This window comes from Paenibacillus sp. Y916 (assembly GCF_056786435.1).
In genome coordinates this window covers 88733-146403 of the sequence record NZ_JBXCJA010000003.1, presented here as the reverse complement: position 1 = coordinate 146403, position 57671 = coordinate 88733, and the positions used below count along the sequence as shown (strand labels likewise).

At 42.1% G+C, this 57671-nt stretch carries 54 protein-coding genes and 4 pseudogenes; 18 read left to right on the top strand and 40 right to left on the bottom strand.

The window, feature by feature from the left end:
* Window positions 1-11: 11 nt before the first annotated feature.
* The 9 genes from AC1TO9_RS08780 to AC1TO9_RS08740 form a co-directional block, all read right to left on the bottom strand.
* Window positions 12-1148, bottom strand: a complete 1137-nt coding sequence (locus AC1TO9_RS08780) for a glycerate kinase family protein (RefSeq protein ID WP_482055792.1) — start codon at window positions 1146-1148, stop codon at window positions 12-14.
* A 19-nt stretch (window positions 1149-1167) separates the two neighbouring features.
* Window positions 1168-2469: a GntP family permease gene (locus AC1TO9_RS08775; RefSeq protein ID WP_482058919.1), complete on the bottom strand. Its 1302-nt coding sequence runs from the start codon at window positions 2467-2469 to the stop codon at window positions 1168-1170.
* A gap of 584 nt (window positions 2470-3053) precedes the next feature.
* The gene (locus tag AC1TO9_RS08770; RefSeq protein ID WP_482058918.1) at window positions 3054-5684 is read right to left on the bottom strand and encodes a family 16 glycosylhydrolase; all 2631 of its coding nucleotides are present in this window, start codon (window positions 5682-5684) and stop codon (window positions 3054-3056) included.
* Between the two features lie 100 nt (window positions 5685-5784).
* A complete protein-coding gene (locus tag AC1TO9_RS08765) occupies window positions 5785-5907 on the bottom strand; it encodes a hypothetical protein (protein ID WP_482058917.1) in 123 nt (40 codons plus the stop codon).
* Window positions 5891-7462, bottom strand: a complete 1572-nt coding sequence (locus AC1TO9_RS08760; protein WP_482058916.1) for a response regulator — start codon at window positions 7460-7462, stop codon at window positions 5891-5893. Before AC1TO9_RS08760 ends, AC1TO9_RS08765 begins: the two co-directional genes overlap by 17 nt.
* A gap of 3 nt (window positions 7463-7465) precedes the next feature.
* Window positions 7466-9304: a sensor histidine kinase gene (locus tag AC1TO9_RS08755; RefSeq protein ID WP_482058915.1), complete on the bottom strand. Its 1839-nt coding sequence runs from the start codon at window positions 9302-9304 to the stop codon at window positions 7466-7468.
* Window positions 9305-9445: 141 nt separating this feature from the next.
* On the bottom strand, window positions 9446-11095 hold the full coding sequence (locus AC1TO9_RS08750; protein WP_482058914.1) for an extracellular solute-binding protein: 1650 nt from the start codon (window positions 11093-11095) through the stop codon (window positions 9446-9448).
* Between the two features lie 104 nt (window positions 11096-11199).
* The gene (locus AC1TO9_RS08745) at window positions 11200-12084 is read right to left on the bottom strand and encodes a carbohydrate ABC transporter permease (RefSeq protein WP_482058913.1); all 885 of its coding nucleotides are present in this window, start codon (window positions 12082-12084) and stop codon (window positions 11200-11202) included.
* Window positions 12085-12128: 44 nt separating this feature from the next.
* On the bottom strand, window positions 12129-13106 hold the full coding sequence (locus tag AC1TO9_RS08740; protein WP_482058912.1) for an ABC transporter permease: 978 nt from the start codon (window positions 13104-13106) through the stop codon (window positions 12129-12131).
* Between the two features lie 90 nt (window positions 13107-13196).
* Here AC1TO9_RS08740 and AC1TO9_RS08735 point away from each other — a divergent pair, with 90 nt between their 5' ends.
* A complete protein-coding gene (locus AC1TO9_RS08735; RefSeq protein ID WP_482058911.1) occupies window positions 13197-13943 on the top strand; it encodes a glycoside hydrolase family 16 protein in 747 nt (248 codons plus the stop codon).
* A gap of 163 nt (window positions 13944-14106) precedes the next feature.
* Here the strand turns inward: AC1TO9_RS08735 and AC1TO9_RS08730 are convergent, their stop codons facing one another.
* The 4 genes from AC1TO9_RS08730 to AC1TO9_RS08715 form a co-directional block, all read right to left on the bottom strand.
* Complete coding sequence (locus tag AC1TO9_RS08730; RefSeq protein ID WP_482058910.1) at window positions 14107-15567, bottom strand: ABC transporter substrate-binding protein; 1461 nt, start codon at window positions 15565-15567, stop codon at window positions 14107-14109.
* Window positions 15568-15641: 74 nt separating this feature from the next.
* On the bottom strand, window positions 15642-16538 hold the full coding sequence (locus AC1TO9_RS08725; RefSeq protein WP_482058909.1) for a sugar phosphate isomerase/epimerase family protein: 897 nt from the start codon (window positions 16536-16538) through the stop codon (window positions 15642-15644).
* A 4-nt stretch (window positions 16539-16542) separates the two neighbouring features.
* Complete coding sequence (locus tag AC1TO9_RS08720) at window positions 16543-17445, bottom strand: sugar phosphate isomerase/epimerase family protein (protein WP_482058908.1); 903 nt, start codon at window positions 17443-17445, stop codon at window positions 16543-16545.
* Between the two features lie 145 nt (window positions 17446-17590).
* Window positions 17591-18622 (bottom strand): LacI family DNA-binding transcriptional regulator, encoded by a 1032-nt coding sequence (locus tag AC1TO9_RS08715; protein WP_482058907.1) that lies wholly within the window; start codon window positions 18620-18622, stop codon window positions 17591-17593.
* Between the two features lie 340 nt (window positions 18623-18962).
* Here AC1TO9_RS08715 and AC1TO9_RS08710 point away from each other — a divergent pair, with 340 nt between their 5' ends.
* From AC1TO9_RS08710 to AC1TO9_RS08695, 4 genes are all read left to right on the top strand, one after another.
* Window positions 18963-19913, top strand: coding sequence for a carbohydrate ABC transporter permease (locus AC1TO9_RS08710; protein ID WP_482058906.1), 951 nt, complete (start codon window positions 18963-18965; stop codon window positions 19911-19913).
* Window positions 19914-19960: 47 nt separating this feature from the next.
* The gene (locus tag AC1TO9_RS08705) at window positions 19961-20740 is read left to right on the top strand and encodes a carbohydrate ABC transporter permease (RefSeq protein ID WP_482058905.1); all 780 of its coding nucleotides are present in this window, start codon (window positions 19961-19963) and stop codon (window positions 20738-20740) included.
* A 104-nt stretch (window positions 20741-20844) separates the two neighbouring features.
* On the top strand, window positions 20845-22047 hold the full coding sequence (locus AC1TO9_RS08700) for an MFS transporter (protein WP_482058904.1): 1203 nt from the start codon (window positions 20845-20847) through the stop codon (window positions 22045-22047).
* A complete protein-coding gene (locus AC1TO9_RS08695) occupies window positions 22048-22218 on the top strand; it encodes a hypothetical protein (RefSeq protein WP_482058903.1) in 171 nt (56 codons plus the stop codon).
* 69 nt (window positions 22219-22287) lie between these two features.
* On the opposite strand, the gene AC1TO9_RS08690 is transcribed toward AC1TO9_RS08695, so the two are convergent.
* The 9 genes from AC1TO9_RS08690 to AC1TO9_RS08650 form a co-directional block, all read right to left on the bottom strand.
* Window positions 22288-22557 carry a C2 domain-containing protein gene (locus AC1TO9_RS08690; RefSeq protein ID WP_482055789.1) on the bottom strand — a complete coding sequence of 90 codons (270 nt, stop codon included), beginning with the start codon at window positions 22555-22557 and terminating at the stop codon, window positions 22288-22290.
* Window positions 22558-22611: 54 nt separating this feature from the next.
* Window positions 22612-23424: a Cof-type HAD-IIB family hydrolase gene (locus AC1TO9_RS08685; RefSeq protein WP_482058902.1), complete on the bottom strand. Its 813-nt coding sequence runs from the start codon at window positions 23422-23424 to the stop codon at window positions 22612-22614.
* A gap of 2 nt (window positions 23425-23426) precedes the next feature.
* The gene (locus tag AC1TO9_RS08680) at window positions 23427-24341 is read right to left on the bottom strand and encodes a ComEC/Rec2 family competence protein (protein ID WP_482058901.1); all 915 of its coding nucleotides are present in this window, start codon (window positions 24339-24341) and stop codon (window positions 23427-23429) included.
* 8 nt (window positions 24342-24349) lie between these two features.
* A complete protein-coding gene (locus tag AC1TO9_RS08675) occupies window positions 24350-25432 on the bottom strand; it encodes an ABC transporter ATP-binding protein (protein WP_482058900.1) in 1083 nt (360 codons plus the stop codon).
* Between the two features lie 13 nt (window positions 25433-25445).
* Entirely contained in the window at window positions 25446-27092 is a 1647-nt protein-coding gene (locus tag AC1TO9_RS08670; RefSeq protein WP_482058899.1) for an ABC transporter permease, read from the bottom strand.
* 102 nt (window positions 27093-27194) lie between these two features.
* A complete protein-coding gene (locus tag AC1TO9_RS08665; protein WP_482058898.1) occupies window positions 27195-28235 on the bottom strand; it encodes an ABC transporter substrate-binding protein in 1041 nt (346 codons plus the stop codon).
* Between the two features lie 30 nt (window positions 28236-28265).
* Window positions 28266-29282, bottom strand: coding sequence for a LacI family DNA-binding transcriptional regulator (locus tag AC1TO9_RS08660; RefSeq protein ID WP_482058897.1), 1017 nt, complete (start codon window positions 29280-29282; stop codon window positions 28266-28268).
* A gap of 845 nt (window positions 29283-30127) precedes the next feature.
* Window positions 30128-31042, bottom strand: a complete 915-nt coding sequence (hprK, locus tag AC1TO9_RS08655; protein WP_482055782.1) for an HPr(Ser) kinase/phosphatase — start codon at window positions 31040-31042, stop codon at window positions 30128-30130.
* A gap of 360 nt (window positions 31043-31402) precedes the next feature.
* The gene (locus AC1TO9_RS08650) at window positions 31403-32290 is read right to left on the bottom strand and encodes an AraC family transcriptional regulator (protein WP_482058896.1); all 888 of its coding nucleotides are present in this window, start codon (window positions 32288-32290) and stop codon (window positions 31403-31405) included.
* 398 nt (window positions 32291-32688) lie between these two features.
* On the opposite strand from AC1TO9_RS08650, the gene AC1TO9_RS08645 reads away from it, so the two are divergent.
* The 3 genes from AC1TO9_RS08645 to AC1TO9_RS08635 all read left to right on the top strand — a co-directional run bounded on the left by AC1TO9_RS08645 (window position 32689) and on the right by AC1TO9_RS08635 (window position 35080).
* A complete protein-coding gene (locus tag AC1TO9_RS08645; RefSeq protein ID WP_482055780.1) occupies window positions 32689-33138 on the top strand; it encodes a LytTR family DNA-binding domain-containing protein in 450 nt (149 codons plus the stop codon).
* A 13-nt stretch (window positions 33139-33151) separates the two neighbouring features.
* On the top strand, window positions 33152-33580 hold the full coding sequence (locus tag AC1TO9_RS08640; RefSeq protein WP_482058895.1) for a hypothetical protein: 429 nt from the start codon (window positions 33152-33154) through the stop codon (window positions 33578-33580).
* A 195-nt stretch (window positions 33581-33775) separates the two neighbouring features.
* Entirely contained in the window at window positions 33776-35080 is a 1305-nt protein-coding gene (locus AC1TO9_RS08635) for an alpha/beta hydrolase family protein (RefSeq protein ID WP_482058894.1), read from the top strand.
* A 285-nt stretch (window positions 35081-35365) separates the two neighbouring features.
* Here AC1TO9_RS08635 and AC1TO9_RS08630 read toward each other — a convergent pair whose 3' ends face one another.
* From AC1TO9_RS08630 to AC1TO9_RS08620, 3 genes are all read right to left on the bottom strand, one after another.
* On the bottom strand, window positions 35366-35617 hold the full coding sequence (locus AC1TO9_RS08630; RefSeq protein ID WP_482055777.1) for a hypothetical protein: 252 nt from the start codon (window positions 35615-35617) through the stop codon (window positions 35366-35368).
* A 65-nt stretch (window positions 35618-35682) separates the two neighbouring features.
* Complete coding sequence (locus AC1TO9_RS08625) at window positions 35683-37080, bottom strand: sensor histidine kinase (RefSeq protein ID WP_482058893.1); 1398 nt, start codon at window positions 37078-37080, stop codon at window positions 35683-35685.
* A gap of 1 nt (window position 37081) precedes the next feature.
* Window positions 37082-37729 carry a response regulator transcription factor gene (locus AC1TO9_RS08620; RefSeq protein WP_482058892.1) on the bottom strand — a complete coding sequence of 216 codons (648 nt, stop codon included), beginning with the start codon at window positions 37727-37729 and terminating at the stop codon, window positions 37082-37084.
* Between the two features lie 239 nt (window positions 37730-37968).
* On the opposite strand from AC1TO9_RS08620, the gene AC1TO9_RS08615 reads away from it, so the two are divergent.
* From AC1TO9_RS08615 to AC1TO9_RS08605, 3 genes are all read left to right on the top strand, one after another.
* The gene (locus AC1TO9_RS08615) at window positions 37969-38748 is read left to right on the top strand and encodes a hypothetical protein (protein ID WP_482058891.1); all 780 of its coding nucleotides are present in this window, start codon (window positions 37969-37971) and stop codon (window positions 38746-38748) included.
* A gap of 502 nt (window positions 38749-39250) precedes the next feature.
* On the top strand, window positions 39251-40213 hold the full coding sequence (locus AC1TO9_RS08610; protein ID WP_482058890.1) for a tyrosine-protein phosphatase: 963 nt from the start codon (window positions 39251-39253) through the stop codon (window positions 40211-40213).
* Window positions 40214-40317: 104 nt separating this feature from the next.
* Window positions 40318-40503, top strand: a complete 186-nt coding sequence (locus tag AC1TO9_RS08605) for a glycosyl hydrolase family 95 catalytic domain-containing protein (RefSeq protein WP_482058889.1) — start codon at window positions 40318-40320, stop codon at window positions 40501-40503.
* Between the two features lie 328 nt (window positions 40504-40831).
* Here AC1TO9_RS08605 and AC1TO9_RS08600 read toward each other — a convergent pair whose 3' ends face one another.
* Entirely contained in the window at window positions 40832-40999 is a 168-nt protein-coding gene (locus AC1TO9_RS08600; protein WP_482055771.1) for a hypothetical protein, read from the bottom strand.
* 390 nt (window positions 41000-41389) lie between these two features.
* Between AC1TO9_RS08600 and AC1TO9_RS08595 the strand changes: the two genes are divergently transcribed.
* Entirely contained in the window at window positions 41390-41554 is a 165-nt protein-coding gene (locus AC1TO9_RS08595; protein WP_482058888.1) for a hypothetical protein, read from the top strand.
* Here the strand turns inward: AC1TO9_RS08595 and AC1TO9_RS08590 are convergent.
* Window positions 41537-42178 carry a TetR/AcrR family transcriptional regulator gene (locus AC1TO9_RS08590; RefSeq protein WP_482055770.1) on the bottom strand — a complete coding sequence of 214 codons (642 nt, stop codon included), beginning with the start codon at window positions 42176-42178 and terminating at the stop codon, window positions 41537-41539. The genes AC1TO9_RS08595 and AC1TO9_RS08590 overlap by 18 nt on opposite strands.
* Window positions 42179-42358: 180 nt before the next feature.
* Between AC1TO9_RS08590 and AC1TO9_RS08585 the strand changes: the two genes are divergently transcribed.
* Window positions 42359-43243 carry an SDR family oxidoreductase gene (locus AC1TO9_RS08585; RefSeq protein WP_482058887.1) on the top strand — a complete coding sequence of 295 codons (885 nt, stop codon included), beginning with the start codon at window positions 42359-42361 and terminating at the stop codon, window positions 43241-43243.
* A 138-nt stretch (window positions 43244-43381) separates the two neighbouring features.
* On the opposite strand, the gene AC1TO9_RS08580 is transcribed toward AC1TO9_RS08585, so the two are convergent.
* The 5 genes and pseudogenes from AC1TO9_RS08580 to AC1TO9_RS08560 all read right to left on the bottom strand — a co-directional run.
* Window positions 43382-43549, bottom strand: a complete 168-nt coding sequence (locus AC1TO9_RS08580; protein ID WP_482058886.1) for a hypothetical protein — start codon at window positions 43547-43549, stop codon at window positions 43382-43384.
* Window positions 43546-43623 (bottom strand): annotated as a pseudogene (locus tag AC1TO9_RS08575) (hypothetical protein); the annotation flags it as partial. The gene AC1TO9_RS08580 and the pseudogene AC1TO9_RS08575, both read right to left, overlap by 4 nt.
* 153 nt (window positions 43624-43776) lie before the next feature.
* Window positions 43777-44550 carry an ABC transporter permease gene (locus tag AC1TO9_RS08570; protein WP_482055769.1) on the bottom strand — a complete coding sequence of 258 codons (774 nt, stop codon included), beginning with the start codon at window positions 44548-44550 and terminating at the stop codon, window positions 43777-43779.
* Window positions 44522-45511, bottom strand: a complete 990-nt coding sequence (locus AC1TO9_RS08565) for an ABC transporter ATP-binding protein (protein WP_482058885.1) — start codon at window positions 45509-45511, stop codon at window positions 44522-44524. Before AC1TO9_RS08565 ends, AC1TO9_RS08570 begins: the two co-directional genes overlap by 29 nt.
* Window positions 45512-46017: 506 nt before the next feature.
* A pseudogene (locus AC1TO9_RS08560) lies at window positions 46018-46188 on the bottom strand (nitroreductase family protein); the annotation flags it as partial.
* 252 nt (window positions 46189-46440) lie between these two features.
* On the opposite strand from AC1TO9_RS08560, the gene AC1TO9_RS08555 reads away from it, so the two are divergent.
* From AC1TO9_RS08555 to AC1TO9_RS08545, 3 genes are all read left to right on the top strand, one after another.
* Window positions 46441-47604 (top strand): sensor histidine kinase, encoded by a 1164-nt coding sequence (locus AC1TO9_RS08555; RefSeq protein WP_482058884.1) that lies wholly within the window; start codon window positions 46441-46443, stop codon window positions 47602-47604.
* Window positions 47597-48283 carry a response regulator transcription factor gene (locus AC1TO9_RS08550; RefSeq protein WP_482055765.1) on the top strand — a complete coding sequence of 229 codons (687 nt, stop codon included), beginning with the start codon at window positions 47597-47599 and terminating at the stop codon, window positions 48281-48283. Before AC1TO9_RS08555 ends, AC1TO9_RS08550 begins: the two co-directional genes overlap by 8 nt.
* 283 nt (window positions 48284-48566) lie before the next feature.
* Window positions 48567-49454, top strand: coding sequence for a CPBP family intramembrane glutamic endopeptidase (locus tag AC1TO9_RS08545; RefSeq protein WP_482058883.1), 888 nt, complete (start codon window positions 48567-48569; stop codon window positions 49452-49454).
* Between the two features lie 2 nt (window positions 49455-49456).
* On the opposite strand, the gene AC1TO9_RS08540 is transcribed toward AC1TO9_RS08545, so the two are convergent.
* Window positions 49457-49699, bottom strand: a complete 243-nt coding sequence (locus AC1TO9_RS08540; RefSeq protein WP_482055763.1) for a hypothetical protein — start codon at window positions 49697-49699, stop codon at window positions 49457-49459.
* A gap of 244 nt (window positions 49700-49943) precedes the next feature.
* Between AC1TO9_RS08540 and AC1TO9_RS08535 the strand changes: the two genes are divergently transcribed.
* Complete coding sequence (locus AC1TO9_RS08535) at window positions 49944-50975, top strand: alpha/beta fold hydrolase (protein ID WP_482055762.1); 1032 nt, start codon at window positions 49944-49946, stop codon at window positions 50973-50975.
* Window positions 50976-51147: 172 nt separating this feature from the next.
* Here AC1TO9_RS08535 and AC1TO9_RS08530 read toward each other — a convergent pair whose 3' ends face one another.
* Complete coding sequence (locus AC1TO9_RS08530) at window positions 51148-51438, bottom strand: S-layer homology domain-containing protein (protein ID WP_482059141.1); 291 nt, start codon at window positions 51436-51438, stop codon at window positions 51148-51150.
* Here AC1TO9_RS08530 and AC1TO9_RS08525 point away from each other — a divergent pair.
* Window positions 51360-51815 carry a sensor histidine kinase gene (locus AC1TO9_RS08525; protein WP_482058882.1) on the top strand — a complete coding sequence of 152 codons (456 nt, stop codon included), beginning with the start codon at window positions 51360-51362 and terminating at the stop codon, window positions 51813-51815. The genes AC1TO9_RS08530 and AC1TO9_RS08525 overlap by 79 nt on opposite strands.
* Window positions 51816-51938: 123 nt before the next feature.
* Here the strand turns inward: AC1TO9_RS08525 and AC1TO9_RS08520 are convergent, their stop codons facing one another.
* From AC1TO9_RS08520 to AC1TO9_RS08495, 6 genes and pseudogenes are all read right to left on the bottom strand, one after another.
* Window positions 51939-52556, bottom strand: coding sequence for an NAD(P)-dependent oxidoreductase (locus AC1TO9_RS08520; RefSeq protein WP_482058881.1), 618 nt, complete (start codon window positions 52554-52556; stop codon window positions 51939-51941).
* Between the two features lie 37 nt (window positions 52557-52593).
* Window positions 52594-52993: pseudogene (locus tag AC1TO9_RS08515) on the bottom strand (aldo/keto reductase); the annotation flags it as partial.
* Between the two features lie 3 nt (window positions 52994-52996).
* The gene (locus AC1TO9_RS08510) at window positions 52997-54622 is read right to left on the bottom strand and encodes an MFS transporter (RefSeq protein WP_482058880.1); all 1626 of its coding nucleotides are present in this window, start codon (window positions 54620-54622) and stop codon (window positions 52997-52999) included.
* A gap of 128 nt (window positions 54623-54750) precedes the next feature.
* Window positions 54751-54990 (bottom strand): S-layer homology domain-containing protein, encoded by a 240-nt coding sequence (locus AC1TO9_RS08505; RefSeq protein WP_482055758.1) that lies wholly within the window; start codon window positions 54988-54990, stop codon window positions 54751-54753.
* 193 nt (window positions 54991-55183) lie between these two features.
* Complete coding sequence (locus tag AC1TO9_RS08500; protein WP_482059140.1) at window positions 55184-56581, bottom strand: RNA-guided endonuclease InsQ/TnpB family protein; 1398 nt, start codon at window positions 56579-56581, stop codon at window positions 55184-55186.
* A 277-nt stretch (window positions 56582-56858) separates the two neighbouring features.
* Window positions 56859-57671, bottom strand: a pseudogene (locus tag AC1TO9_RS08495) (collagen-like protein); the annotation flags it as partial.

Below are 57671 nucleotides of genomic sequence, written 5' to 3'. Positions count from 1 at the left end.
CCTCTTTGATGTTATTTTAACAATCTGGCAATGCTTTCAGATGTACGGGCAACATTCTCTTTGCCTTGCGTAAGGAGGGTATCAATATCTGCTGCTCCCGGAACAATCCCGAAGATAGCATCAAACCCTTCATCATACAATGTTTCCACATCCACGCCCACATATCCCGCAATAGCAATCACTTTCATACTGCTGTTAATACTCTTAGCTGCCTGAGCAACTCCGAAAGGTGCTTTACCGAACTTCGTCTGAAAGTCGATACCCCCTTCTCCTGTAAAGCAGTAATCCACATGTTGCAGTTTTTCTTTCAAACCTGTATACTCGATAACAATTTCAATTCCCTTTTTCATTGTAGAGTTGGTGAAAGCGATCAGTCCGCCACCAAGGCCACCTGCACCACCTGCACCGGGTACATCTACAATATCGAGTCCAAGTTGTTGTTTAATAACATTGCTGTAGTGCCTTAGATTCTCATCTAAGAATGTAACCATCTCAGGTGTAGCACCCTTTTGCGGACCAAACACAACAGATGCGCCTCGTTCCCCGCACAATGGATTGGTTACATCCGATGCTACCAAGATGTTAATATTTTTTAATTGCGGAAGCACATCAGTAACATCGATCTTATCCAACTCACCCAGGTATCCGCCGCCAAGCTGCAACTCATTCCCTTGTTTATCGAGGAATTTAAACCCCAATGCTGTTGCCATTCCGGCCCCACCATCATTCGTAGCACTTCCGCCAATGCCTAGAATGATATCCGTAATGCCCTTTTCAATACACTCCTTAATTAATTCACCTGTTCCTATGGTCGTCGTAATTAAAGGGTTTTTGGTTTCCTTCGTAACATGATGAATTCCACTGGCAGATGCCATTTCAATCACGCCTGTTTTGCCGTCTCCAAGTATTCCATAATGAGCGAGAACCGGTGTACCAAGAGGCCCGGTCACTTCTTTTTGTATCAAGGTGCCGCCTGTTGCATCTACCAATGACTGAACCGTGCCTTCACCGCCATCAGCCATAGGTACATGAATGCATTCTGCATCTGGAATAGCCCTTTTTATACCAATTTCCATGGCTTCGCATACTTCTTTTGCCGTCATGCTTTCTTTGAACGAATCAGGTGCTAACATAAATATTTTACCCATAAATGATTCCCCATTCCTTTTATAAGATAAATCCGAATAGAACTACTGCTACTATAGTCATCGTTATGCCGACCATACTTTCAAACAAGACAACCTTCATTCTATCCTTCATGTTCATGCCCATGGCATTACGAGAAACGTGGAAGTAGGTTCCGTGTGGCAAGTGGTCGATTACCGTAGCACCGGCATGGGTCATAACTGCAGCTGATAGAGGAGCCACACCTGTATTTAATATCGCACTTGAGAATGAACCCGTGGCCAAAATAGCACCTGTTGAAGTGGATGCTGTTGCTCCTGCCATTAATATGCCTGCTATTGGTGCAAGGAAAATTCCAGAAATACCCGATGATTGTACAAGAGCAACAACTTCTGCAGGCAGGGTTGATGCTGTAATCAATCCGCCAATGGCACCAGCGCCTATAATGATCAAAATCGTTGGTGTCATTCGATTTAAACCAGCCGTACAATAATTCACTATTTCTTTTGCCTTACCCAATGCCAAGGAGCCAACTACACCGGCAAATGGTAGGATAAATAAGGAGTCAATTTTAAGTGCTTCAAGGAAATCAACACCTAAGATCGAACCAATCGGGCTAATCATCAAAAGAACAATAGCGATGATTGGAGCTACTAGAGCTTTAGATAAAGGTGGTAGATTCATGGAGCTGGTCTTTTCCAATTCGGCGGCTTCCAAATCCGTTACTTTAGTGCCTTTATACTTAATTAAGGATGCGATTATAACCGCAACTGCTAACCCGAACAGAGCAGGTACTAATCCTCCAAGCATGACCTGGTTAACATCGAGATTGAATCCCCCTGCTGCTGCAATGGTATTCGGGTTAGGTGAAATAATGTTACCCGCTTTACCTCCGCCAGATAGAGCCACTAGCAAAGCAATCTTGGAATATCCCATTTTGTGGCCAACAGACAACGCGATTGGTGCAACAATCAATACGGCAACAGGAATGAATACTCCTACTGCAGTAATAACCATGGTAGCCAATGCAAGCGACAACATGGCTTTCGTTCCACCGAGTTTATCAACAATCACTTTCGCAATGGTTCCCGCTGATCCAGACTCCATCATCACGCCAGCAAAAACACCTGCAGCGATAATACGAATAACTGTACCTTGAACACTTTGTGTTCCAGAAATCAGGATGCTGATTACTTCTGAGAAATTCGCCCCACCAATAAAACCTCCAATAATGGCGCCCAGAATCAATGCATAAGTGGGTGCCAATTTAAACAAAATCAATATAATGGCCAGTGCTAGGCCTGCTAAAGCGCCAATCCAAGTAATATCCATTGCTGCTGTCATCTTAAATCCTCCTCAGGGTGATCTTGACTTTTTGAATTTTGTAGACCCCATTGAGCCAATATGAGTAATCACCACAGATCTTGTAAATTTATTCACATAGTATCTTTTTTTGATTTGCATCTATCTACATGTATTGTGGTGAATCTTTCTATTACTCCTTTAAGGTCGTCCTGCTCCACTAACTTGAATACGTTTTCATTATATTTGCATTATGAACTTATAACAATTGATATTCTAATGAATATTGTTGTGCATATGCACTAAATAATTCGCGATTAATTTGGAAATCAGATAAGAACATAGCTTATATTTTACTAAAAAATGCTGTTATATTCTTTAATTAAGTCACTCTAGGGGCGACCATTTACTACACGACAGATGCTAAGGTCGTTTACGGAGGTCTAGCTTTAAAAAGGGGATTCATATGTACTCATTTATTTCTAAGGGGAGTTAGGATGGTTTCTCCGCACAAAAGTTCAGCATGAGTGAAACAATAAGATAGGCGAGAGGGAAGATGTAAATCTTCTCCCTCGCCTATTATAAGTCATATTATATTTCCTAAAGTCTGGCTAGCGTTACCCGGTCTACTCTGCTGTTCCTTGAGTTACCCCATGGATATACGTGAGCGGCGAGGTGTCCAGTGCCCCTTGCCCCGGATTATAAGTAAAGAAGTACTCAAGGGTATCCCCATATTGCAGATTATTTACGGGATAGGTATAGTTACCATTCCCCGTTGGTGTCATGGCTACGTTTAACTGCCCACCATCATTTAACTTATAGTGCAAATCCGCAAAAGTTGCACCGTTTACATAAAATAGTACATCATCACCTATTTTCTTCAGGCCGCGCACTGCATCACCGATGATTACAACGGTGGAGGCCTCCGGTAGCACAGTGATGGTGCAGGAGGCTACTTTATTGCCATCAACTGTTGTCGCCGTAACTGTTGTCGTGCCTGGAGCGAATCCCGTCACCGCACCTGACTGATTCACGGAAGCGACACCGGAATTCGAAACGGCCCAAGTTACCTGCTTATTCGTTGCATTAGAAGGTGCTATATTGGCATTTAACTGTACATTCTGTCCTACTTCCAACTGTGCATTGGTCTGATTTAGACTTATACCGGTAACAGACACGTTTTCAGAATTTCCGTCACTTTCTTTATACACACGCACATAATCCACCTGCATCGTTGCAGGGATATCGGCTGGATCTGGGATCAGACCGCCATCAAAGTGCCCGCCAATAGCCAAATTCATAATAATGTAGAAAGGCTGATCGAAAGGTGCATTCGGATTGTTCGGGGCAGCTACGGAATACCATTGATCTCTGCTTACTTTGAAGAAAAACTTCCCATCCACATACCATTTGATATTATCCTCTTCCCAGATCATGGAATACACATGATAATCATTTGCAAAGGTCTGCCCTTCAGGGAAGTGATATTCGCCGGCAATATATCTGTTCACTGGCCATTGTCCACCGAAGTGTACGGCACCGCTAGTCGTGCCTGGCAACCGTCCCTTCGCTTCCATAATATCAATTTCGCCGGATGCTGCCCATGCACCATAAACAGAAGCTTCTGGAAGCATCCAAAGTGCCGGCCAGACGCCATTGCCTGTAGGCAGCTTTGCACGAATGTCTACTCTGCCGTGCTGGAAGGAAATATGATCCTTGGTGTTAACTTTACCGGAGGAATATTGTGCGTACCGACTTGGATCCTGCGGAAAGGATTTTGAATCGTTCAACGCCCTGATATTCAACTTTCCGTCCTGTACAAATACATTTTGAGCACTGTCAGTATAATGCTGCAACTCTGCATTGCCCCAACCCCAGCTATGGGGATCATTACTGATATAATAACCTTGTTCATAGTTCCATTTGCTCGTATCGAGCTCTGTTCCATTAAATTCATCCTGCCAAATATGATTCATTCCCGCAATAGTCGGGTCACTCGGTGTTCCGATTGCAATATCCTCATGATCGGATACATCTGGACGAGGAGCATTTGGGTTTCCGATAAATGTATAGTAGACAAGATTATTGCCGACACTTCCACCTGCCTGCCCATTTAATGGATAGCCGATACGTATCTGCATATCCACCTGAATTGGCTGGAACCAGAGCCCATAGATATGATCGGCCCAATATCCCCACTGATTGGCATCTGACATGTTATTGTAACCATTGCCGGAGTATGCAAATCCGCTTTGACTGGAGTCCCCCATATCTATCCATTGACCATTAATGTTAATCTGGTATACGAAGTTTCCAAGCTCCGTGCCTATTGGTGCTCCCCCATCTATCTTAGGCAGTGGTACCCCTATGCTGCCTTTGACATCTGCTGTTAAGGTCGTTCCATCAAAGGGAGTAATGACATAAGAATTTCTTACAGGTTCATTAAAGGTGATCGTATAAATTACGTTGACCAATGAGGTCTTCGATTCTAATTTTACGTTGATGGACTCCGTTACTGTAAACCAGTAACCACCGCCTCCTTCGGTGAATTGGCCGAAGTTGCTATCATAGATCCAGCCGCTAGCTGCATTATTGTCAATATCAATCCATGTATTGCTGTTTACAGGTTTCACATATACCTTCAAATCATCAGCCACGGCGTCATAGATTATGGCAGGATTATTGTTGAATATAGGATACGTAAAGCCTGCACCGCCTGTAAAACCTGCTGCAATCTGCGGACCTTGCGTAGGTGTCATAGTAGTGACCGTTGTTTTGTTTACGTTTTGAAATAGAAGTGTATATTCAAGTGTAACTCCATTTGCCTTGGAGAATAACTGAATCTCTGTCGTTGCGGAGAGGGTGAACCAATAGCCATTCATACCTCCGTCGCTCCAGTGCCCCCAGTTTTGGTTGTAGATATAGCCGCCAGCACTGTCAATGTCGATCCAGTTACCACTGACTTTAACGTTTACACCTAAGTCATTGGAAACATCATTCCAGGTGGCGGAGCCACCGTTGAATACAGGCATGACGAAACCGTAGCTAGCTTGACCAACACCTGATTTGGAAATGACAGGCCCATCTGCTGCTGAAAAGTAAGCCATAGAGGTAACTGTGCTCGCTGCTGCCTCAATGGCTTGAACCTTCGATGTTGGCAATAGGCCCGTGCTAGCCAACATCACTACTACCAAGACCAAACTCAACACCCTTTGCTTAAACCATTTCTCCGTAGTTTGAATACGCTTCGAGTTCATAAATTTCCCTCCCTCAATAAAATAATGTTTTCGCCATTTTTATGTGAACGATTCTCTGTATGCATCCAGGAAACCGCTTACAATTATGGATACCTTTATTCTATCGAATATAGTAATCAGATGAAAAGGTACATTTGTTTTTGTTATGTCCCATTTCTTTAGGTTTTGATGCGAAGGAAGGTCCAATAGCAACGATATCGACTAATTCATAGCACTGTGTCATGGTATTTCCCCTCCCTTTCATATTTCCGCCGCATCAGCCGCCGGTACTCTGTAGGTTGCATATCCATCACATCTCGAAATGCCCGTGTAAAGCTTTTGTAACTTTCATACCCTACCATGGCAGCCACTTCGACGATTTTATGTTCGGTTTCGGCCAGTAGCCGCCGGGCTTTATCCAGGCGAACATCACGCAGGTATTCTGCGAAGCCTTTGCCAATATTCTTCTTAAACAGGTTTGAGAAATAGGCATAATTAAGTGACACATGGTTGGATACCATCGCCAAGTCTAGCGGCTTATGATAACTTTCGTGTATATAGCGGATCGCCTCGTTCAAGTCCTGCGTGTTGCGATAACTACACTTATATTCATAATAAAACTGGTTAAGCCGAAGCAGCTGCTGTTGTAGCGCCTGAATATAATCGCGAATGCCCGGATAATCGAAAGGATTACGTAAACATTCAATATCCAGCGCCTCTTCCCCCATGTAGGGGCGGATAACACGCTCATATTCCTCCAGCATCTGTACCGTGGCGCGACATAACTGCTGTGTGTAACGGATATGATAGCGTTGCAGCACATCTTTGTGAAACATCATGGAAATTCCTTGAGTGATTGTGCTACTGTTTTTAGCGCCAATTAACTGGAACAGGGCATATAACTCTTCATGGGGAAGTTGCCACTGCTGCTCCAGCCGCTCAATATGATTGGGCAGGATGTAGCGCTTATCTGGAAACAGGTAGCTGTGGTGATATAGCTCCAACACTTGTGTATAGCTACCCGGCAAACCCTTTAATCCTTGCTGTGTGTCGGTCATAGCAGTGATGGCATTAATCTGTCCTGCCTTGAGTGCAGCGGGCAAAGCACTCACATCTACGGCTGCACTAACGGCAAGAATCAGGTGCGGACCGTGTTGCAGGCATATACATCCCCGCCTGCCATATACGCTGTAGGCAATGGATTCCATGCTATGGGCACTGCTTGCCCCCGGTTGGTTAATCCATAGTTCCTCCCGTAGTAGACACAGGCGATAGTTACGCCACAGCTCTGGATTTTGCTGCTGGGTCTGGAGGACCCACGCCTCATCGTTTACCGCACCCTGCATAAACATGCACAGCTCTTTGCGATCTGTCTCCCGAGCGCGGCGCGATAAATGCTTCATATTGCGCGAGAGCTCCTGCCTTGTTCTTATCTCATGCCATACATGCTCTACCGCAGTTTGCAGATCGTCTTGCCTCACAGGCTTGAGTAAGTAGCCCTTTGCCCCAAGTCCAATGGCTTGTTGCGCATAAGAAAAATCACTATACCCGCTAATAATCAGAAAATCTACCTTGATACGTTCCTCTTTGGTCTGCGCCATTAGCGTAAGTCCATCCATATCCGGCATCTTGATATCAGTAATGACCAGATGGATGCTATGCTGTCGCAATATTTGTAACGCCTCAATCCCATTAGCAGTACAGTAAATATTGTCAAGCTGCAGAGGGAATTGGCGCAACATAGCCTGCAGGCCATCGCGTATGTGCTTTTGATCGTCCACAATTAGAATGTTGATCATGCCCTACCACCCTCCAAGATTTACATTTTTCCAAGGTAAACGTATCGTTACACATGTATAGGTTCCCTGTTCACTATCAATCGAAAGACCACAGCCTTTACCATAATGAAGCTGCAGGCGTTTATGCACATTTTCCAAGCCAAGTCCGTTTTTGCTAGTAACGATCGGCATATCCGATTCGCCACGTAGCACAGCCTGCAAATGGATTAGCATCTGCGGGTCAACACCTGTGCCGTCATCACGAATCTCTATTAGCAGCAGGCTGTCATCTTCCACCCATACGGTGATTTGGATGTGCACACTGCCGCCCAAGGGTGCCGCGTGATGAACAGCATTTTCAACGATGGGCTGCATGCACATTTTAGGAATGGCATAACGAAGCACCTCCTGAGGAAGATCCCCCGTCAACACGATACCTCTCCCTTCCATAAAGTTCATGAATTGGATATAGCTTTGTATATTGGCGAGCTCCTCACTAAGGGCAACGGTATCACTGCGCCACTTCATGCTGTAGCGCAGTAGCGAGCCTAACGACACCAGCGCATCTGCAATAGCGGGCTGCCGCTCAACAACCGCCAGCATACGGATGGATTCCAGCGCGTTATACAAAAAATGTGAATTAATCTGTGAATGCAGCGAGTGCAGTTGTGCATTTTTAGCAATTAATTGCTTATCTACCACCTGCGTCATTAGCTGTGTGATCTCATCCAACATTTTGTTATAATTAATGGCCACTTCGTCGATTTCGTCACCCGTTTCGTTTTCATCCAGACCGGTATCAATCTTCGCATCCAGTTGACCCTTTCGTACCATGCGCATAGAAGTTAGCACACTGTCCAAGCGGCGAAATATCCGCCTGGTGGTATGCGACACTAATAGCATAATCAGTAGCAGCACGCACAATGTAATCGCTACGACAAATACATACCAACTACGTGGGCCCTTCATCAATGCCTGATGGGAGGCGATATCCACCACATAGGCATTCAGCGGAGCGATATAGTGGTACAGCGCGTAGTAGGTGTGATCTCCTACCTTGACCTTAATGGGGCTCTTCTGCTGCAATACATCTAACTGCCCGTGAATACTGCTAAATATTTCGCCCAGCCCCTCCCCGGTATTTCCAGAAAATAGATGTTGGGGATTGTAGACATATTGGGAAGGATTACTTCCGTCCATCACAACAGAAAAGAAGTCTCCTCGGGTCTCCTCCAACAGGTCGCTGAAAAACACGCTGTGCGGTGCGCGGATTTCCATAATACTGGGGCGTTTGTGCTGCTGACCTTGAAGCCGTACCAGTCGGTAGTAGGATAGCGTATGCTCACCATCCTTCAAAGCAAATATACGGTATGCCGCACCGCCTTCATCCCGAAGTGTCATCCAGTAATCCTGCGGCCAAAACTTGTCATAATGATAAATTTCGGGCCAGATTTCATATAGATTCGGGTTATCGACATAAAAGCTGAGCTCGCTTATCATCTCATGGCTTTGGATAATATTATGCATCTGCTCAAATTGATTTTGCCTAAATTTCACCAGACGCAGGCCATCCTCACGCATATCAGAGTGAATAAAATCCACAAATGCCTTTTGAGTCAGTGCGGTGGAGGAAGCGTTTTCAATTGTATTCATTCTGCTACGCAGCTGTTCGTTTAACCGTGAAACATGGCTGCTGCCAGTGGCCATAGCATCCTTGTATAGTTGGGTTTCCTGAATCCGGATAAACAAAAAGGATACTGCAATAGCAGGGATGACAATCACTAAGCTAAAGGCTAGAAACAGCTTTTGAGATATGCGGGAATTGCGGTAAATCTTTCTCATTTTATTAAGCAGATACTTCATTATAAGTACCCTCCCCATCACATGTAATATACCATATATTACAACCTCGGGGGGGAGATAGCTAAGCGCTATTGACACCACTAAAATAGGGAATACCGGCCACCATTTCGGTGACCGGCAGTCATAATAATAAGGTCTTTGTTACTCCGCCATTTTTGCCTTTCGTACATCCAGTTCGGCCTGTCTGTATTCCATCACATCGTCAAAGCCGTAACTCACGCGGCGTGCAAGGAAATTGCCAAATACTTTGTCAAAGGCAGCTTCATCCTTGGCGGTAATAAGCTCAGGCAACACTTCCTCCCAATTTTGGGAGATACGCGCCCAGGCTACTGCCACGTCAGAATCGCCCTGTGGATCTAAGCCCTTGTAAATGCCGCTGTCAATATCGGCCTGACCGTTAGCAAAGTCCTCCATTTGCTTAATGACAGGAGCCTTCTCCGGTCTCCACTGGTTAATAATGACGGGATTTCTCATCATCCAGTAGGTATCCATGATGCCGTATTCCTTTTCCATCTTCTCAACGTCGGTTTCGAGTAATTGTACCATTTCAGCTTTCAACTGCGGCATGCCATCTACCATTTCCCACGTTTCGCCTTCCTTGCCAAGGAATAAATCTCTTTGGCCTTCTTCGCTAGCCAAATATGTCAAAAAGCGAATAGCACGCTCAGGGTTTTTGTTAGATTTGCTAATCATAGTTACCATCCAGCCATCCATATTGCCTGGGAACAGTTTGGCGTTGTCGCCCTTGCTGTTCTGCGGTCCATCGACTGCGATGTAGTAAGAATCCGGGTTGGCACCGGCAGCCAGCATAGGATTAACAGCTGTCATTCCCGTCCATTCGCGAATCATCATGAAATAACGGGCGTTGTTTGTTTTCTCTTCTACTTGAGTGTCAGAATCGACCAGAAAATCTACATTAATTAGCCCCCGCTCATAAGCAGTACGGAATGTTTTCAGCCAAGTAATATAATCCGGATCGGTAATACGATCGTATACTTTACCGTCTTGTTCAGACGGAACAGCTAGTAAGTTTTGCAGGTACTCGCTCATCCCATAAGGTACATTCCCTTGTGCAAATAATGGGCTAATCGGCTGGTCCTTATACTTGGAATATTGATCCTTTAGCAATTGCAGTGCATTTAGGAAGCCTTCTGGGGTAGTCAAGTCCGGGCTGCCCATATCTTCATACAAGTCTTTTCTCACCAAAAAGGTTTGGTTCGCAGCAGTCATACCGGTTTCATGCATCAGGTTAGGGCTGTATGAATCATTCGGCACACCATACGTATTACCATTGTCTTGGCGATACCACTTCAGTGTGCCGTCACCCGCCACCTTGAAGAAGTAGGGGTCATACTGCTCTGCCAATTCATTTAGGGCATATACATGGTCGCCTTCCCATAGTTTTTTGACAGCATTTTCCCATGAGCCCATAGTAATCAAGTCTGGTAGCTTACCAGAGGTCATCATCAATGTCATTTGCTCGTTAGCTTCGCCAGAGGGTACCTCTAGTTTGACTTTAACGCCTGTTTTCTCCGTCACATACTTGGATGTTAAGTTTTCTCCCCAGCTGTGCCCATACCAGGATGCACCTACAAACCATGTTAAGTCTACAGGGCTAGTATCCAGCTTCCATGCAGCTTCATCGGGGTTCAGCGTTGATTCGCTTGGCGGGGTCTCGGACTGTTGCGTATCAATAGGCGGCGGCGTACTTTCAATTTCCGCAGACTTGGTACATGCTGTTATTGCCATCATCAGGATTACTACTACAACTAGGGTTATCCATTGCTTCATGTAATTATGTTTCATTACATCATCAACCTTTCCTAATACCGTTTTATTTTAAATATTTAGATCATATATCTCTCTACACAACGCGGTAGATAGACATATGACACTTACCCTTTTATCGCGCCAATCATCACACCCTTGACCAGATAACGCTGAATAAAGGGATAAAACACTAGAATAGGGAATGTAGCCACCATCATAGATGCAAACTTAATCGAATTACCTGGAAGCTTCGCGCCAAACTGAGCCATAGCTTGCTGTTGCATGAAAGACATGGAGTTCTCTGCAATGATTTTGTATAGCATGGTTTGTAGCGGCATCTTATCCTGTGTGTAGATATATATCACGCCCTGATAATAATCGTTCCAATGATATACGGCTGAGAAAAGCGCTATGGTCGCAATGACTGCCATGCTGTTCGGTAGTACAATTCTGAATAGGACGCCATAATCCGAAGCTCCATCGACCTTCGCAGATTCCTCCAGGCTATCGGGAATCGTACGAAAAAAGCTCATAAAAATAACCATATTGAAAAAAGTGTACATGGCAGGAATGATAAATACCCAAAAGCTATCGTATAGGCCCAGCTTAGTCATTAGAATAAACGTGGGAATCAGTCCACCTGAAAACAGCATCGTAATCAAGGCAATTTTCATATACACCTTGCGGCCAATGAGGTTGGACTTACTCATTCCGTAAGCCACAATTGCGGTAAACAACACATGCACCACTGTCCCTATCACCGTACGCATTGTCGTGATGACAAAACCTTTCATCAAACTTTTATCATTAAACACGACATTGTAGCTATCGAACGATATAGCCTTTGGAAACCAGTTAACCGTACCTAGTATTGCATGCTGTGGTGCATTGAGTGAGTTTACGAATACAAACCACATCGGGTACAGCGTTAAAAAGCAAACAGCCAGCATCAGCACGGTATTGCAGACATCAAATACTCCGATACGCCGAAACCTTTTGCGTTTGTTCATGTATCTGCCCTCCCAATCAAGTGAAACTTATACTTTCTTATATTTCAAAAGATACTATCGCCAGTTAGTTTCTTTGATGTGAAATTAGCCAAGAATAACAGCGCTAGCGCTACAATAGAGCGGGCAAACAGCACGGCCGTTGAAAAGGAATGGCGCCCAGACACTAAGCCCATGTTATAAATATATAAATCCAGACTTTCAGCCATCTTCATATTCATGTTGTTCTTCAACATAAAGATCTGTTCAAAGTTACTGCCCAATATTCCTGCAACAGCGAGGATAAACAAAATTGCGATGGTAGGGCGTATGCTCTGAATGGTGATATGCCACATGCGCTGCCAGCGGTTTGCGCCATCCAACTCCGCCGCTTCGTATAGCCCCGGATCAATACCAGAAATTGCAGCTATATAGATGATGGCACCCCAGCCGGTTTCTTTGAGCGTATCGGAGAAATAGGTAATCCACCAAAAATACTTAGGGTCGCTATTAAATAGAATTTCACGCTCTTGAATCCCCAGTGCCATCATCAATTGGTTGATCACACCGCCCTCGCCCAGCCAGTTGAGCATAATACCGCCAAAAATGGTCCATGCAATAAAATGTGGTAGGTACGAAATGGTTTGTACCGTACGCTTAAATCGAATACTCCGTATTTCATTGAGCATCAGGGCAAAGAAAATAGGAATTGGAAATCCCAATATCAACTTGATGCTACTCATCCCTAGAGTATTGCGGATAGAGCGCCAGAAACGTTCATCCGTAATGAAATCCTGGAAGTGTTTCAGCCCTACAAAGGGTGATTCCAGCATGGGTTTGGCAATACTATAGTCCATAAATCCAATAATTAGCCAAAGCATAGGGATATAACAAAAGATAAACATCCAGATGATTCCAGGGATTACCATACTTTGCAATTGCCATTGTTTTAAAAACATTTTCATTTGTCCTGTTTTGTATTGGAACACATTTTCTGCCCCCTTCCTTTCCATCATATGAAAATGCTTACATAAAAAAAAGGCCATGATTATTGTCCCTATCCCATTTTTTTAGATTTGTTTGACCCAACGCTAAAATTAAGTATGCTGTGAATAGATGAAAGGAGTGTGGAAGGGATGAATAAGCTTATATGGCAGCAGGACTTTTTAGATAGAAACGCCAATTTGAATGCATGGAACATTCGCCTTGGCAACGACTTGGTTGATAGCAATGGAAAAGTCATACAACCGGGTTGGGGGAACGGTGAACAGCAGTTTTATACGGGTCATTCTAATAACCTGTATATCGATGAATTTGGCTTAAACCTATGCGCGCGCCGCGAAACCACCGAAGAAGCGGACGGACGATGCTTTGCATATACATCCGCCCTCTTGGACACCAAGGACCATCTGTCTTTTTGCTATGGTAAGCTAATCGTGCGCGCAAAGTTACCGGTAGGACAAGGGTTATGGCCTGCCATCTGGATGCTTCCGCAGGAAGAGGCTTATGGCCCTTGGCCCGCTTCTGGTGAGATAGATATTATGGAAGCCAAAGGCCGCCTGCCCCAGCATATATTCGGCACGCTGCATTACGGGAAGGACTGGGCAAGTAAAAGCACTGATGAGTTTTCCTACCAGTTTGATACCGGTACGATTAACGAATTCCATGATTATGCGCTGGAATGGGATGCCAGCTCCATCCGCTGGTTGGTAGATGGGCATTGCTATGCCGAGCGCCGCCTACAGCCGGGCGTTATGCCCTTTGACGAGTCCTTTTATCTAGTGCTCAACCTTGCCGTAGGCGGCTGGTATGACAATGTAGCGGTGAATGAAACTGCACTGCCGGCGGTAATGACGATTTCAGGCATATGGCTGTATCAATAGTTAAGAAAATAGATTGAGGAGTTACCATGTCATAATTACAACAAAATCTATAGTAGGAGCGTGTATCGAGGGGCAGGCAAAGAAAAGCCCATCCAAGACTTTTTGGGTCTTGGATAGGCTTTGTTCGTTAGAGAAACCTCATTATAGTTGACACTATACTTCCTTACGGATTAGCATTATGCCAATCTTGGAGTAATTGATTCCCCGATGTATCAATATTAGAAATGGTCGTTTGCAGATCTTGACTGCCACCGCTGAATCTAATAATTTCATCTTGTATCATTTGGTCCATATCTGTGAATGAAGGAACCCATGGTTCTAAATATCTTTTATGCTCTTTGGAATGATCGACAATCGTTTGGATGATCTTATATTGCGGATTTTGTTCTACAAATTGTTTAGTTTCTTCGAGTTCCATTGCTTTCGTATTCATTGGATAGTACCCAGTGGTCATAAACCAATCTGCAGATACTTCAGGTGTAGCTAAATATCTCAAATAATCCCAGGCACCGAGAAGGGAGTCTTGGTTGTCTCGATCAAATAGATAAACAGCTGAACCACCAATACCCGTACCCGTGGTGCTCTCTTCGTTAACACGTGGCAATTCTGTTACCCCTACATCAAATAATCCAGCTTCAATGATATCTTTTTTTATGCTGCCCAAAGATGAAGTGGCTGCTGGCATAATGGAATAAAGCTCAGACGTGAACCCTTTCATTGGTGAGGCATCCGTGTATTCTACACCACCAGTAGCAAGGACTTTCTCCCATTCCGTTAATATCGTTTCGAGTGTGCCATCCGTAGTCATTGCAATTTCAGTCGGTGTATCTAGACGTCCATCGTTGTTATTGAAAATATAATTATCATCGCCTTGCATTGGAATCCATGTTCCCAGTAGGAAGAAACGTAATTTAGCACCCATGCCGTAACGCGTAACTTGATTATCTTTCATAACCGTAAGTGCTTTTACTGCATCCGCTAACTCAGCAATTGTGGACGGCGGTGCTTCTGGATCTAAGCCAGCTTCTCTGAAATGATCTTTATTATAATAAAGCATGATCGATGAGTTGGAAAATGGAAGACCCAGTACTTTATCTTGATACATTGCATAATACAAAGCATTTTGATTCAAGTCATCCAAGTTAATTCCTTCAGGATCTTGATCGATAAAATCTTGAACTGGTATAATATATTCTGAGTTTTTCACATCAAAAATCCCTTTAGAACTTAATTGCATTATATCTGGTAAGTCCTTCTGAGAATTAGATTGCTGGATAGCTGCTAATTTCGTAGCTGCTTCATCGTATGCACCTTGGAAAATTGGAGCAACCGTAATTCCTTTTTCTTTACCGACGGTTTCATTATATTCTTTTGCAGTTTCCTCAATTTTCTCTGCAGCTTTACCGGTCATTGAATGCCAAAAGGTAACTTCGGTCGGTTGACTTGGTAGTAAATTTCCATCCGTTGGTACGACAGAAGAGGTTTGAGATCCCCCAGATGAGGGATTTGTGGAGTTTGTTGGACTTGTAGTATTCGCTGTATTGGTAGTAGCTGCTGATGAACATCCCGCTAATAGAGAGATACCTAATATAATCCCTAAAAATTTAGGCAACATTTTATTCATATCGTATTACACTCCTCATTAATAGATGATTTATTCAAAGGTTGTACCATCCGTACTAGCAGTACGTCTAATGATTATTTCTCTGCATTAGCATGAAATCTATCAACGCAATATTGGCCAATTTGATAAGCAAAACGAGCTGCTGTATCTTTTAATTCCTCAGGCATTTGCTTGGTTAACCCATAAATCTCATAGGTGAAATCACCAGTGTAACCAATGTTCCATAACGCATCTATAGCTTCCTCCCAGTTGACAGTCCCCATAAACGGCACAAAGTGTTGATCAGATATTGCCGTATTATCATTCACATGAAGTGCAACTAAGTGACTTCCTAAAACTTTCACCGGGCGAGATAAATCTCGATACATACGGTGGCCATGACCGAAATCCCAACATGCGCCGATTCGCTTATCGTTGAAAGAATCAACTAATGCTACTAAATCTTCGGCACGTGCAGAAAATTTACGATGCTGGGGATACTCAATCATATTTTCAAAAGCAAACCCTACGCCGTTGTTAAGCGCTAGATCAATAGCATCACCGTAAAATTCATGGTTAAATGCTATACTTGCTTCCTCGTCATGTTCGGATTTCTCGCGCTCAGTAAATGGATGGACAATTGCCCAAGAAACGCCTAACATACTGCTTGCAAGTATACTTCGTTCCATATGTTTTCCGTATAAAAGTCGCTCTTCTTCATTGTTCCAACTTGGCATATAGCCTGGGTTATAGGGTAAATGTGATTGTGAGAACGTAACACCAAGTCGTTCTGCTTCATTTCGGATCTCGTAAATTTTATTTTGCCAATCATCTTCCCAGAGCTCTGTTCTAGTAAAGAAAAATTCGACAAAACTAAAATCTAACACTGTAAATCCGGCCTGTCTGCAGCGTTTAATAGATTCGATATAGGGTGTATGTGAGCGTCCGCCTCGGCCTTTGCCGAACAAATTAGTAGATGTCACTAATCTCATAAGACTACTTTACCTCTCTAGATGTCGGTGATTCCGCTAGTGCAAGCAAATATTCCCCTACCTCATAGCAAAATTTAGCCGTCACATTTTTGAGTTCATCCGGCATGAAATTATTACTTTTGATTTCATAAACGAAATCACCCTTATACCCAATCTCTGTAAGCAACGGCATGATCGTTTCCCAATCAACATTCCCTAAGAAAGGCAATAAGTGATCATCCGTCAAGCCATGATTATCATCTACATGAAGAGCAATAATTCTATTACCTAGAAGACGAAGTGGACGAACCTGGCTCTTATACATGCGGTTGGCATGTCCAATATCCCAACAAACACCAACATGTGGATCTTTGAAAGAATCAACTAATGTGATGAGCTCCTCTGCAATTGAACCAAAACGTCGTTTGTTATCCTTATCCACCATATTTTCAAAGGCAATATTTACATTTAATTTCACAGCTTCTTCTACGATAGAATCGTAGAACTGATGGTTCAACTTTAAGTTCGCTTCTTCGCTATGCTCTTGTGCCACATCTTCTGTTAATGGATGAACAACAGCAGCTTTTACACCTAGCACAGAACTTGCTATAAGAGAACGGCGAGTGATTTCAGTAAAAAATGCTTCTTTCTCAGATCCCGCTGGATACGGCTTATTGCCAGGTAAGTAGGGTAGATGAGATTGTACGAATTCAACACCATACTCTTGAGCGGCAACTTTAATTTTCTGCAACTCTGCTTCCCAATTAGGACCATTTAATTCGGTTTTATTATGAATCATTGCGCACATATTGAAATCCAGTACAAAGAAACCTGTTTCTTTGCATCTTTGAATCGATTCAATGTAACTAATCTGGTCATCAGTACCTCTTTTTTCTCGAAAAAGAGTGGTCATAGTTGCTAAGCGCATATTTTTATCCTCCAAGATGATTAAGATTATAGTGAGGAATTTATTAATTCGTCGAAGTTTTATCATATGAAATTGGATTTTTTCCTTACGCATCGTACATTACTTTTCGTATCTGTAACATCACCTCCTTAAAAGAATCATATTTCTATTCATTTATGGGTTGAACTGAATCCCGTATAATAATGGATGGTTCGATAATTAATGTTACCTCTTGTGCACTTTGCTTGTTGATTCGACTCATCATCGTCATGCATGCCATTTCACCAAGTTGCATTTTATGTCCATCAATGACAGTTATTAAAAATGGAGCGTGTGTGGAGAGTACCGATTCTTCATAACTAATGATTGAAATATCCTTAGGTACAGAGATTCCTTGTTCGTATAGAAATCGAATAATTCCTGCGGTAATCCCGTCGCTGCCACCAAAAATGGCAGTTGGTCTAACTCCATCATTCCACATTTGTTTCATAGCTTGATATCCACCCAATACCGTATACGACGAATGCAGGAAATGAATTTGCTCCATGTTAACACCTTGATCTGCAACAGCTGATGCAAAGCCATGTTGTTTATCTCGTGACGTCAAACTATGAGAAGGCCCACTTATAAATGCGATTTGCTTATGTCCTTGTTCCAATAAGCATTTAGCTCCTAAATAACCAACTTTATTGAAGTTAACGGAAACAGAATCAACGCCTTCATGTCTTCTTCCTATAATGACTATAGGAATGCCCTGCTTAAGTACAAGATTAATAAACGCATCGTTATACAAGCCGCCGATTAAAAATACTCCGTCTACTCGTTTATTCTTTATTAATTCAGGAAGTTTCGCTTCGCCCGATACTGAAAACCGCTCCGTAAGTAGACTATAATCCGTATTTTTCAAATAAGTATTAATGCCATATGAAACATCATACAGCAATGTTTCAGGTACGGAGTCCATTGCATAAGGCAATGATGTCTCGTCTGAAGTCAAGAAGATCATCCCGAGCGTTTTGGTTTGACTTGTTGTTAATGCCCGTGCTGCCATATTGGGAACGTAGTCAAGCTTATCAATCATTTGCCATACTTTATGTCTCGTTTCTAATTTCACCTTGTCACTATTATTAATAACTAGTGAAACTGTACTTTTAGAGACACCAGCAGCTTTCGCAATATCCAATATAGTCACACTCATCTACATACCCCTTTTTGTTGGAACGTTCCAAAATTCATCCTTATTGTAAGATAAAAAAAAGAAAGATTCAATCCATTTTGCGGTTTTTACAAAAGTAATACAAAACTCGAAATATGTCATTTTTCTGTAAACTCGTTGACACTCGTAAAAAGCATAAGGTAGTATGAACCTTGTCGAAGCGAGGGTTATCACATGCATTGGATTCCACTTACGTTATGCACCAATGTCATGAGTTTGGGAGTATTTTCTGAAGTACAACTCTAAAATTGGAACCTTCCAATTTTAGAGTTGTTTTTAGAGTTATGATGATATCAATAACTAACTAGAGGAGACTTTTTTTATGGGATTTATTTCGAGTACTGCTAGGAAGACAACTACAATGCCATCACTAACGCAGCTAGCAAAACGAAGAAAAAGAATTCAGACTTTAAAAGCCTATTTATTTTTAGCGCCAATCATCCCATTTATATTAGCATTTGATTATCTTCCATTTATTCAGACTTTTATTAATAGCCTTTCCACGGTTAATGCACGGGGAGAGATTATAGCTTTTGTTGGATTGCAAAATTACATTGATATTTTCAGCCGAAAGGAATTTGTTAACTCAATCCTTGTTACTTTAAAATTTACGGCTATGTATGTTCCTCTTTCTATTATATGTCCCTTACTATTAGCGCTAACTGCTTCGATGAAAAAGCCATTTTCTAACGTCTATCAACTCATGTATTCCATTCCAATGGCTGTGTCCATGTCTGCCACCTGTTTAATATTTGAATATCTATTAACTCGCAACGGGTTAGTTAATTATTTATTGAACTTATTAGGAATTACAGGAAGTTCAACAGGTATCAATTGGCTAGGTGATCCGACAACGGCGCTCCCGTCATTGGTAGTGATTAGCGTGTGGACTTTGATGGGTTTTGATTTCTTGTTGTTGCTTGCAGCTATCCGGAATGTTCCTCAAGATTTAAGTGAAGCTGCAGTGATCGATGGTGCGGGTTATTGGAAAAAAACGTTTAAAGTTACGATACCCATGATCACTCCAACTTTATTTTTTGTCACTTGTACAAACATTGTTACAGGGTTAACCATGATTGCTCCCGTCATGATTCTCACCGAAGGGGGGCCGCTAGGCCAAACCTCTACACTCACGTATTATATATACACATCAGGATTCCGCAGTTTGAACTATACGCTTGGTAGCACAGTAAGTATTATTTCATTCTTGCTTACATTAGTATTTTTACTTGTTAACTTTTTATATGAAAAAAGAGGGGTTGTTTACGAATGAGATTACAGCGATCGTGGAGAACCTATGTAAGTTCCTTATTAAGTTTAATGCTTGGATTAATCCTTGCATTTCCACTGTATTACGCAATCCTTGCGGGGTTTAAAACCGAAGGGGAATTCGGGGCTTTTCCACCAACGATATTACCTGATAGTTTTGCATATTTAGATAATTTTAAAGAAGTCATCTTTCATTCTATGATTCCTAGATTCATGTTAAACTCCTTGTTGATTGCAACAATAGCTACCGGAGTTCGCTTAATATTATCGACTTTAGCGGCATATGCACTAGCATTTATCAATTTTCCAGGTCGTAAGTTCATGTTTTTTTTCATTCTTGGAACGATGATGATCCCCAGTGAAGCATTGCTAATTTCGAATTTTATTACCGTTAGTAAACTTCATCTTTTAAATACCTATTTAGGAATCATGATTGTATCCTTTGTCAGTGCTACACAAGTATTTATGCTTAGACAAAGCTTTAAGGGCATATCTGGAACGTTAAGAGAAGCCGCTTTATTAGATGGTTGCGGTGAGTTTAAATTTTATACAAAGATTTGTATGCCGGTTTCTGTTCCCATCCTTGTTTCCTTAGGGCTTTCCTCCTTCGTCGGTGTATGGAATAGTTATTTATGGCCGTTACTTGTAACAACCAAAGAAGAAATGAGAACGGTACAGGTTGGAATCACCTTATTATCTGCGCATGAAGGCAGCAACAATACTCTTTTATTTGCGGGCATTGCAGTGATATTGATCCCCTCCCTTATCTTTTTCATGTTTTTTCAACGAAAAATAGTGGGGGGTATTTTTAACGGCGCCATTAAAGGTTAACTTTTATTAAACATTCATGATGCAGAAACCGTTGGAGTATACCATTAAATATCCATTTATTTGTGTATCCCTTCGTACAAACTACCTAAAAAGAGAGATAACCTATGCATGAAAATAAAATTTGGACAAAAAGCTTCATAGCCATTTGTCTTAGCAGCTTTTTTATGTATATAACCGTTTATTTGCTAAACACCACATTCCCGACTTTTATCAAAGAAGCCTTGCACGGCAATCAACAGCAAATGGGCTTAGTTATTACACTATGGTCAGTGGGTGTTGTCGCTTTTCGGTTATTTTCCGGCCGTTGGATCGAGCGTTTTGGCATGAAACCCATGGTGATATATTCATTTATATTATTTTTTCTAGCTGTATCGATATATTTAGGATTTTATAGTTTTTTATTTTTACTCATTATACGCATGTTACACGGCGGCAGCTTTGCGGTCGCTGCAACAGCTACTAGTACCTTGGCTATAGATTTAATTCCTGAATCTCGAAAAGGAGAAGGCATTGGGTACTTTAGTATGTTCATGAGTATTGCTATGGTCATTGGCCCAGCCATTGGAGCCTTTTTGATCAATGCGAATCACAACGGCGATGTTCTTTTTATCGTCAGCTTAATATTATCGGGACTAGCTCTAATATGTTTAATATTTGTGAAGCACTCACAACCCGTATCTATAAGCCAAATAACGAATAAAAAATTGTCATTGCGTAATTTAATAGAAAAAAAGGCGATTCCCATTTCACTCGTAGGATTTGTTCTATCCTTTTCCTACAGCTCGTTAACCTCTTTTATCTTCACTTACACAAAAGAGATGAATTTAAGCTTTTTCTCAGGGTTATTTTTTGTTGTTTTTGCACTTATCATTATCGTTTCAAGACCATTTGTCGGGTTGATGTTAGATCATTTGCGAGAACATTATATTGTGTATCCGGGAATTATCATTTTCGTAATCGGAGTAATATTACTCAGTCAATCAGATACAGGATTTATGTTATTATTTTCAGCAGCCATTATTGGATTAGGTTATGGGGCACTATTTCCATGTTTTCAGTTATTAGCTATTCAATCTGTTACTCAAGAACGCCGTAGCGTTGCTACTTCAACCTTTTTTTTATTTTTTGATTTAGGCTTTGGTGTAGGGTCATTTGTACTAGGATGGATTGCAAGTATGACAAGCTATCAAGATATGTATTTCATTGCAGGGATTGCAGCCTTAGCTTGTAGTGTTATTTATTATGTCATGTATCATCATCCTTCTCTAAAGAGAACGAATGAGAAATCCCAGAACAATTCTAAGTAAATGGACATGCTTACTTCAGGAGCTAACTACGTTACTGATCGTCACTGTATCCGTGTGGAAGGATCAGATGATCCACTGTGCTGCGTGTCACTGGACGAGAGCCGCGGTCACTTAAGAGGATTTCATCCAGGAAATAAGATTGCTAAGCAGAAATGCCCCTCGATTTATTGAGGAGGCATTCGCGGATATGGTTCATAGAGCTAGCGAAATTTCTCTGATTCTCTCGCTATAGCATTATAGTTAATTCGCCACAATTGTCGCTGTTACATCGGCTTCACCTGTCGATGTAAGTGCATTTGTCCATGTTATAGTATCTCCAGGTGCAGGTGTTGTTTGCAGCACTCCCATGGTATCATCTCCAGATGTGCCGTCCTTATCAAGTACCTCTATAGTAACTAAAGTATTCGGGGGCTCAGCGATATAAATGGTACTGAACTGCTCAGAGTACTGATTGCCGAATTCAGCTTGCTCATAACCCCAGTATACGTTTTTAGTTGTGTCTTTCGGCATTTGATTATCTTTCCAATGATTATTGTTGATGTGCTCCTGCCCATTTACACTAATCTATGTTAAGCAATATTTATCAATCACATAGGCAACGGCATGCTCCAAATTCGAAGGGGCAATATATTGAGCATGCTTCAGCAAATCCGGGTGTGCATTGCTGACAGCTACTCCGAGGCCAGCCTCCTTCAGCATATCCAGATCATTCAAATGGTCACCAATCGCAATAACCTCTTCCATGTCAACACCTATATGAGTAGCCAGCAGCTTCAAAGCTTTTCCCTTCGATACAGCATGTGGCAATATTTCCAAATAGGTCGCTTCGGAGGTGACCAGCTCGCATCCTTCGCCGACTATCAGTTCAAAGGACTCTCGTACAGCCGAGAAATTCCGATCCTCTTTAATGATCAATATTTTATTGACGGGATTTCGTAGCAGAAATTCAGAACTTTCCCATACTTGACAACCAACACGATCCTTCTTCATATATTCGGTGATAGCAGGATTGATTTCCCGAACAAATAGCTGTTGCTCGGAGTAGAAAATCATATTAAGCGTATGCTTCTCCTGAAGCTCTAACGCTGTTCTTATGACATCCGCTGTGAGGAGTGCTTCATAATGGGTCTCTTTTGTACAGAAATCAACAATCTTCCCACCATTATAAAGAATCACTGGATAACGGATATCCAGCTCCTCAACAAAGCGATAGGCTGCTTCCTCCATCCGTCCAGTTGCCAGCGTTACAATGCCTCCCTGCTGCTGAAAAGCACGTATTGTCTCCCTATTCTGTTCACTGATTTCCTGCCGAGCATCGACTAAGGTTCCGTCAATATCGGTCACTACCATTCGAAAAGGCCGTACTATCGGTGTCATATTTACTCCATCCTCTCCGGCCGCTGTGGTAAACGAGATGCTAGATAACGTGTCTCTTTCTTAGCTCCTGTAACAGACAGCCCGCTTCCCGCTGACTGTGCAAGCTGCTCCCATTCATCGCGGTATATCTCATATTCATGATCATTATTCGTAATCAGAACCCAATCAGGCTTAAGCTCATTGAGTAGACTAGTGTTCCAAGCGTCTAACAGGCCGTGGTGCCCGACCTTGAACACCTGCGGATTAAGCTTCACACGCTTCAGAATCGACTCCCAATTGGTCAAAATTGCATCTCCCGCTAACAGCAACAATTGCTCTCCATCCCGATGCGACAGCATCATGACTGTGCTATCCTCATTAGACTGACCATCGAAGGTCGCTAGAAGCGCATCATGTCCTTGGGGTGAAATATGAGCTAGGCTGTGCAAGGTTTGATAGGCGGTCATTTCACTAATGGCGACGGGAGCGATCTGCTGCAGTTCATACTCACCGAATGTCCACTTTGTTCTTTCTCCAAATGGATAGCGTAACGTTATCACTGACTGCTGCTTCATCAGCAGCTGCTGCAACGTCCGATACCCCTCCAGAAGCTCTGCACTTTGGAGCGCTTTCGGATGTGCCAACTCCCCAAGCTGAACATGAAGCTCTGGATAAGGCAGCAGCGCTTCTATAATCGGAAGCTGCGAAGCTACATCGAGCAGGCCATATAGATGATCCGGATGAAGGTGGGTCAACACCAGTAGATCGATCCGCTCCCAGCCCTTGTCAAGGATGAATTGGAGAGGCGTGCGACACTTATCCACGGTACGATCCCCACCATCGATGAGGATAATATAGGGATGCTGGTCTAGGCGTGGTACTTCAATAATAAAGCTGTCTCCTCTTCCCACATTTAGCGCATACCATATGGGCTCCATCGCAATCATCACTCCGTCTTCAGCAAATGAATTCTTGTTTTATCCATTGTAATACGCACATTGCCTTCCAGTAGATCCACTGGGCTCGAATCATCGACGATCCACTCCAGTGAACCGCAATCGACCCAGTAACGAACCATTCTACCGAGAAAGCTACTCTTTCTAACCGTCCCAGTCCACGTATAACTATCCTCGTCTGGTTCATTGCTGTTCGAATCAATAGTGATGCATTCTGGACGAATCATCATCATTACCTTATCTCCACTCTTGAAGCTATAATTCGATCTATTAATCTTAAGTAAATGATCACTACACTTCATAACCAAATCTTCACCCTCTAAGCCGACTACCTCTCCGTCAAAAAAGTTAGTTACGCCTACAAAATCAGCAACAAACCTGCTCTCAGGCTTAAAATAAATATCCCAAGGTGTACCCACCTGACAAATGACACCTTTATTAAAGACAGCGATCCGATCCGATATGGATAAAGCTTCATCCTGATCATGAGTAACAAATATGGCTGTAACGCCTGTTCGCTGCTGTAAATCACGAAGCTCATCTCTAACCTCGACCCTCATTTTGGCATCCAGATTACTTAACGGCTCATCCATCAGTAGAATATTTTGTCCCGTAATAAGCGCTCTTGCAAAAGCAACACGCTGCTGCTGTCCACCGCTCATTTCTTTGGGAAAACGTTGCTCCAACCCTTTAAGACCGAACATCTCTAGCATTTCGTCTACCTTTTGCTTGATTTCTTGCTTTGGCATTTTCTTGATTTTTAACCCATAGGAAATGTTCTCGTAAACCGTCATATGAGGAAATAGTGCATATTCCTGAAAGACAAGCGGTGTCTTTCTTTTATAAGCTGGCGTATTGTTAACTCTTGTGCCATCTATAAAAATATGTCCTGAATCAGGCTCATGGAAGCCCGCAATCATACGCATTAACGTCGTTTTCCCACATCCGCTCGGACCGAGAAGCGTTGTAAAACTCCCTTTAGGAACCTCAAGTGATATATCATCAATCGCTTTATAGGCTCCAAAGGTTTTGGTTACATTCTGTATAGTTATAATCGTTTCTGCTGTAGTCATAAGTCCCCCCCGACTAGATCTCTAGCGACTTGCCCTGTCGTTTGAACAACAGCTTGGCAATTCCTAGGACACTAAAGGCAATTGTGATTAACACGACTGTAAATGCTGAGGCACTGCCCCACTCTCCGTTACTCACCAGTCCTAGAATAGACACAGTGCCAACCGCGGTGTGGGATGAATAAATGAATATAATAACGCTTAAGCAGGTAATAGATCGTAAGAAAGACAGGACGATAGAGGATATGAAAGGCCCCTTCAGAAGTGGCAGTAGCACATGACGAAAGCTCTTAAAGCTGCTTGCACCTAAATTCGTTGATGCCTCCTCCAATGAGCTGCCAATCTGCTGCAGTGATGCTAGGTTCGCGCTATAACAGTTCGGTAAATTCCAGAACATCAGAGCCAGAACCATAATAATGGACGTACCTGACAAAATAAATGGAGATTCACTAAACCCCATCGCAAATCCTAAACTAAGGAACACGCCAGGTACTGCCCCCGGCAATATCGCTAGAAAATCAAGCAAGCGATTAATACCAATCTGTTTGCGCTGAACAATATAGGCCAAAATAATAGACAGCGTTGCTGCTCCAATAGCGGCTAAGAAAGCAAACGTAATGCTATTGATGACTTCTTGCTTTTTGAACCATACATAGCTCATATTTTCCAAAGTCAGCGTCCAATCATAGCCCCATGTCTTGGTAAAAGCCCCGTAGAACAACACACCATAAATGGCTAGAATAACGATGGTAACAAACATACAGAAGCTGAACAGCCCCCACTTCACATAGCCTCTCACCGGATAGGGCTCAAGCGATGTCTCTTTCCCTGTAACCGTGACATATGAACGTTTGCCTACCCATTTACGATTAATTAAGAATAAGGCCAGCGCCGGAACGAGCAACGTCGTTGACAGCATGGCGGCAGCAGGGAGATTGAACCAGCCGGACATCTGCATGTAAGCTTCTGTTGGTAGCAAAGAATAGCTACCACCAATGATCAGAGGATTACCGAAGTCAGCTAGTATATTCATAGCTGCGATTAAAGCTCCTCCAGCTAAGCCTGGACGGCATAGAGGAAGAAATACATCCTTAAATACCTGCCATCTAGTGGCTCCTAGATTGTAGGCGGCATATTCCAAGTTCGTTGAATTGGACCTCATCACCCCGTAGATAACAGCATAAGCGAATGGGAAGAAGTTAATGGTCTGCACCAGCCACAATCCGTGCCAGCCATATACATCAATGCTGATGCCCAGTACATGCTTAGAGATAATACCTTGTCTTCCGAATAATAGAATATATGATAATGCAACGATAAATGGTGGAGAAACAATAGGTAAAATCGTGATGAATTTGAACAATCCCTTGAACGGTATGTTCAATCGTGAAATTGAATAAGCAAAAATAAAAGCAACGACTGTACATGAAATAGTCGATAAAAATGTCATCGTCAAGCTGTTAATTGCCGCCCTCGTCCAACGTGAATTCGTGAACAGCTGCGCATAATCCGCAAAGGTTGGTGCACTGATTACTTTGATAATAGGCCATAGTACGAAGAAGCCTGTAAAGATGGCAACTGCTGCAATAACGAAAGCCAGAATCGGCTCATTCTTAAGCTTTCTAACTCCTAACCAGACATCCTTTAAGCCTACTGAAAGCAATAATGTTCACACCTTTCCATAAGAACGTTTCTATCTGAAACAATATGTTTGGCATATCCGTTTCAGATAGAAACTATTTTCCAAATCGTTTTATACCAAGATTTATTTTCCGCCACTAACCTCGCTAAATTTCGCGAGTGCTGCTTCTTTGATTTCAGTTGCCTTCTCGCGGTCGTAATTAACAAGCTTTAGCGTATCGATCGTTGGCATTCCTTCCGGCGGATTAACATCACTGCGTACAGAATAACGACTTGAAATCTCAGTGTTCATCTCTTGTGCTTCCTTCGTCAGTAGCCAATCGATAAAGATTTTAGCATTTTCTAGATTCGCGCCACCTTTAACGATCCCCGCTCCTCCGATTTCGAATGCGGTGTCTTCAAGAATAACGGCTTTTACTGGATAACCTTGTTTCGCGGATTTCACAATATCATGAGCCCAATGCATACCAACAACAAATTCGCCTGTTGCAGCAAGATTGACAACATCTCCGCCTGATGCTACATAATGGTGAACGTTATTACTCACGTTTTTCACGTAATCCCAAGCCTTATCTTCACCAAGACGAAAGATCTGGGTCGCTGTGAAAATATATCCGCTACCCGCTGTTGCTGGGTTCGGAAGGATAAGAAGGTCTTTATAAACAGGATCAAGCAGATCATCCCAAGTTGTCGGCTCTTGAACGCTTTGCGATGCTATTTCCTTCTCGAAGCGCTCCTCATTGACTGCTAGTGCTAGAACCCCCATATACCAGCCTTGGAAGTAGCCGTTTGCATCATTGAACATGGCATCCAAATCTTTAGCATTTTCGGAGCTGTACTTTTCCAATAAATCCTGTTCAGCAAGCGGACTGTAGAACTCAACTGATCCGCCAACGAGCACATCAGCCTTAGGTGACCCCTTCTCAGCTTGCACACGTGTACTCGCTTCACCTGCACTGTTCAATCTTAAGTATTCAATCTCAATGCCTGTATCTTCTTTAAACTTCTTTTGTATTTGAACGGTATCATCTTCATTAAGCGCTGAGTAAAGCACCAGTTTACCTGATCCTTCAGTAGACTTACTTGAGCTTCCTTCGTTTCCACAAGCAGATAGCACCAATACCATAGACACTGCCAATACCATCATTTTTTTAAACCTCAACATCGTTTGAACCTCCTTAGAATGTGTATAATCTTAACCTAGTGACTTACAAGACTTACGAATAACGAGTCTAGCTTCAATCAATTGAGATCCCTGAGAGGTCGAACTTTCATTCCTCTTATCTGAGATCATATTCAGTAACAACTGTGCGGCCTTCTTCCCCATTTCATCACGCGGTTGATCCATCGTTGTTAACTGAACCCAATGAAGGTCAGCATATTCTAAGTTGTCAAAGCCCATAATCGATAGATTGTCCGGCACACTGATGTTATGTACAGCTAACCATTCAAGCGCACCAATGCCGAGCAAGTCGTTCGCAGCAAATATGGCTGTCAATTGTGAATTGGTCTGAACCAATCGATCCATTGCCGTCCGTCCGTGTTCAATGGTTCGGCCCCCAATGACAATACCGTTGTTTGGGACCGGGAGACCACGCATGCTCATGGTGTCTTTATATCCTCTTAACCTTTCTGAACCGGTGAATGATTTCTCTGGCATGGCGATGAAGCCGATACTACTGTGACCCAAGTCAATTAAGTAATTGACCGCAACACAAGCAGCCTCGTAATGATCAACGTCAACAAATGGATAGGGCAGTCCTGCAGGCGTTCTACGTCTTAAGAATACGACTGGCATTTCCAAGTGCTTCAGCAGCTCAATCAATTCATCATCCACACCATCTGGTGTGATAATAAGTCCATCGAATTGTCTGGATATCGCGTTCGATATGAATTTCTTTTCCTTCTCCGGATTTCGATTCGTATTCACATACACGACCTGATATCCATGCTCATACAACTGTTTCTCTACTGCATTAGCTAATGCGGAGAAGAAGGGGTCCGAGATATCTGGAATCATTAGACCAATCGTATATGTCTTCTTCTGTATTAGCCCTTTCGCAATCGCATTTGGATGATAGTTGAGAGAAAGAGCTGCCTCCTTTACTTGAAGTTTTGTTCCCTCACTTATATCTGGATGATTGTTCAGCGCCCTAGAAACTGTGGAATTTGAAACTCCTACAAGCTTGGCTATATCTTTTATACTTGCCACACAGCTCACTTCCTTCCTATTAATCCAAAATCAATCACTCAACGTTTTTAGGTTACAGTTTGCTTTGCCGGCTACCGCAAACGTTCCCGCAAACGTTTGTGTTAAATCTAACACTTCAATGTTAAAGGAATATCATCTAGATATTTAGTTTTGTTAATTAAGTTTTCATCGCTTTACTTTCTCATGTTCTTCTGCTTATCTTGGGTTCACAATGTAGACTATTTTGATAGGGCACTTTGTCTCACGGTTGAAATAATGAAATGTAACGTATAATAATAGTGTCAAATTCAGGCAGGTGTTTACGATGATTTCAAACCAACGATCTCTTACTCTAAGTCCATACATAGCCATTTACGATATAGTCGTGCCAAAAGATAATATGCTACTTCAAATCAATGACCTCCCAAAACAACAACGAATTGGTAAATGAACTGGACTATTGCCGAAAAGTGATTCAGTCTGTGGAAAAGGAAGAAAGGATGTAGGGATAGACCACGTAGATACCTATTACTTTGATATCGATAAGTGTAAGCAATGTCCTTTGAAAGAAGGTTGCTATAAGGAGGGGGCGATTGCCATATTCGCAGTCAATCTTAAAAGAATATTGACGCTTATGAAGTAAAAGAGTCCGAGAAAAGCATAAATAAAGGCGACTTTCCATTCAGATTTGAATGGAAAGTCGCCTTTTTCAATTTACATACAATGTAATTGAATGCTTTTAATTTTTCTATCTTTATCAATTGTTATCTTCTGAATAAGCAGATGCAATACCCTTCCAAGGCCATCTAGTATATTCATTCACTTTATTTTATTAATTAACTCTATATATTGTGATTCTCCATATCCTACTGCATCTTATCTGCGATCCGACCCATGAACTCTTCAGCAGCGCTATAGCCGAGCTGCTTGAGATACCAGTTATTCGCCGCTGCCTCGATCAAACCTGCTACATCGCGTCCCGGCTGAAGCTGGACTTCTATATGCGGTATTTGAACGCCGAGATATTCCGTGAACTGTGGTACTATCTCTAACTCATTGTTCAGGGAATTCTCCTGCCACGGGGACAGCTCAATATCGAGTACAATTCGCGTCTCGTCCTGGAATGCCCTGCGCCCATATTGGCGTACGACATTGATCAGTCCGACACTGCGTAGGGCAAGGAACTCGCGTGTAGTCTCATTATGTGTTCCGAGAAGCGTCGATGGGCCCAGCTTCTTAAGCACGACAACATCGTCCGCCACAAATCGGTGACCTCTTCCGATGAGCGTATGAGCTGTCTCGCTTTTGCCAATTCCGGATTTACCCCTGAGCAGGATGCCTATGCCGGATACATTCATACATACCCCATGGATCGACACCTCCGGAGCCAAATTCTTCACCAGATAACTGTCCAGCTTGCCGATAAATTCCGTTGTCGTCTCTGGCGTCCGCAGCAGCGGTATGCCCTCCTGATCGCAAAACAAGGTCAGATAAGGAATCTCCTGTTGTCCTGACGTCACAATAAAACATGGTGGATGATATTTAACAACGTTTCCGATATGCATCTTGCGTTCCTCTATAGTAAGTGTCAATAAATAGGTAATTTCCTTACGTCCGAGTACTTGCACCCGCTCCATAGGAAAAAAATCGAAATACCCAACAAACTCCAGTCCTGGTCTGTGCGTTCGTGGACGGGTAATCACGCGATCCATTCGGCTTGCTCCCGCAAGTACTTCCAATTGGAATACCTCCGTAAGGCTTTTAACAGTGATTGTCTTCATGTCTCTCTCCTCCTACAACAGGGCGTACTCCTAGATACCCCTGATATTCAACACTTTGGTTTCTCGGATATATTCCACAACCGATTGGTACATTCCTTCTAACTCAGTGTCGACCTTCTACTGATCATAGTAGAATCAAGATCAACTTGCTACAACGAAACTCTAAAGACTGATTTCATACTCAATTTCAAAGAACTCGACTCTGTCTATATCTCCATTTTCTTGTTTGATTAAACACCTGGATATGCCAATCCATGTGTGATACGACAAGTTGAAGAGCACCTGATCACATCAGGCGCTCTCCAACTTGTCGTAATATTTAGCAACCAAATGCCCATATCCGCTAGACGGTTCTTATATCTAAAGCTTCTTTCTCCGAACGGGTATCCACACCTCACAAATAGAATCCGCTTGACTCTTGTCTACCCAATAGTATTTCTCAATGCAAGGACCCTCAACTTGTTCAAAGTTCGCCGAAGGGAACCACTCTGAGTAGATCCGTCTCCAGACATTCACAACTTCCAAACCAATCTCCACATCATCCGGAATTTGCTCCCTGCTGTCAAATACCGCATACGTCTGTGTTGGGATCTGGAGAACCGTTAAGTCCTGCGGAGTTTCATTTCCTTCCTCTAATTCAGAGCCCACTAAATACCGTTTCGTACCATCCTCGCTGAAATCATAATGATACCCATAAAGAAGCGTCCCCGCAGGTTTCCCCAAAACTTCATTGATTTGATCATGCGTTCCATTCTTCCAAATTCTCTCCGCAAATTCGGGTATTTCCGTAGCAGCATCCTTGAGGATAATAAAGTCCTTGCCTACCACTGTTGAAGCACTTTCTTCCACAATACGATATTCCATTTCCACTACTCCTTTAATCTGAATTTGAAAGGAGATTCGAGGAAACGACTTGAGCTTCACATCCTTCTTCTTCGCAGCAGAAGGGGTGATGCCATGCAACCGCTGAAAAGCTTTAGTGAACGCCTCCGGACTCTCGTAACCATACTTCAGTGCGACATCAATAACTTTATTGTCCGTACTTGCCAATTCTTCAGCAGAGAGGGTAAGTCGGCGATTACGAATATACTCGGTTACGGTAAAACCGGTCAAGGCATGAAACATTCGCTGAAAATGGTATTTAGAGGACAATGCTGCCTTTGCTATATCCTCGATTTCAAGCCTCGTCTCCAACCTATCTTCCATGTAGTCGATAGCCTGACGCAACAATACTAACGTCTCCATCATTTCTCATCTCCTTTCTCCTTCAGTCTAAGGGTAGTAGGGCATTGGTTCCTGTCCTGTGATGCTCCGTTTTGTCCTGTAAAACTTGCTGTTACTTATGGTACGGTTCATCATATCATCTTTTAGGCGAAACTTTGGTTGCCACGGCTCGATCATTTTCCCCATATGTTTTTCCACCATTATTGAGTACTAACTTGACGTTTTCGACATCAGACTTTATGAAGGCTCCTTTGTATGGGATTCTCTTTAAGTTATAATATCCACATAAATTTACCAAACATAGAAAACATGATAATGTTGAGTTTATACCGAGACAAAAGCGGAATCAAGGAATTTTACCAAACATATTTAGTAGAGTTAGTTAATCTCCATACGAAATCAAGCACCAGTGATTTAATAAAGTGGGTGAGTATATCAAAGTTTCAATAGAAGAAATAGGTAAAGAACACGAAGAGGAAATCATCATCCGGTGCCATAAGGTCGATGATGATATATGCGAAATCGTAAACAAGCTGAAGACAGAAGACCTCATTATACTCGGATATCATCATGACAATATTCACCGTATACAACTTAGCGATATCTATTATTTCGAGGCTGTGGACGGTAAGGTTTTTATTTACTGCAAAGATAGCGTATATGAGGTCAAACAAAAGCTGTATGAGTTAGAGGAATTATGCAAAGAAAAGAAATGTTTTCGTGTATCCAAATCTACTGTTTTGAACATAGCTAAAATATCATATATCCATCCGTCGATGAGTGGCAGATTTCAAGCGGTACTTGATAACGGTGAACGTATTGTGATATCGAGGCAGTATGTACCTGTGCTTAAAAATATGATCGGATTGTAAGGGGGAGATCAATATGGGGCTTTCTGAATTCACCAAAAAAATAATTACAGATTTCTTGATCATCTTCGCATCCATCATCATTATTATTACTTTTTTGCGACAAATTTTTTATCCCGATATAGCCTTTGATTTGAAGTCTATTTATACCCTTATGGCATTTTCAGCTGTAGGTGCGTTAACGGGATTTATTTTGTATTCTCCTCATGATATAAGCGAGAAAAACATGCGTGTAAGGATCGTAATTCATTTTCTCGCCCTAGAGGTGATAATCATTTCCCTTGGTAGTATCATTGGTATTGTGGATAATGCATTAAGTGTCATCATTTTGGCATCGGAAATCGCGGTAATCTATGTCATCGTTCGTCTGTTATCATGGCAAAATGATAAAAGAGAAGCCCAAAGGATCAACGAACAACTAAAGGAATTCAAGAAAAACATTTGAGAGTAGTCGATAAAACAATATAAAGCAGTTGTCTGCAACAGATTATTATGCGGTAAGCTTTATAGCTTATCGCTCTTTTTTTGCAACTTATTTGCCTGTAGATACAGCTTATTGTTTTGCTATATACATCCTTTCAGCCATTTTTTATGATGAACTCATAGGTTTTAAATGTAGAAGGGGAACGGTGTATCCACTATGGGAATGTTACTATTTTTGTTCGCTTTGATCTTTGAGATTTCCTTTACAACCTACTGTATGGTTACGAAGCACAACCATAACAAAGTTAGGAATTGGGCTAGAATTGCCGTATTCATCGTATTTGTAACGCTCACACTTTCATGGGTTATCGTATGGAGTTTCCGTTGGTTCTTACTTGCAATATTGCTGTTCATACTGGCGGTAATCGGAATAGTCTCGCTTATCCGTAACAAAGTAAATACGAAAGGATACAAAACTTCTCGTATGATCAGAAAAGCAATCATAATGACACTCACACTGGTATTTTCATTTGCACCTGTACTTGTTTTTCCGCAGTATAATCCCCCACAAGTTACCGGCGAATATAAAGTCGCAACAGCAACGTACACATACACAGACAAGAACCGCATAGATCAGTTTACCGACACCGGTAAGCATAGATTTGTTAACGTAGAATTTTGGTATCCGGACAATACTGATGGAACCTATCCACTATTGGTATTCTCACATGGGGCATACGGTATTAAGGCAAGCAACAGCTCTACCTATACGGAGCTTGCAAGCCACGGTTATGTCGTCGTATCCATCGATCATCCTTATCATTCTTTTTATACGGCTTCAGATGATGGGACAACTGCTATAGTCAATACAGAATATATGCGGGAAATCAACAATTCCAACAAAGAGGGCATCTATACGGTGGAGGAGACTTACGGGTTAATTCAAAAATGGATGAAGCTTCGAATGGACGATATGAATTTTGTAATAGATACAATACTTACACAGTCTAAAGGTAACAGTAACGCCATATATAAGCTTATCAATACCGATAAAATAGGTGTGTTTGGGCACTCCATGGGCGGTGCAGCAAGTGTATGGCTCGGTCGAGAGCGTGATGATATAAGTGCCGTTGTTAATATTGATTCTCCGTTGTTTAGTGAACTTAGGTACAATAAAGAGATCGATGATCTCGTTGCCAGAGGCGAAGTCTACACGACTCCACTTCTGAATATCTATTCAGATGATGTTTGGGTACAGCTAGATACCAGCTCCACTTATGCCGCGAACAAAGTCATTGATGCAAATTCCACAGAGGCATATACCGTCCATTTTCAAGGTGCTAAGCATTTAAGCCTGACAGATTTACCGCTGTTCTCTCCTCTACTTGCCAATACACTTCAAGGTGGCGTAGCAGATATTGATCCATATTATTGTATTGAAACCGAAAACCAAATTATTCTTGAGTTCTTTGACTATGTATTAAAGGGCATTGGTAGCTTCACATCCAAAGGAACTTATTGATTGAAATAGAACCGATCTATGCAATTTTGTGCAAGAAAACACTTGTAACATTATTAGCAAGTGTGGGGATCATATCTTATCTAATAGCCATAAAAGCGTTGGTATTGAACCCCAAAGTCTCCGCCATCACTTGCACTTTATCGCCGTTATTTGTGGTACGATTCCTCGTATCACTCTAACAGCGAAATTAAAGGGCACCTGATTGGGTGCCCTAATCATTAGTCATCTTCACTTATAGAGGATGTTCAAAAATCCACCTTTTGATCACGAAGGTTACCAAGAAGCTTACTCGACATCGAAGATTGAATTCAGCCGGTCCTTCCGGTGCTGAAAAGTCGACTTTTTGAACTCGCACTTATACAATACCCAACGGATAAATGCTTGAATTTGTTTCACGATAATAGCTAAACCAGCAATCATAAAGCTAATACCTACCATACTTATCATCGTCACTACAATGATCGGGATCGTTGTCATGGGGTTAAGGCTTAACCACTGTCCAGAGGTTAGCATAGCAACAAAAAGCAAGAACACCATAATAACAGACTGTAAGGCAAGTGCAACCTCTTCCTAAAGTAAGGTTCTTAGCATCTTTTAAGTTATCATTCTTGAAAAACTATCTTTACAATTGTTTTCTCGTTAGGTTTTGAAGAAAAAGATAACTCTGCATGATGCTTCTTAGCAATCTGCGCACATAATGCGAGTCCCAATCCATTTCCCCCTTCTTTTCTACTTCTTGCCTTATCTACTCTATAAAATGCTTCTGTTACCTGAAGGAGTTGCTTCTCTGTCATTCCCTTTCCGTTATCTTCTACTTCAATAACTTTTTTCTCATTTTCAAAATAAGCTCTCATTGTAATTTCACCTTTTGTGCTACATGCCTTTATTGCATTGTCTACTAAGTTCACAATCATACTTTCTATTAAATCTTTATTTCCTTTTATCTCCTCCAACTCATTGTAATATACAAATCCCATTCCTTTTTCTTTGAGCTTAATATTTTCGGTTTGATGAACCTTTTTAAACAACTGTTCTATATCAATAGATACCATTTCTATTTCCTTTTCTTCACGTATTATTACCAGTTCCAATAAACTTTCCGAAATATTTTTTAACCTTGTACTCTCTGATAAAATATAATTGGTTGCAGCATACTTATCTTCCTCACTTAAATGCGTCTTCTGCATATATTCAGCATATCCATAGATTGCAGTTAATGGCGTTCTTAATTCATGTGCCAAATCATCTATCAATCTCTGCCTTTCTCTCGCATGGTTCTCAAGCTCTTCCATCTGATATTGAATTTTATCCGCCATCGTATTAAAACTTTGTACAACTTCTGCGATTTCTTCGCCACCCCTAATCTCTAGCTTTTCTTTGTATTCCCCATTGGCAATCTTATTTGACATACTTGAAATTCTTTCTAGTGGTTCAAATAGATACTCTAATAAAATAAACAAACATATACTTAAAATTCCCGAAAATATGATACTTGCAATAAATAAAGAGTTATTCCTCTTTTCCCACTCATGTACTATATCTGTTATGTCTGCATAATAGACTAATGCATATTGGCTATACTGCTCTGGTAAGTTCCCAGATATTTTTATGTATTTCCTTTCATTTAGTGTCGCAACATGTATCTCCGTTATATCTTTTTCTTCATTTATTTCTTTATCATTTAATGTTTCTTCTATAGGTAAACTGGAATAGATACTCACTTTATCTTTATAAATCTGTAAATAAATTTTTTGAACTTCATAATGCATTTTATATGAATCATAAGAATGGGCAATAGCATCATCTATTTCATAACCTCTATTGTTCATAGCCATGATGTCTTTAGTCATACTATTCACTAAAAAATAATGCTCTCTTAGATAGCTCCCTTTAATGCCTGAAAGGTTATGTTTTGTATTACTAATACTAAATAACATAATCCCAACATTAATAAACAATAGAAATAATACCAAAGTCCATATGTACGTTTTGTTTTTCATACTACACCTCTAACCGATAACCTAGTTTATACACGGTTACAATTCTTTTCTCCAACCCTAACTTTTTTCTAAGCTTCTGAATATGAACATCTACCGTTCTTGTTTCTCCCATGAATTCATATCCCCATACTAACTCTAAAAGCTTCTCTCTTGATAAAGCAATGTTTCTATTTCTTATGAGTACCTCTAATAGCTCAAATTCCTTGGGTGTATATTCAACTACTTCGTCATTGGAAAAAAGCCTTCTACTATGAAATTCAACCCTCACATTATCTATTACAAATGTATCTTCATCCTTCTTGGTTCGTCTTAATATAGCTTCTACTCTTGCAAAAAGTTCTAACATTTCAAAGGGTTTTGTCAGATAATCATCTGCTCCCATGACAAGCCCCTTTACCCGATCCTCTACACTTCTTCTAGCCGTTAACAGAATAGTAGGAATACCTTTTACTTGTTCCAATACCTCAAACCCATCCATTTCAGGTAACATAATGTCTAATACAATTAAATCAAAACTTTTATTTTTTATCATTTCTACGGCTGTCTCACCATCCATAGCCAAATAGCAGGTATGCCCTACCAACTTTAAGTTTCTCCTTATTAATTCATTAATGGCCTCTTCATCTTCTACTACTAGAATATCTGCCATGCTTTTCACCCCATCATAATAAACAACTAATATCCTTTTTCACACTTGAAATCTATACTTAGATATACTATTCTATTTCAAATGTATAAATATTTGACCTTATTATCTCACATTAAAATCTAAATATTAGTATTACTCTTTTTTTTTACAACTCTATAACAACTTTATAATAGTACCCATATATTTTCTTGTTATTTTTATATTGTCAGTAAATAAGAAATTACAAGGAGGACAATACAATGTCTCGAAAATCATTACTTCCAAGAAGTCTTGCAAAAAACGGTTTCAAAGGTGTTAAAATCATTACTTTTATAGGTGTCGCTTCCCTGATATTCACACAAGTCATAGTAGCTACCGAGCTAGAAACTATCACCAAAGTCCCTACTACTTACAATCTCTCTGAACTTTCCTACTTAGTGGATAGACAAATTCCTACTGGCTATGTAAAAGCTAATTATAAGGCTATCTATTCCCCTAATACTTTAAGTAATAAAACACCTAGTTCTAAAAATTTATCTTTACAAGAAGTTGCTGAAATAGCTGCCCAAGAAATATTTAAATTCTCTGGCGACAAACTTGATAATCAAACGCTTCAAATGTCCTATTTCGATAGCTCTCAAGCTTATAGACCTTATTCTTACTGGCAGGCTAATGTAAGTATTACACCCTCCTATCATTTTCATGTTGAGATAGATGGAAGTACAGGGGAACTAATTCGCATCTTATATATTGGTGGTCCTAATATAGACAACGAGTTTGATATTGATGCACCTTCAACCACTAAACTGAGTAAAGAACGACTCGATGACTCATATGCAAAAGTCCAAGATCTTATCACCAAAACAGGCTATATAGCTGAACCTATTAAATCCATAACATATCAGTATATGTCTGCTGATGCATTCGCAGTGTTTTCACATACCTTTTATGTCACAACAGCTTCTAATAAAATCCATAGTTTTTCACTCTCTCAAGATCTTACTCAACTGAAAGACTATCACATTGGAACGGGAAAATGAATAATTTTGCAACTATGAGTTCATGAATATTTTTCTTGATATGGAGCCCCTGTAGATACGATTGTTACGCCAGAAAAGCTGTATACCTTTTAGGTATACAGCTTTCTATTTTTTAGTACTTATTTATGGTACGATTCACCGTACATCGCTTACTGGTATAGAAGATTTCATATGGACTTCCTTAATTAAAGCCCGAAGTAACGCAGGATATTACTTGAACTATATGTGTCTAAATTCCCATGGTAAGGAAAAGACGGTATCGCTGCTGGATTGCGATCATGACGGCATCCTTTCGAACGAGGGAACCTTTCGGGAAGAGGCGAGGTGGCTAAGGGCTTTGAAATCATAAGATAAGATAAAGGAAATTGTAAGCATATCAACTCTTCCCCGCATTTATCAGCCTCAATAAACTTTACAATAGTAAAACATAACTCGTACATGAATTTAATAATTACTTAGTATCATTGATTTTGCACATAAAACTAGGGGGATATCATACATCATGAGAAAATTTCATTTATTGAGTTCTATTTTAGCAATCGGTTTGCTTTTAGCGGCATGCTCAAATCAGTCAGAGGAAGTAGTCAATTCTCAGCCTACAAGTGAACCGACAGCCAACAATCAACTTGCAGACACGAACGAAACAGCAACTGTAGCGCAAGGAACAAAAATACAACTTAAAGGTTCTCTAAATACACGTGATTTAGGTGGTTACGAAACGTTAGATGGGAAAGTCGTAAAGCCGGATATGCTCATTCGTAGTGGTTCACTTGAAAAACTAACTGAACAAGATATTCAAACATTAGTGAATGATTATCAAATAAAAAACATCATTGACCTCAGAACAGAAGCAGAGGTAGCGAAAGATCCGGAGATTGTTATTAATGGCGTGACGAATACGGCTATTCCGCTTATTAAAGATACGAAGCTAGGCATTACGCATGAAAATAAAACAAAGCTTACAGACCCTGCAGATATATTGCTAGCTTATGTTGATACGATGGGCGGAGACGTCGAAGCGTACAATGTAAAATCATATCCCGAATTGGTTACAGAGGACTATTCAATCGGTCAACTGAAATCATTTTTTGAATATGTACTGGCAAATGAAGATGGTGCCGTATTGTATCACTGTACTGCAGGAAAAGACCGAGCTGGCACGGCAACTGCGTTATTGCTTAGCGTACTCGGAGTAGATCGCGAAACAGTCATTGAGGATTTCTTGAAGTCGAATGAATTCCTTAAGCCAAAAATCGATGGAACTGTAAAATTAGCTTCTCAAAAAACCTCTGACGAGCAAGTACTATCTAACGTTCGTTTATTACAAGGTGTTACTGAAAGTTATATCCAAGCTGTCTTCCAAACAATTGACGAACAATATGGTTCTGTTAGTTCATTTTTCGAACAAGAACTTGATATCACAAAAGAGCAACAAGATGAACTGAAAGGTAAATATTTAATGTGAAATAAAGCCAACCTAAACAATACAGGTTACCAGAGTTCTGAGAGATGACCTCTGGTACTCTGTATTGTTTGTTTAGATAACACACTTTTATATTCAATAGGTCATTGCATCGAATACTAATAATTAGCCCTCGTCTTGGATACATCGACCATCGGCATTTGTCCCATCTGTTCGGTCTTTATCCCGGCAATCAAATTACACCTCGCGGAACGTCGGAGTTAAGCTCGGCGGCGATTGCGGAGATGCAGTTGCAGAGCCATGCGGGAACAATGGAATGCCGGCAAGTCTGAGCACCGATACATCTTGTTATTAATCTTTCCTCACTAACAGTGAACAGCACTCCACATGAGTCGAGTGCTGTGACCTACGTACCTACTGTCACTTTTAGCATTGCTGCTTCAATTTTCAACTCAACTCTTTGCTGTACCAGTATGCGCGATACGCATCACCGTATCATAAGTACGGCGAAATCAGACAATCAGTTAATATCTACAGAGTTATATCCTTTATTAGGATGTTTTTCATGATTTGTTCTCTGCCAGAATTTTTTTAGCTTCTCTCAAATCAATTTTAGCATGATGCCCATGTTTTTCCAGCAAATTCATCGCGATCCACCTGTCACTTGGAGCCGCCTTGTGGATTGCCTGCCGGTGCTACCAAGGCATTCGTATTATCTTTCTCCGAAGCGCTATGGGCAGAAACCCGCGGACGAGGTGTCCACATACTTACCCTGTGCCCGGGTGCGACGGATACGGGCTTCTTCGATGCTGTCGGCAGCCGGGACATGGCGGCGGGCAGTGCGCTGTCCACACCGGAGAACGTAGTTCAAGCCGGATTTCGTGGAATCGACAAAGGAAGCAGTTATATTATCGACGGGAGAAACAACTACATGTCGGCTCAGATGGGCCGCTTTCTTCCCCGACGCAGAGTAGCTATGATCATGGAACGCATTTCGCGCCCCAAAGCACGTTAAGGGGATGCAAACGTCCGAGTTGCTGCCTTGCATAATTTATGAAAGGCAGCAACTCGGTTTCCTAATGTTTTAGAACGTTTGCTTCTCCCTATTTGTGGCATGGTTCAGCGTATCACCGCAAAAGCTAAAAAAACCTTCATGAAATATATCCATGAAGAGTTTATTCCATAGGATTTCGCATATAGAATCTAGGGTTCGTGAGGATGTCGATTCATAATGATGTCGATGTCTTCACTACTAACCCGAATGAGGATTACTTTTACGAATCATACTTTTATGCTGACAAGGTAGTACAAATCCAACTGGAAGGTTACCCCGATATCATCTCTGCGCTAAATGCATCGTTGACGTCACGAGATGGTTTGTAAAATCTCCGCTACCTGACTTTCCAAATTGGAGTCGTCAATCGTATCCAGATGTTCCGGCTTAATCATTTGATACTGTTTCATCTTATAATATTCGATAATGGCTTGTTTTAACGTGAGATCATACCATTGGATACTAAAGGTCGGTTCCATAATGCGCCGCAGGGTGGCGTCATCTTGAACCAAGGACAGCACGGCATTCATTCGGTTAAACACCTTCTGGTCCATCCCGGCTTCAAAAAAGTCCTGCAAATTCTTATTCCGATTTTGTTGGGCATAGACAAGCTTTTCATAAAGTGTCGGATAAAATTCCTTGAGATCTTGCAGAAACAAATCAGATATATACGCAACGCACAGCACCGATTGCAGAAATGTTTTTTGGAAGCGATCTATAAAAGAGAGGGAATCATCATTTACAACGAGATCAGCCTGCTGCAAATACTGAATTTCATATTCGACTACCTTTTCGATGATATCCTCTTTGGATGAAAAATGTTTATATAATGTCACTTTGCTAATATCCATATATTTTGCGATATCGTCGATTCTCAATTGGCTAAACTTGGTCTTTCGAACGATAGGCTTGATTTTATTCATATAATGATTTGCGCTCATTGGTTTTCTCACGACTTAAGCCCCCTTTGATGCTTACTTCACAATAGTATAGCAAAATCGCTAGGATCACAAACTTCATTAACTAATTTTATTAACTTAACTAATTCAGTAAATTTAGTTTACTTTAATGATTCCTTGCTGTATAATCCTTCCTGTACCTAATCATGCCAATGAGATGAAAGGATGGATACTATGCGTGTATTTGTAACTGGTTCAACGGGGTTCATCGGTTCTGCCGTCGTACGCGAACTTCTCGATGCGGGGCATCAGGTTGTTGGACTCGCCCGCTCAGATAAGTCCGCCACAGCGTTGAAGGCGTCCGGCGCCGAAGTACAACGCGGCGACCTCGATGACCTTGACAGCCTGCGAGAAGGTGCCGGATCGGCGGACGGGGTCATTCACTTGGCCTTCAAACACGACTTCGCCAGCTTTGAGGCGGCTGCAGCAGCCGACAGTCTGGCGATCGAGGCCATGGGATCGGTGCTCAAGGGTACCGGGAAACCATTCGTGGCCACCTCAGGCACGTTGATGCTCATACCGGGAATCCTGGGGACGGAAGAACAGGCGTCGACGCAATCTACGCCGCGACGCTCCGAGGAGGCAGCTCTTGAGCTGGCTGAACACGGGGTGCGGTCATCGATCGTCCGCCTCGCGCCGTCCGTACATGGTGAGGGCGAGCAGGGCTTCGTTCCGACCCTCATCGAGATCGCGCGCCAAAAAGGGGTTTCAGCCTATGTGGGAGATGGACTCAACCGATGGCCGGCAGTACATCAATTGGATGCAGCACGTCTCTTCAGACTGGTGCTTGAAAAAGGCGACAAGGAAGTCATCTATCACGGGGTCGCCGACGAGGGAGTGCCCTTCCGGGATATTGCCAGCGTCATCGGACGTCACTTAAACCTGCCAGTGGTCAGCATCACCCGTGAAGAGGCAGACGCTCACTTCGGATGGCTCTCCTTCGCTGCCTCCACGGATAATCCAACGTCGAGCGCGCTGACAAAGGAACGCTTAGGATGGCAGCCGGTCCATCCTGGCCTGATCCAAGACGTTGAACAGGGCCACTATTTTAACAGGTGAGAAAAACTTGTAGTTGAATTACGGTTGTTGGAAATAGGTTGAAAGATGACACAAACAAAGCTCGCTGCGACAGCGAGCTTCTTTAATATATAAACTGTAAAAAATTACCAGCTTCCTACGAGCTAGTGTACTCCCGGATTAGCCGTTCGACTCCCTGTTCCGCCGCTTTTTTAAGTAGTCTACCTGTGCTTTTAGGTAATCTCGTTCTTCCTCCACACCTTCAAATACTGTACGGAGGCGTCCTTTAAGTGGGTTAGATTGCCCCTTACACACATCGAATTTTTCCCCATCTAGCCATTTCTTCACCCATACCTTAATTGTGTGCAACTTCTGATTTCTAACCTGTTTGCTACAATTTTATAGCTCTCTGATCCTTCTACATAAGCTTTTACTGCCTCTACTTTGAACTCATCCGAATACTGCTGAAATACTTGTCCTTTTTAGCCATAAAAATATCCCCTCCAAGTTCACTCTTATCCACATGATAACATGCGGTCTTTTTTGAGTGTCTACTTAAAGGGGATAATACCATACTAGTATTGCCCTAGAAGGCCTTTCTTCATGGCTATTTTCTCGCAACGTTGAAACACAAAGAGCCCTAGAATCAAATATACCAGCGAATTCAATAATAATGACCCATAATCCGACAGCGGTAATTGTGTCAACGTCAGATCCTCCATCATCACTGTTCTTACCATATTCACTCCTTTGACAAATGGGGCGAATGCTAGAAACGGGGCTACAGTTAACGGAACGAATACAAGACCCATCAATACAAACTGAAAAATCTGCAGAAATGCTTGAATTTGTTTCACGATAATAGCTAAACCAGCAATCATAAAGCTAATACCTACCATACTTATCATCGTCACTACAATGATCGGAATCGTTGTCATGGGGTTAAGGCTTAACCACTGTCCAGAGGTGAGCATAGCAACAAAAAGCAAGAACACCATAATAACAGACTGTAAGCCAAATTGCCCGATGATCCGCGTAAGCATGATTTTCCACACACCCATCGGAGACATATATATTTGTTCTAACGTTCCACGTGTCGCTTCTGTTACTACCGAAAAGCCAATAAAGTTCATCGTCATCATCGTTAAGCTCCAAAAGACGACACTTACAATGGAATATTGAACATTACTATCGAAGCTGGCTGGATCACCTATGAACATAATCCCAAAAAAGGCAGCCAGAAATATAATATAAAAGGTGAATACTAACGCAATCGTGTTCGGTAGATACCGTTTCATCTCAATATATTCCTTACGGAAATTAGCATTGAATAAGTGGAGCCATTTCATGAGTCTTCCCTCCCTTTACTATCTGAATAAACACTTGTTCAAAATCGATCGTTATACGATCAATACTTTCCACCATCGTTCCTTCCTCTTTCAGAAGATCGAACAACTCGTAAATGTCCTGACTTTGCTCCAAATTCACTTCCACGATGCTTTCATGGGAACTTGCTTTATAAGTACTTAAAGGGAATCTACTCAACAGTGTATTCTCCTGGCCTACGCTTAATTGCTCACCCAGCTTAATTGAATATGCCCTTGTCTCAAATAACTTAAGTAAATTGTCCACCCTGTCGTCAATCACAACTTCACCTTTATTAATGATAATGGCACGGTCACACAGCTCCTGAACGACGGGCATATCATGTGAACTAATAATAATCGTGCGTTTTTCTTCCTTAACGATCCTTTTTAGAATATTACGCAATTCATAACTAACCTCAACATCCAAGCCGAGCGTTGGCTCATCTAGCAAGATGACATCCGTATTAGCTAGTAGTGCTACAGCGATTGCCAGCTTTTGTTGCATCCCACGGGACAATCCATTGACAAGCTCATTCTCCTTTTCCTTAAGGTTGAATTGCTCTAATAATTTATCCGCTTGATAGGCCACTTGCTTCCGAGAGTAACCCCGGTTACCCGCAAAATACTCTAGGTTCTCCCGGACGGTAAGACGCCAATATAAATTTCGGTTCCCTTCTAATACAGCACTAATATGCTCTAGAGCTTTGAGTCTCTTCTTACCAATATCTAAGCCATTAATGTGTATAGAACCTGCATCCGATTCTAACAAGCCACAGAGCATCTTGATCGTTGATGTTTTCCCAGCACCATTAGGCCCTAATAAACCGAGAACCTCTCCACGATTCACATGAAAAGAAACATCACGAACGGCATGTATCTTCTCTTCCGTTTTCCTTTTCCCATACACCTTGCTAATTCCCCGTACTTCAATCATCTTCTCCACCCTATAACCATCCTCTCCCGTACAATATAAAAAGTAATTCCATTGATCTATTTATTATATTTTAGGATCTCCATTTTATTAACTGGCTTCAGATGGATAACTCCTCCGTCTGAGGGATGAGATTTCTGTGTTAGTTGTGTTGGTACAAGTAACGACGACAAGCCCCATATCATTGGTTCCACACCGTATTGCTTTTTGCACAGTTTTTTATCGCTCATAATTTCCTATACAAATAAAAAAACGGCATCTCTGCCGTTTAATTTAAGGTATTGGTGGACCTTAGCGGGATCAAACCGCTGACCTCTACACTGCCAGTGTAGCGCTCTCCCACTGTTGTTACTTTCACTGCCCATTGCATCTACAGTCCTCTAGAACGTTCGCCAATGGCCGTTAGCCTTCTAACTGTAGCGTTTCATCAAGACCTTCCCTCATTTAGGCGATCATAACAGTAGCAAAAAAAAAATAATCATACCCGGTGGATTCATTTGATGTTACTCTTCTATGGATTATGCCCAGGTAGTAGTCGTTTCAACCGGCAGGCGGTAGGTAGGATAGCCCTCTTGGTCTGCTTTCCCTATTGAGATCAACATGACCGGTTGGAACCGCTTTTTGTCTAGGCCAAAAGCTTCTGCGATCCGGTCCTTTTCATAACCGGCCATCGGGTTGGTGTCATCTCCTCCCTGCCAATCTTCACTTCGGAATCGTAGACTTTAACAGAACTGCGCTCCAAGACGATTTTATTGAAATCGTTTGTTTTGTGGAATTCACTTGTGATGGAACTCATGTAGAATTCACTCCTTTTATATTTGTTTTCAAAATATATTCAATCTTCGGTAGCCTCTGATAATTTGGGCTGCACTGAAGTTTATTATTTGATGTATAATTGAGCAGATTCAATAGTTATGCTTGGGGTAAAGGAAGTGATACCTATGAAAAAAGTATTTCATTTCATGGATTGGGGTATATTTGGGCTCCGGTCCTACAATTATATTTTGCTGATATTACATATTTTAATGGAGAATGATTATTCTCCCCAGTTGCTCGTTAACGTCGTCTGGCTCTTAGCTGCCCTTATTGTTCCTATTTTATTCTGGTTTCCGCAGCGAAGGATGAACAAGGAATGGTTCATCTTACTTGAACTATTGCTGGGAGGATCTTATTATATTAAATCGTTCATGCAGGCGGATGTGTTGGGGAGTGTCGATTATCTGATCCCGAGTCTTGCAATCGGATACTTATTGACTAGACAGACTGCCTGGACTATGTCGGTCCTATTACTGCTTCCCGTTGCCAGCATGTTATTTGGAGAAGTTACGTGGGACCTGGTACTCGGTTCAAGCACAGACAACTTGCTTTTCTCGTTTATCGGAATTTGGGTTGGCTTCATTGCAAGTGCCTATCATGAGAAAAATACATTGGCTAAAGAAATTGATGAACAAAATAAATTGTTAACCCAGTATGCTGCCGAGATCGAAAGGATGACTCTGTTGGAGGAACGAAATCGTATGTCCAAGGAGCTGCATGACACGTTAGGACATTCTTTTATTTCCCTTATTATGAGTCTCGATGCTGCTATTGTACTGCTGGACAAGAAGCCGACTCTGGCCAAAGAAAAGTTGATTAGTTTAAGAGGACTGACGGAACAAAACTTGGATGAAATGAGAGACATCGTGCACAAGATAGGGGAGGAAGAGGATATAAGTCTAGTGAATCAAGCCGAGAGGCTCATCAACAACTTTCGGGAATATACCGGAACGGTCATTCGTCTCACACTGGAGGGAACAGAACAGGCAATTCGTTTCGATGTGCGCCAATCGATAATTCGGGTGATCCAAGAGTCTTTTACGAATGCACTAAAGCATGGAAAAGCATCGGAAATTGAGTTGGTGCTCCATTTTACTGCATCAACTTTACGTGTTGTCATTCAAAATAATGGAAAGCCCTTGGATAAAATGGAGTATGGGTTCGGCCTGACCACAATGAAGAATCGGATAGAGATGCTGGGAGGCACCTTTTCAATCTCTGCCCTGGCGATCGCTGGCACTGAAATCAGATGCGAAATACCACTGAAAGGGGATAAGTTGTATGCCTAAAATCAAAGTACTCATAGTTGATGATCAGGAATTGATCCTTGAAAGTCTCAATATAGTACTAGGGATAGAAGACGACATCGAGGTTGTGGGATTGGCTAAGAATGGTGAAGAAGCCATCATCTATTGTGAAAAATCCCAACCGGATATCGTCCTTATGGACATAAATATGCCTATTATGGATGGCGTTGTAGCAACAGAGAGGATCAAACAGCGATTCCCATTAACGAAAATTATTATTCTGACTTCGTACAAAGAGGTGGATTATGTTCTGGCCGCGTTAAGCCATGGAGCTGAAGGCTTCCTACTCAAAGCCATCCATCCCAAAAACCTTATAGCCGGCATACGGGTGGTTCACACAGGCGGCACATTGATTTCGCAAGAAATGGCAGATAAGATGATTAAAAACTTGCTGAAAAGTGGTATTCCATCGACTATGGATACAAGGGCCTTTGAGCCCGAATTGCTTGAGAGAAACAATGAGTACGGACTCAGTACCCGCGAAGTCGAAGTTCTTCACAAGCTGGCACTAGGGTTGCGCAATCAGGATATCGCTAAGGTATTATTTCTTAGTGAAGGTACAGTTAAGAATTACATCTCGAATATTTATTCGAAATTGAATGTGAAAGGCAGAAGAGAAGCTACTCATAAGGCTAGGGAAACAGGGATTTTAGATAGTTAAAGAATACACCTTAAAGAAGAATGGGATAACACAGTACATCTGCTCAAAGCTGACACCGTAACGGATGTCGGCTTTTTTGTTGATGTAGATTACCTGTCCGATGCTGTGAGAGGTCGGGGCTAGCCATCCCCATTCTAATAATCTATTTCGCTAAAGTCATATGACCATGATATGACTAAATGGCACTCCTGATATATGACTTTATTAAAGTATAGTATGATTTGTTACCTGTAATATCGAAATATGAATAGAGATCCTGTAAGAGGAAGAGGAGAGATTATTTATGATGAGAAAGACTAATACACCCGATAATGAGGTGCTTAGCGGTAAGAGAATATCTAAGTTTGTTTCGTTCTTTCAATTCCCTCTCATCTGGATGCTTGTGGGAGCGCTTGGTATCGCCCTCGCCAATGTGACATTCAGCTTGTTGTCCGAAGATTCCAAAGCACTAGGGTCCTTCGTACTGACACTTGTCGGAGGCGTTGTTGCTATCGTTCTCTATTGGCTCGTGATGAAATTTCTGGCACAGCGTCTAGTTACTGAACTTCTGGTACAACGTGCGGTATCGGAGGCAATTCTCGGTGCTGTCGTCGGTCTGAGCTTTGTCATCGTTTCAACGGTTCTCATCATCTCATTTGGTGGCTATTCATTCACATGGTCACCCGAAAACGCTGGCTCTGTCGTTCTGCCTATCATCACCACAGCACTCGGCGTTGCCTTGGTAGAAGAATTGATCTTTCGGGGGCTTGCCTTTCAAGCAATTGAAAAAATTGGGGGAAGTTGGATTGCATTGGCCGTGACATCCCTCTTCTTCGGGATCGCTCACCTCGGCAACCCCGGAGCTACAATTTGGGGAGGTTTCGCTATTGCCATTGAAGCTGGTGTATTGCTAGGTGCAGCCTTCCTTTGGCGGCGCAATGTTTGGTATATCATTAGCCTCCATTTCATTTGGAATACAACGGTGGGACTCTTAGGTATCCCCGTCTCGGGGCATCCCTCCTCAGGTCTCTTCACGGTCGAAGTTACGGGCCCGGCCCTTCTCACTGGAGGCGAATTTGGTCTTGAAGCTTCGATAGTACCCATCATAATCAGTCTGTTTATTGCCATCCCTATGCTGATCTTTGCTCGCCGCAAAGGGCATCTCGTATCTCTCCGTCATGATCGAAAGTAACATTAGAACCCGTTGGAAGTAATTATGTACGGTGTTGTTGAGCTGGCTGGAGGCTTGGTCAATGTAACCGGGATCTTATTACTTTCATCGTTTTTCACATCGTTACCGAATTGTGTCTTCAGGCCGTTCACGGCGATGACTGGTGTCTTGGACGTATTTAACTGGAAGCCATCATGCAACTTGATAATAATCGTTTTCTTGTCTTCAGACAGAGCAAAGCTGTCCAACTTGGGATTTAACGCCACCCCGTTGATCGTAATCTTAGACAGGTCGATAGAGTCTACATCGATGCCCACTGTCAGATACCAAAGTTAACTAATACCGTATCACCAGACTTAAATAGATTTGTCTGAATACCGTATCCCCATTTCTGGAAATTAACTCTTGTGACGGGGGTGCAGTATTTTGAATATGTATTAGAATGGAAGAGAACATACCTTAGATGAAAAATAAAAAGATGGATACGATCCAACTTGAAGGAGCGGTTACATGCGCAGAAAGATTTCAAAAATATTAAAACGTAGCTTGTTAATCATCATTATAATAGCTGTACTAGGTTTGGTATTTCCTACATGGACACCACAAATTAAAGGCAAGAACAGCATCAGTGTACTAGATCAGGTCCAAATCAACGGTGCAGGACATGAGATCATGATTAGAGGAGTCGATCGGAGCAATCCGATCATGATCTTTGTACATGGAGGTCCAGGCGTCTCCGAGATTCCGTATGTGAGAAAATATCAGGAAGAGCTTGAGCAGTATTTTACTATCGTTCATTATGATCAGCGCGGAAGTGGAAAGTCTTATCATTTTTTTGAGGACTATTCGAATCTGAGAACCGATTTACTTGTTGATGATTTACTGGCATTAACAGATTATGTTACCAAGAAATTAGATCAAGATAAAGCTCTGCTGATAGGACATTCGTTCGGAACCTATATTGGGATGAAGGCTGCTGCTAAAGCGCCAGATAAATTCCAAGCATATATAGGAATAGGACAAATGGCTGATACGATTCAGAGTGAGCTGGATGGCTTGGAATACACCATTGAACAGGCAAAGCAAGCGGGAAATTTGGATGATGTGGAAAGCTTAGAGCTTCTTCGAGACCCCATCGAACGAGGGGAGGGGTATACGCCCAGAAATCTTGTTCGAAAATATGGTGGAGCAGCTAGACTCATCAACGATAACCAGGATTATTACTTAGGGTTACTTCTGAATCCTGAGAATAATGGGCTCGATGTGATTCGCTCAATCAAGGGGATATCCAATTCACAAAAATCCCTGATTATGGAAGCATCAACTAACCATATCACCGATATTGTTGAGCGCTTGGAAATACCCACTTATTTTGTTATGGGACAATATGATTACATGACATCTATGGAAGCGGCAAAAGATTACTTCGATATACTGGATGCACCAGTAAAGGAATTCGTACGATTTGAAGAATCAGCTCATTATCCGCAGTTTGAGGAGAAGGAGCGCTTTGTTGAATGGATAATGAGGTTGGGTTTTTAGGTTATTAGTCATTGGTCAATGGGCGGAAGAGGAAAGGGGATGCGTAGCGACGTATCGTCGCCGCAGTCACCCTATCCTGCACAACTTCGACATTCAGTGAATAGTTATACCAAGTTGTAAAGGTTTCTTTCCATCCCCAGCACATTCGTAGGAGCGGAGAGTAATCCTTCGCTTACCCTACTATCAGATGGCGTCTCTTATTCAATGTTGAAGCTCTTTTATTCTGATAACTAGAAAAACGAAGATCATGAGTCAGATGTAGCTTGTTTCCCGCTGCAAAGTCTGCTCCAGACACTTCAAGAGGTTTGGTCTCTTCAAACGTTCTAACTGTTTCGAAGCCTCCAGTAGCAAGCAGCCCGCGACTCGCCTCCTCCTTACCGCCGAATGTACCGTCCGGAGCGTTCTCTAGCAAGCCTAGATCGAGCGCCTTCTGGACATATCCAGCAGCCCAATTGGAGTCGATTCAACTTTCTCCTTGACACCAGACGAAATCTGTTACTGTCTAATCTTTCCCATGATCTACGCACCCCTCTAACGATGATTTTAGGCTACGCAGAAACGATTCGTGCTGGATTGCATAAGGATGAGAAGGAGCTACAAGCGAGTTCCAATGTTTTGCTACAGCGCTCTCGTTATATCGATAAGCTTTTAGATCAATTGTTAGATATTACTCGCCACAATGAGGGGAATTTAGAGCTTCATGTTGAAGTAAATATCCCTGATGAGGATATCCAATCCTGGATTGATGCCTCCCTCATCGAACGTGCGCTGCGAAACCTATTGGACAACGCGATTCGCTACGGATCAGAAGGCCATTATCTTGAGAAGTGTCCCTTTTGAAAAAACAATGTTCGAGATTCAATTGCCAAAGAGTCAGCGTGAACAATAACGCTGACTCTTTCCTACGTTCAACCAATATGCCATAACAGCTAGCATGAATTTATTCAAACTGACAATAATTCATTAAGTAGATATTCCGATCGATGTGTTTTCATATTGTGCATCATTTAATGCTTTTAGGATGAAATGTGCTACGTCAGCACGTGGTATTGACATTGATTTTTTGGGTACACTGGTCGTAGATTCTCTGTATATTCCTGAAAAGGGACGATTGGTTAACCCTAAAGGTCTAACAATTGTGTAATTCAGTCCATGTTCTTCAATATAATCAGTGGCAGCTCGATGATCAATGAGAGCATTCTTAAGCATTCCCATGATCAGTTTCCCGCTTATGCCTGGTAGTTCTTTATGAATTCCCGCAGATGCGGTGTAGATAATTCGTTTCACATCATGCTCCTGCATACCATTAACAATATTTTTTGCCATCTCTTGGAGCTCCGTTGATTTTTTCATCCCTTGACTAGAGCCTAAGCATGACACGACAGCATCATGACCAGCAATCGCTGCTGCGACTTCTCCTTGATTGAAGGCATTTCCTTGTATGATATTTAAATTCCCGTGTGTAACGTCTATCTTTGTTGGAGTTCGTACAAACGCCGTTACCTCAAAGCCGCTCTCTATTGCCTGCTTCACGACAGATTGGCCTACACCGCCTGATGCGCCAAAAATAATAATTTTCATAGAACTTCACCTTTCTTTCCCATCATTATTCCATCCTTTAAGCTTGGAAAATCATATTAATTTCTTGAATTTTCTCATTGGATAGCTGAACATCTACCATTTTTAAATTGTTTAATACTTACTCTGCCCGTTTAGCCCCTGGAATGATGACATCAATCGCTTCGCTCGTTAAATACCAAGCAAGTACAATATGTGCCACTTCGACACCTTTAGCGTCTGCTAGCTGACGAATGCGTTCCACTTTATCAAGATTTTGCGCGAATGCTTCGCTTTGGAAGTATGGCAGAAACCTTCGTTGCGACGACAAGTTCAGATCGTTTGCCGCTTTCTTTCACAACTTCACCTATGAGTTCTTCTGAACGTCCTGGGCCATACAAAAAAGAAGTATCAAGTAAGTTAATGCCGTTCTCAATGGCTGTACGGACCAATTGTTTCCCGACCTATTCAGCACGTGATGCAGAAACCTTCTCGCGTAATGGTACTAATATTAAAGAAGCGACAATGATGAGTATACCTAGAATAGCCGCTGACCAGTACAACCCGCCGTAACCATTTTCTGCAGCCCTTGTTGTAATTTCAGAAACACTGTTTAGAATAACTTCTTTTAATGCTGGGTCTTGAATCGAACTAACGATTTCATTCATTTGATTAGAATCAATTGAACCAGAACCGGAAGCCATTTGCTGACCGATTTGTGCTAACTCACCAAGTGCATCCTTTGATAAATCCGCCTGCGCAACGTTGGCCTGTAACACATCCTGGAAATCATTCTTAAAAAGATTACCCATATTGTTATAGCCTCGTGCAATGAAACCCGCATAAATGGTTGGAGCTATGGTCATACCAATTTGACGAAGTAATGATAAAGAAGCAAGAGCAGAACCTTTATCTGATTTTAAACCTTCTGTCGCTAAAATATTTAATGGTGCACCTAAAATGACACCAATCCCAACACCTGCAATCATACTTGAGACAACAAATTGCCATTTCACTTCAATCCATAACGGGAATAATGCAAACCCGATGGCTGCAATTAACCCCGAAACAATAACTGTAAATACGGGCCCTCGCTTAGTAACAAGTATACCACCTAACCCAGCACCAACACCTGCTGCTAATGCAAGTGGAGTCATCCAGTAACCTGATTTTTCAGCCGTGATACCAAGTACATTTTCTGTGAAGGCTGGGATAAAAATCATACCTGCTAAAATTCCACCTGATAAAGCACCAATTAAAAGCACCATTAAGAAACGAGGCTGTTTAATTAAGTATATAGGTAAAATAGGGTCACCATTTTCTTTTCGTTCTAATGCAGACTCATAAATCATTAACACGATAAATAATACGATTCCTGCGCCAATAAAGCCTGATACTTCAAGCTGCTTAAAGCTTGCCCAGAAATCAATATCGATGTTGGTTAAGCCGTACATAATCGATAAAATGGCGAGCGATAAAATAATTGTTCCCATTAAATCTAAACGTCCAGGACTTGGATCTGCTGATTCCTTTAGTTTCATAAATGCAAGAATAAATAAAACAATGGCAATGGGCACGTTGATTAAGAATAAAATATGCCAGTTCCCCGTCAAATCAAGTAAGAATGAACCGACGTTTGGCCCTAATACAGCTGCAACTCCGTTCATCGCACCTAATAGTCCTAAATACTTCGCCTGCTTGCTTGGCTCAACGGTACTTAAAATATGGGAGTTCCCGATAATAAAAATACCACCGCCGCCAAGTGCTTGAATGAAACGCGCCGCTAAATAAAAACCAAATGACGGGCTAAGCGCTACTAATGTTGAACCGATACCGAATAAGGCAATTTCAATAATAAATAGTTTCTTTCTTCCATACCGGTCGGAAAGTTTACCTACAATCGGTAAGCTAATCGCTAACCCTAGTGTATAAATGGTAATCCCCCAAGCACCCCAGTTATCCGTCACATCATAGTGACGATTAATGGTTGTGAGCGCTGCACTAATAATCCCGTTATCAAGCTGTGCCATAAAAACGCCGATCGAGAATAAAAGTAAGGCCCAAAATTGAGATGACTTTTTAGCCAACAAGATTCACCCCTTAATTATCGGATGTATTTACCTTCATATAATACTCCTTTAAATGGATTCTTTCAATTTCACTTTGAGTATACTCCAAGTGCTAGTTAAGTTCGATTCCTTTCTCTGCATACTTAAACTTAGAGCAGCGAAACTCTCTCCTGATCAACTGCTTTACAAGTCAGACGTCTAAGAGGATGCACGATCCCGGATTCTACTGACTGCGCAATTGCACTCTTTGCCCACGCGGGGATCATTGGTGCATCGCTAAACTTTAATGTAGTGACTTTGCTAGTAAGCTTCTGTCCATTCATCAGCATCATAACGAGTTCTGCACGCGTAATCGTGGTGTTCGGTCTAAATGTACTGAAATGGTTCACGGAGCTGAGTATGGCGCGGGGCCACAGTCCTCAGGATGAGTGCCGAGATGCAGCGATTAAAGGATGCGAGTAGCATATTAAGAAGTAGTCGGCATGACACTTCATTAAAGAGTTCTATTAAAAATGAATACTCCCACCACTTACCAACGCTGTCGCTTCGGTTGAAGTGGGGGTTTCTGATGTATCATCCAACTTATTTCAGGATGTTTAACACCAGTGGAGTTGACACGTTGATGGTCTGGTTACCATCCAACCCCTCTATCCCATTCGCTCCTTTGGCGGATACGTTTGGGAATACTTTTCGCATAATGTTCGCTGCGCCGTTGACATCGGCATGAATCAAGCCCTTCGCGTTCTTATACAGACCGCGATACATCCGTTTTCCTGAGAAGAGCCATGGACCCTCTTCGCCATACCTCGGCAACGGATCTTGATCTAGGAAGCTGGCTTTCGAGGTATACGCTTCTTCGGTCAAGATAACGACGATTCCCTGTTCTGCTGCCTTATAGTCGATCATCCCGATGAGCATCTGATGGGGAATATGACTGAAGGACTGATTATTTCGCCGTCCGATCCCAGGCGCTTGCTTCCATCCATCGTTATGCCCAATAACGATCGTACCGATGTTGTGCTCCACTGCCAACGTAATGATCTGATGACTTGCCTTGTGGAACAAGTCTTTGATCCTACGGTGACGCTTCAAATGGAGACGTTCTAATCGTCTAGACGTATGCGCTCCTTCGCGCGGTTCCTTCCCCTGGCGAAGAATGCTGATATAGTGCGCTTTCATCTTGTTGTAATACTGATTGATCGATTTAACAATCTTGCCCTTCACGATGATCGGTTTCGCTCCGGTGGTCGTGACGATGGTTGCAAGATTGACGACGCCAAGATCAATCGCCAGTACGTGTTCTTGTACCGCTTTTTTCTTCTCGATCGGATAAGTGAAGATCAATTCGATCACATATTGTCCATGCCTTGGAACGACACGCACTTGCATCAGTTGTCCGTCGGTATAACCCAGCTTACCGATGTTCAGTTGCAGCTTGGTCTTTGGAAACTTGAGAAACTTTCGTTCTTTGATCACACAGTCTTGATTGGAGAACATGACTTCCTTCACCCTGTTCCGAGCATATCCCGGAATATGGGGCTTGCCATTGTACTTCTCCGGATGCTGGCGGTAATCCTTAATACTGGCAAAGAAGGATTTCCAATTGTGGAATACCACTTTCATGATTCCCTGACTGCACTGCGTCGGGAGCGCTCGATAATCGATTTGATTCATCACTTTGAACAAAGCGTCCAAGAAATTGTAATGAATAAAGGGACTCTCTTGCGAGGGTAGCTTGAACGGATGGGAACGGTTCTTTTCACTTCGTCGTTCGTTCATGACGTCAATATGCGATGCCAGCGTGTCGAGAACTTCCTGTTGCAACGGCTGAAGTGGCTCATTCTTCCCAAAGGCGGTAATAATCTGTCGGATGTAAAAGTTGGTCGTGTTATACAGGTTCTTAGCATCCTGACATGCTTGATCGAGGTACGTAAACAAGCGATGGCCTGGCTTAATCCACACTTGATAGGTTCTGTACATTGGCTTTGAATCTGACAAAACTTCACCTCCTTCCAACTTATATAATGCGAATATACGTTCTATTCTTATTGTACCTTTTAAGATTTAGGAAAGGAAGAACATCTTGTGGGATTATTCAGGAGGTCGTCGATTCACCTCGCCACTTATAGAAGTGGGAGTCCTCTCGGCGAAAATTGATAGAGTTGGGCCATTCTCCCAAAGAGTATGGCCCAACTCTATATCTGTTAAGATGTGTTTCTATTACCAAAGGTTCAACAGCACCTCATGCAACCTTGTATTAGAATAGCCGATGAATCGACCATACTGTATCCGTATTGAAACCAAGGGTTAGACCGTTAGCTTCGTAATATAATCCAACTGAGTCACCTGCTTGCAGCTCTACATCACCGGATAGCGTCACCGTCGCACTACTTAGTACGGTCCTCATAGTTAAAATTAACGCCACATTGACGTCCAATATAGGCATATAACCTTTTATTAAATCAGTGTTGCCATTCTTCTTTACGGTAAAAATTGGATCGACCCCACGTCCTAAGCTTGTACTAACTGCAGTGTTAGTCTTATAGTTAACAGTTGCATGTATGGCATATTTGCCAGTGGCCGGTGCCGTAAATATCCCTGTAGCAGGATTAAATGTAGGGCTTGCGTAATAAGGGGACACCTCACTCCAATTCGTAAATAGCGTACTACTAGCGATTGAGTATGTCGTACCCGAAACAGAAAACCCCTCCGAGGTAAAAGAAGTCCCTGCTGGGCCTTGTGCTCCCACTGGCCCTGGATCTCCTTGCGATCCCGCAGGGCCTGCTGGGCCTTGTGCTCCCGCTGGCCCTGGATCTCCTTGCAGTCCCGCAGGGCCTGCTGCGCCTTGTACTCCCGCTAGTCCTGGATCTCCTTGCGATCCCGCTGGGCCTGCTGCGCCTTGTACTCCCGCTAGTCCTGGATCTCCTTGCGATCCCGCTGGGCCTGCTGCGCCTTGTACTCCCGCTAGTCCTGGATCTCCTTGCGATCCCGCAGGGCCTGCTGCGCCTTGTACTCCCGCTAGTCCTGGATCTCCTTGCGATCCCGCAGGGCCTGCTGCGCCTTGTACTCC

Bases quoted from the DNA above. Each gene is read 5' to 3' on its own strand.
- AC1TO9_RS08780 (WP_482055792.1), bottom strand. From the start codon at position 1,148: ATGGGTAAAATATTTATGTTAGCACCTGATTCGTTCAAAGAAAGCATG.
- AC1TO9_RS08600 (WP_482055771.1), bottom strand. From the start codon at position 40,999: ATGTCCCGGCTGCCGACAGCATCGAAGAAGCCCGTATCCGTCGCACCC.
- AC1TO9_RS08555 (WP_482058884.1), top strand. From the start codon at position 46,441: ATGAAAAAAGTATTTCATTTCATGGATTGGGGTATATTTGGGCTCCGG.
- AC1TO9_RS08700 (WP_482058904.1), top strand. From the start codon at position 20,845: ATGCATGAAAATAAAATTTGGACAAAAAGCTTCATAGCCATTTGTCTT.
- AC1TO9_RS08635 (WP_482058894.1), top strand. From the start codon at position 33,776: ATGGGAATGTTACTATTTTTGTTCGCTTTGATCTTTGAGATTTCCTTT.
- AC1TO9_RS08640 (WP_482058895.1), top strand. From the start codon at position 33,152: ATGGGGCTTTCTGAATTCACCAAAAAAATAATTACAGATTTCTTGATC.
- AC1TO9_RS08545 (WP_482058883.1), top strand. From the start codon at position 48,567: ATGATGAGAAAGACTAATACACCCGATAATGAGGTGCTTAGCGGTAAG.
- AC1TO9_RS08745 (WP_482058913.1), bottom strand. From the start codon at position 12,084: ATGAACAAACGCAAAAGGTTTCGGCGTATCGGAGTATTTGATGTCTGC.
- AC1TO9_RS08630 (WP_482055777.1), bottom strand. From the start codon at position 35,617: ATGGTGTTCTTGCTTTTTGTTGCTATGCTAACCTCTGGACAGTGGTTA.
- hprK (WP_482055782.1), bottom strand. From the start codon at position 31,042: ATGAAGACAATCACTGTTAAAAGCCTTACGGAGGTATTCCAATTGGAA.
- AC1TO9_RS08665 (WP_482058898.1), bottom strand. From the start codon at position 28,235: ATGTTGAGGTTTAAAAAAATGATGGTATTGGCAGTGTCTATGGTATTG.
- AC1TO9_RS08625 (WP_482058893.1), bottom strand. From the start codon at position 37,080: ATGAAAAACAAAACGTACATATGGACTTTGGTATTATTTCTATTGTTT.
- AC1TO9_RS08570 (WP_482055769.1), bottom strand. From the start codon at position 44,550: ATGAAATGGCTCCACTTATTCAATGCTAATTTCCGTAAGGAATATATT.
- AC1TO9_RS08615 (WP_482058891.1), top strand. From the start codon at position 37,969: ATGTCTCGAAAATCATTACTTCCAAGAAGTCTTGCAAAAAACGGTTTC.
- AC1TO9_RS08595 (WP_482058888.1), top strand. From the start codon at position 41,390: ATGTCGATTCATAATGATGTCGATGTCTTCACTACTAACCCGAATGAG.
- AC1TO9_RS08620 (WP_482058892.1), bottom strand. From the start codon at position 37,729: ATGGCAGATATTCTAGTAGTAGAAGATGAAGAGGCCATTAATGAATTA.
- AC1TO9_RS08725 (WP_482058909.1), bottom strand. From the start codon at position 16,538: ATGAGATTAGTGACATCTACTAATTTGTTCGGCAAAGGCCGAGGCGGA.
- AC1TO9_RS08500 (WP_482059140.1), bottom strand. From the start codon at position 56,581: ATGTACAGAACCTATCAAGTGTGGATTAAGCCAGGCCATCGCTTGTTT.
- AC1TO9_RS08550 (WP_482055765.1), top strand. From the start codon at position 47,597: ATGCCTAAAATCAAAGTACTCATAGTTGATGATCAGGAATTGATCCTT.
- AC1TO9_RS08705 (WP_482058905.1), top strand. From the start codon at position 19,961: ATGCTTGGATTAATCCTTGCATTTCCACTGTATTACGCAATCCTTGCG.
- AC1TO9_RS08760 (WP_482058916.1), bottom strand. From the start codon at position 7,462: ATGATCAACATTCTAATTGTGGACGATCAAAAGCACATACGCGATGGC.
- AC1TO9_RS08775 (WP_482058919.1), bottom strand. From the start codon at position 2,469: ATGACAGCAGCAATGGATATTACTTGGATTGGCGCTTTAGCAGGCCTA.
- AC1TO9_RS08690 (WP_482055789.1), bottom strand. From the start codon at position 22,557: ATGCCGAAAGACACAACTAAAAACGTATACTGGGGTTATGAGCAAGCT.
- AC1TO9_RS08715 (WP_482058907.1), bottom strand. From the start codon at position 18,622: ATGAGTGTGACTATATTGGATATTGCGAAAGCTGCTGGTGTCTCTAAA.
- AC1TO9_RS08585 (WP_482058887.1), top strand. From the start codon at position 42,359: ATGCGTGTATTTGTAACTGGTTCAACGGGGTTCATCGGTTCTGCCGTC.
- AC1TO9_RS08770 (WP_482058918.1), bottom strand. From the start codon at position 5,684: ATGAACTCGAAGCGTATTCAAACTACGGAGAAATGGTTTAAGCAAAGG.
- AC1TO9_RS08685 (WP_482058902.1), bottom strand. From the start codon at position 23,424: ATGACACCGATAGTACGGCCTTTTCGAATGGTAGTGACCGATATTGAC.
- AC1TO9_RS08695 (WP_482058903.1), top strand. From the start codon at position 22,048: ATGGACATGCTTACTTCAGGAGCTAACTACGTTACTGATCGTCACTGT.
- AC1TO9_RS08610 (WP_482058890.1), top strand. From the start codon at position 39,251: ATGAGAAAATTTCATTTATTGAGTTCTATTTTAGCAATCGGTTTGCTT.
- AC1TO9_RS08740 (WP_482058912.1), bottom strand. From the start codon at position 13,106: ATGGCCTTTTTTTTATGTAAGCATTTTCATATGATGGAAAGGAAGGGG.
- AC1TO9_RS08720 (WP_482058908.1), bottom strand. From the start codon at position 17,445: ATGCGCTTAGCAACTATGACCACTCTTTTTCGAGAAAAAAGAGGTACT.
- AC1TO9_RS08735 (WP_482058911.1), top strand. From the start codon at position 13,197: ATGAATAAGCTTATATGGCAGCAGGACTTTTTAGATAGAAACGCCAAT.
- AC1TO9_RS08750 (WP_482058914.1), bottom strand. From the start codon at position 11,095: ATGAAGCAATGGATAACCCTAGTTGTAGTAGTAATCCTGATGATGGCA.
- AC1TO9_RS08650 (WP_482058896.1), bottom strand. From the start codon at position 32,290: ATGATGGAGACGTTAGTATTGTTGCGTCAGGCTATCGACTACATGGAA.
- AC1TO9_RS08755 (WP_482058915.1), bottom strand. From the start codon at position 9,304: ATGAAGTATCTGCTTAATAAAATGAGAAAGATTTACCGCAATTCCCGC.
- AC1TO9_RS08535 (WP_482055762.1), top strand. From the start codon at position 49,944: ATGCGCAGAAAGATTTCAAAAATATTAAAACGTAGCTTGTTAATCATC.
- AC1TO9_RS08680 (WP_482058901.1), bottom strand. From the start codon at position 24,341: ATGGAGCCCATATGGTATGCGCTAAATGTGGGAAGAGGAGACAGCTTT.
- AC1TO9_RS08525 (WP_482058882.1), top strand. From the start codon at position 51,360: ATGTACCGTCCGGAGCGTTCTCTAGCAAGCCTAGATCGAGCGCCTTCT.
- AC1TO9_RS08520 (WP_482058881.1), bottom strand. From the start codon at position 52,556: ATGAAAATTATTATTTTTGGCGCATCAGGCGGTGTAGGCCAATCTGTC.
- AC1TO9_RS08730 (WP_482058910.1), bottom strand. From the start codon at position 15,567: ATGAATAAAATGTTGCCTAAATTTTTAGGGATTATATTAGGTATCTCT.
- AC1TO9_RS08765 (WP_482058917.1), bottom strand. From the start codon at position 5,907: ATGACACAGTGCTATGAATTAGTCGATATCGTTGCTATTGGACCTTCC.
- AC1TO9_RS08675 (WP_482058900.1), bottom strand. From the start codon at position 25,432: ATGACTACAGCAGAAACGATTATAACTATACAGAATGTAACCAAAACC.
- AC1TO9_RS08710 (WP_482058906.1), top strand. From the start codon at position 18,963: ATGGGATTTATTTCGAGTACTGCTAGGAAGACAACTACAATGCCATCA.